Origin of the sequence: Aeromonas cavernicola, from assembly GCF_002795305.1 — a bacterium.
In the GTDB taxonomy this organism is placed as follows: domain Bacteria; phylum Pseudomonadota; class Gammaproteobacteria; order Enterobacterales; family Aeromonadaceae; genus Aeromonas; species Aeromonas cavernicola.
The window spans coordinates 1-57671 of the sequence record NZ_PGGC01000073.1 but is presented as its reverse complement, the minus strand read 5'-3'; the positions used below and the strand labels follow the sequence as shown (position 1 = coordinate 57671).

The following is a 57671-nucleotide window of genomic DNA, read 5'->3' as shown; positions in this document are numbered from 1 at the left end:
ATACCCTGATCCGTCATTTGACCTTAGCCACCGCCCTGTTAAGTGGCACTGCCTTGGCCGCGCCCCTGAACGTGACGCTCTTTAACCCAGGCGACAAAGCGATCTTCCCCGTCTCTTCATCACTGATAAGTGGTGATAAAGAGGCCATTCTCGTCGATGCTCAGTTCGATGTGCAAAATGGTCAGGCCTTGGTTGACTTGATCAAACAGAGTGGTAAGACGTTGACGGCCATCTATATCAGTGCAGGAGATCCTGACTTTTACTTTGGTTTAGAGCCGATTAAGGCCGTATTCCCGAACGTAAAGGTACTGGCCGATCAACATGTGGTTGACCATATCAAGCAGACCAAAGATGCCAAATTAAGTTACTGGGGACCGATCTTAGGTAAAGGCGCTCCCAAAAGCCTGACAGTGCCGGAGGTCATGACCGCCACGCATCTCACCCTAGAAGGGCAACAGATCGAGATCAAAGAGATGAACACCCCGAGCGCTTATTTATGGGTGCCTGCTCTGAAAACTGCTTTGGGGGGCGTGGCGGTCTTTAATGGTGTGCACGTGTGGATGGCCGATAGCCAAACTAAGGAGGCGCGCGCTAAGTGGGTAAACGCCCTGGATGATCTGTTAGCGTTACAGCCGAAGCGTGTTATTCCGGGCCACTTCTTAGGTGCAGAGCCTACAGGGGATAAGGGCGTGACGTTTACCCGTGACTATGTGCAGCGTTTTGAACAAGAGTTGGCAAAGGCCAACAATTCCAGCCAATTGATTGAAGGGATGAAGCGGGCGTACCCTGCGTTAACGGCAGACGATGGGCTAGCCATTAGTGCTAAGGTCAATACGGGTGAAATGAAATGGTAAGCCATTACCACTGTGATTGATGCTGTTCACAGATAAACATCAACTGACGCCTGTGGGACCGGCGTCAGTTGATAACTAGTTAGCGGTATACCCGTTAAATGTGTTGTTGCGATGATTTGGCTGCAACGCCATCTATCCCATTAGTTCGCTGGTAGCACGAAAAAGAATCACTGATCGCGCTAAAAATTTCCACATTCGAGCCTTGGTGGGTGCCGCTTAGTGATGTCATGATGCCACCAATCGGATCATGAGATGAGTGTCTCACCTCAATTCAGGTGGCCCAATGTATTATGCTGCGCCGCCGTTACCAAATTTAGGACGGCCAATTTTAAACTGATGAATACCAGTAGAGCAGGTTGCATCATTGCCCCATGCACTGACTGGTGAGCCACGATCTAATGCCAGCATGGCCATATCAAAAAAACCCATGCCAGGGTAGTCGTTCAGGTTCTTGAATATGTTGAAGCTGGTTTCACCAACCTGACCATTCTTTTCCCATGAAATAACAACAGCATTTCCTAGATCAGGGCCACTTTTAGCGGTGGTAATATAGCCAGCATGGATGTCAGTCAGGGTCACTTCATCGAGACACTTAACATCTACACGGTAAGTTGCTGAAGCACCAGCAGAAAAAAGGGCTGCTGAAAGTGCCAACATAATGAATTTAGTTTGCATGTGATACGCCTCTATGTAGTTTATGTGTGATTTCCGCGGCCAAATATACGGATCGAAAAATAAAAGTCACTTTTTTTTGATGGTAAATAACAAATTGCTCTAATACTAATTATTTAACTTATCAAAATAGCACGTAACTAAATGATATTATTGATTGTAGTGATCGTGCTGGGCTGGCGAGTCTGTTTATGATTGTTTGGTCATTAGCGTGGGGATATTCTGAATTTTTGATAAAAACGAAAAAATGTGTTTGTAATAAACTTAAGTCAATGGGTTGCTCAACTGAGCTAATAACTTTTTGTTATACCAACCTGATACTAACCCAAGGCGAGAGCGTGAATACCCTTAAACTGGAATAGAACTAAAAACAAACGGGCTTGATTCACAAAATAAGCAAGTTCAATATTGGTCAGGTCGAGTTTGAGTGTTTATTGAATAAATTCCTTGTTGCTGATTCATGCATCGCCTAGATACCAACTTAATGATATCTAGCTAAAACATTTAATTTTTAGTTATTTATTTTTTAGCACAAATACCAATAGGCTCTTATTAGTATGGCTGGAATATATGTTTTATTGACTGATTTTAGTTAATTAAATTAACTAAAAATTGAATAGGTACATATTTTTAGAGCAAGATGAGGCGACTTTTAAGTGTGTATAAATGAGGATGATAATGTGGCCTACATATCTATATGACGATAGCAGTTATTATTTATTAGGTGAAATAGAGTGTGTGCATGGTGCACATGTTAGATTCCATGGCCTTGATTGGCGCTGCTCAACATAATCAAGTATCTATACCTACAATGCATTTTGGTGGTCGAACGTATTTTGCAGACTACCTAAAAAGCTCCAAATGAGCTCGATTATCATAAAATAGGTTGCCATCTATAGTAATAACAAACATACACAGGATGCCCTGACTGGGTTGATGCTCGAGGATAAAAAATGAACCTGAAAATCGCTCCTACCCTGATTTCATTGATGATTGCTGCTACCAGTAGCTCGGTGCTTGCGGCCGATAATTGGTATACTGGGATGGGCATGGGGTGGGCATATGCTAATAAGCTCGATAATGTAGACGGGCTCTCGTTTGATAAAGAGACGACGGCACTAAATCTATTTGGCGGTTATCGTTTTACTGACCATTATGCGGTTGAGCTGGGTTATCTTTATGCGGGTAAGGGAGGCGTTGATGGCATTGACTTCAAAGCGCAAGGGGCCACTTTATCAGGTCTTGCTCGTTTACCCCTAGATAAGATGTTTGCTGTCTATGCCGAAGGTGGGGCCTACTTTAATCATGTAAACGGTAACAGCAATAGCGATAATAGTGTTGTACCGTTGGTTGGGATCGGCCTGACAATAAAGTTAACCGACTTGCTTGATTTACAAGCCCGTTCTCGTTATTTGTGGAAGCTAGGTGATGAGCAAAAAACGTGGCAAAGCGACCTGTTCGCCACAACCTTTGAGCTAGTGATGCACCCCTATCGTCGCAGTGATGTTGCACCGCAACCGGCGCTAACTCCCGCAGCCCCTGCCGCAGTGTTCGAAGCCAAAGAGCCTACACCTACCGAGAAAAATTTTGCCTTGAGTGCAGACGTGTTGTTTGATTTTGGTCAAGCAACACTTAAGCCAAAAGGTAGTGCTGCACTCAATACCCTCTATCAGCAGATCATTGATCTTAATCCTAAAGAGAGCAGTACCGTGGTCATCGGTTATAGCGACCGTATCGGTCATGATGGGTATAACCTCAACATATCGGACACTCGTGCTCGCATCGTGGCAGACTTTTTGATAAACAAAGGGTTGCCAGCCAGTAGTGTGAAGATTGAAGGTCGTGGCGAAGCGAACCCTATCACAGGCTCACAATGCGACAGCATTAAAGACAAGGCACAATTAGCGGTTTGTTTGGCTCCAGATCGCCGAGTGGAAGTCCGTGTTTCTGGGCTCCAAAACGTGGAGGGCTAACCTAGGGTAAGAACGTCAGGCTAGCGCTCTCTAAAGAGCTTGATAACATCAGCAAAACCCGCAAGCTCATTGGTCAGAGTTCTACGAAACCAGCCGTAATCTCCGGCCTATGGCGTCGAGGGCTTGCTCGACCAATTGCTCGGTTGTAAAGAGACTAATCTCAAACTGGGGTGCTACCGAGATTGAACAAGCCATCCTCAATGACTCCCTCGCCAGACAGACTCAAGATTTGCTGCGGATGCTGTCATTCTTTGAAGCCTCAGGCGCGGGTCCTGTGGGCATCCTGACCATCATCCCTATGAGCCGTTCCTACAACTGGAGGGGATCGAATAGCTGATCACCAAGGTCGCAGGCCCCAAGGTAATGGTTCTATCGAGCTGCTACATCGACTTTGCTGGATGAACACTTCCATATCAAGGGAAGTGCGATTTATTATGAGTCAGTGATAACTAGATCTCTATCGCTTAATTTCTGTAAAGAGAATAGCGGGTATTTCAGCATGATTAGCAACCCGTTTGCGACGTCTTCTCCGTGAGGGGAGTTATGCTTAGCAAGCAATGGCTCCATTTTTTGTTAACCGCTAATGAGAATCCGTATTGTTTTTTTTGATTATTAATGGTGTTTTATTTGAGCTGGCTGGTGTGGCCTAATAATATATTCCCCCAGGTAACAAGCGTATCCATTTCAAAAATTTCTGTATTGAATACAGTAGGTTTATATTACTTAGGTCAACTTTATATGCGTTTTTAGTTGTGATGAGTGATTGTGATGCATATGACTTTATATTTAATCACCCATAATGGATTTTTTTGTTAATAAATTAAAGCGATGTACAACTCACAGCCAAGAACAGTAACCTTGAACGGTGTCATCCAACGTAATAAAGTAGTAAGGCCAGCACGTTGCTTGATTGCGGGGCTGAATGTGTTTTTTCAGACTATGCCATATGTGGCGACTATTGATGATACATATCATCAAAATAGCTTGTTATCTATACTTACAGTAATAACAATTATGTACCAGATACTCTAACAGGGTTAATGCCCGAGGATAAAAAATGAACTTTAAGATCACTCCAGCCCTAATATCATTGATAATCGCAGCGACGAGTAGTTCGGTGCTTGCCGTCGATGACTGGTATACGGGGTTGGGGGGCGGTTGGGTATATGCTAATAATGTCAATGATGTGCAAGGAGTCACTTTTGATAAAGAGACTATCGCACTTGATCTATTTGGTGGTTATCGTTTCACGGACCATTATGCACTTGAACTGGGTTATCTTTATGCGGGTCAGGGAGGAGAAAACGGTAGCGATTTTAAAGCGCAGGGGGCCGTTTTATCTGGTATTGCTCGCTTACCATTGGATAAATTTTTCTCCGTGTATGCCGAGGGTGGCGCCTATTTGCATCACGTTAATGTCAATGCTAACGCCACTAGCCATAGTGGTAACGGTGTTGCCCCGTTAGTAGGAATAGGCTTGGCGATCAAGTTAAGCGACTTATTTGATGTGCAAGCCCGTTCTCGTTATATGTGGAAAGTAGGTGATGATCAAACAGCAGGGCGTGACCTGCTCACCACGACTTTTGAGCTAGTGATGCACCCCTATCGTCGCAGTGAGACTGCACCACAATCTGCACCGGCTGCAGCAGCGCCCGCGGCGGTGTTCGAAGCAGAAGAGTCTGCAGTTGCCGAGAAAAATTTCGCCTTGAGTGCAGACGTATTGTTTGATTTTGGTCAAACAACCCTCAAGCCAGAAGGTAGCGCTGCACTCAATACCCTCTATCAGCAAATCATTGATCTTAATCCTAAAGAGAGCACAACCGTGGTCATCGGTTATAGCGACCGTCTCGGTCCTGACGACTATAACCTCAAGGTATCGGAAACTCGCGCCCGTATCGTGGCAGACTTCTTGATCAACAAAGGGCTCCCAGCCAGTGGCGTAATGATTGAAAGCCGTGGCGAAGCGGACTCTGTGACTGGCTCGCAATGCGACAACATCAAGGATAAGGCTCAGTTGGCGGCTTGTTTGGCTCCAGATCGCCGAGTGGAAGTCCGTATTTCTGGGAGCCAAAACGTGGAGCAGTGATCGAGCGGGGTTGCCCTACTTGACTCAGTGAAAAAGGCCAGTCAGTGAAACCTGACTGGCCTTTTAATAGATAAGAAAGCACGCGTTAGTCAAACCAAGCCGCGTGTTACCTCACCTAGGCTGAGAGCTCGATCACGTCAAATGATACGTCAGGGTTCACCTCTGCATCATAATCGACGTCATTTAGGCCAAAGCCAAATAGCTGCAAAAACTCTTGCTTGTAACCGATGTAATCCGTCAACTCAGCGAGATTTTCAGTGGTGATGGCAGGCCACAAATCGCGGCAAGTTTGTTGCACATCGTCGCGCAGCTCCCAATCATCCATACGAATGCGTGCCTGCTCATCCAGGGCCAGATCCGCAGCGTATAGCCGAGTGCGCATCATGCGATCGACTTGCTCCATGCAACCTTCGTGAATACCCTTCTCTTTCATGATCTTAAATGCCATTGAGATATACAGTGGCATGACCGGTATTGCACTCGAGGCTTGCGTTACCACGGATTTCAGCACTGCAACATGGGCCGTGCCACCTTTGCTGGCCAAGTCGCCACGAATGGCGCTCGCCGCCCGATCCAAGTCTTCCTTGGCGCGTCCCAAGGTGCCATGCCAGTAAATAGGCCACGTCAGATCGGTACCGATATAGGAGTAAGCCACTGATTTTGCGCCGTCAGCCAACACACCCGCATCACGCAGGGCCGCCATCCACAGTTCCCAATCTTGTCCACCCATCACGGTGATGGTGTTGGCAATTTCTTCCTCGTTGGCAGGCTCCACGGTGGCGGTGATAATTTGATCTTTGTTGGTATCAATCGCAGTGGAGGTATAGGTCTCGCCGATGGGCTTGAGAGCAGAACGGACCACTTCACCGGTCTCTGGCAACTTCCGTACGGGGGAGGCCAGTGAGTAGATCACCAAGTCAATTTGGCCTAAATCTGCTTTGATAAGGTCAATCACCTTGGCACGGCACTCATTAGAGAAGGCATCCCCATTCACACTTTTTGCGTACAAGCCTGCCTCTTTGGCGGCTTTATCAAAGGCGGCAGAGTTATACCAACCAGCAGAGGCTGTTTTGGTTTCACTGCCGGCCTTTTCAAAAAAAACACCGATAGTCGCCGCACCAGAACCGAACGCGGTGGCAATGCGAGAGGCCAGACCATAACCCGTAGAAGCCCCGATCACGAGGACCTTCTTAGGGCCATTTTCGAGCACGCCTTTGGCCTTGGTATAGGCGATTTGGCGACGAACATTGGCTTCACACCCCACTGGATGAGTGGTGGTACAAATAAAGCCGCGAATCTTGGGTTTAATAATCATAAGGTCTCAGATCCGTTAAATGGATGGAATCGGGGCATAAGATACCTTATCTTGCCGCGATTAGGTGCTCTGATGTGTTTTACTACCGTAAAAATGACCACGCAATGAGCGATTTGCTGCATCATTAACCGATCCGTTAATTCACCAGAAGTATTGCACTTAATGAACTGAATTCACGGGTGAGGGTTATCTATTAGGCCTATCTGCTTATTCAGCGACCAGAGATACCTGACGTATATCGGCGGGTTGCGTGTCATAGCATTAACTTAAACTTAGCTAGGACATTCGTATCAAAAATGGCTATTTCGGGTTTTCTTTAAATTATTGATCTTGGTTTTTTTGAGTATTTTCAGTAATAAATTTCGCAATGTTTTAAGCAATGGATAGAGACAGCGTGACACCCATTTATAGCGAAATAGCCAATAGGTCACTTTATTAAACATGTCGTGCTGACTGCTGAGCAGTGATAAAAGATGAATCGCATCGGCACCATAATAAAGCGAATCCCCTAGCTGGATCACCATGCCTTGATCAATATCCCAACCATGGGCGGTAATGCGCTCGATGATCTCCCCACCGCTACGCGCGTCGTGCAGCACTAATCGGCCAACACTCTCTTTAATCCGCACTAACTGACAATAGTAATCACAAGCGGGGCACTGCTTGTCGTAAACAATCACGACCTCAGGAACGTTATTCATGGTCACCCTCGTGATCCTATTTTTGCGCTGTCATTGATGGTCCGTTAAACAGGGTGGGACAAGTGGCACGATGATGTATTGACCTGCTGACCTTTAAGCAAAACGGCGCCTGATAGGCACCGTCTTGATGAGGGCAAGAGGGGAGATACAACCTCTTCTCACACTGGCACAGGATCAGCAGACCCCTTGCGCCAGCATGGCATCAGCGACTTTCACAAAGCCGGCGATATTGGCGCCGCTCTCGTAGTTCACATGGCCCTGCTCATCTTGGCCGTAACGGACACAGGTGGCATGGATGCTGGTCATGATCCCCTTGAGGCGAGCATCCACCTCTTCACGACTCCAAGAGAGGCGCTGGGCATTCTGACTCATCTCAAGGCCAGAGGTAGCAACGCCTCCTGCGTTTGCGGCTTTGCCAGGTGCAAATAGCACTTTAGCCTGATGGAACGCGCTGATAGCAGCTGCACTGCTTGGCATGTTGGCACCCTCGGCCACTAGCTGCACGCCATTGGCGATGAGACGCTGGGCATCTTCTTCCACCAGCTCGTTTTGGGTGGCGCAAGGTAGGGCAACTTGGGCAGGTAAGTGCCAAGGGGTTTGACCGCTGAAAAACTCCAGTCCCTGCTCGTAAGCGTAATCGGCGATCCGCTTGCGCTGCTCGTTTTTAAGCTCCATCAATCTGGCCAGCTTCGCTGGGGTAAATCCTGCGGGGTCATAGACAGTACCGCCAGAATCGGAGGCGCTGATGACGCAGGCACCGAGCTCCATGGCTTTCTCAATGGCATATTGCGCGACGTTACCGGAACCAGAGACAGAGACGGTCATCCCAGACAGAGATTGACCGCGGTTTGCCAGCATGGCTTCAACGAAGTAGAGCAGTCCATAGCCGGTGGCTTCTGGGCGGATCAAGCTGCCGCCAAACGAGAGCCCTTTGCCAGTGAATACGCATTCGGCGCTGTTGGTGAGCTTCTTCATCATGCCGGCCATGTAGCTGACTTCCCGTCCACCCACCCCGATATCACCGGCAGGCACGTCAGTGTTAGCCCCCAAGTGACGATAGAGCTCAAGCATCAGCGCTTGGCAAAAGCGCATGACTTCTCCTTCGCTCTTGCCTTTGGGATCAAAGTCACTGCCGCCTTTGCCGCCGCCCATGGGCAGGGTGGTGAGGGCGTTTTTGAAGGTCTGCTCAAAGGCGAGGAACTTCAACACAGACAGATCGACCGAGGGGTGAAAACGCATACCGCCCTTGAAAGGACCGATTGCCGAGCTGTGCTGCACGCGATAGCCCCGGTTGACCTGTACTTGCCCCTTGTCATCGACCCAGCTGACCCGAAATTGCACCAAGCGCTCTGGCTCAACCAAGCGCTCCAGCAGCCCATGTTGCAGATAACGTGGGTGACGGGAGAGGTAAGGCCAAATAGAGGCAACCACCTCGCTCACCGCTTGAATAAACTCCGGCTGATGCGGGTTGCGCTTAGCCACATTGGCGAGGAACTCAGCCTGGGATAAAGAATGGCTCATTTGTAACTCCTGTAGTGAATGAAAAGATGGGCCTCTTGCCAGAGAAAAGAGGTAACACCCCGTACATAGACCCAAATCGAGTCCCAGTGATGAATGTGGCGAAATGCATGATTTATCGCATTCTTTACCGCTTTTTTGCGGAGCGCCCACAAAAAATACTGCTAAATCGCAGTCAAGTAGCGAGACTATGTACGTGATGCTCCATCTTTTTATGCATTTAAGGTCAATAAATAGCAAGCTTTTATTGGTCTATTGCTACTTAGCGAGGATGGAAATGCATAATGTGTGCATTGATGGCCGATGGCTGCAGCATAAATCCGTAAGCAACAAGATGGCAGAGGGAAACGTGCATTTAGGATATTTCCTACGTTATGGAGTGGATCAGTGCAGGAGAGCCAAGGACGCGAGGGGAGGCCGCTCATGTGCTGGTGGCGGATGGGGGGAAGAGGCGGGATAGGGCCCCGCGAGCAGATGTGCTACCGTGTCGGCCAATTTGACCCATAGGCAGCTTTGAAGATGGAGCAGTATGCAGCACCTTGACGACTTGAACTGGCACAGCTTACCGGCCGCCTGTGCGGTGGCCGCCCACCAGACGTGGTTATTTTCAGCGGCGTTACGCCCATGGCAGGTGACTCATGCTAGCGAATGAATCGATGCGCCTGAACAAATACATCAGCGAGAGTGGCATCTGCTCGCGCCGCGAGGCCGACCGTTTTATCGAGCAGGGCCACGTCTTTATCAACGGCAAGCGGGCAGGGATTGGCGATCAGGTACAGGTCGGCGATCTAGTCAAGGTGAACGGTCAGGTGATTGAGCCGCGCGAGGCAGACAGTCTGGTCTTTATCGCCCTTAACAAGCCAGTGGGCATCGTCAGTACCACCGAGGCGGGCGAGAAGGACAACATCGTCGATTTCGTCAACCACAGCACCCGGGTCTTCCCCATTGGGCGGCTCGACAAAGACTCGCAGGGGCTGATTTTCCTCACCAACCACGGCGATCTGGTCAACAAGATCCTGCGGGCGGGCAACGATCACGAGAAAGAGTACCTGGTCACCGTCGACAAGCCGGTGACCGACGAGTTTGTGCGCGCCATGGCAGCTGGGGTGCCGATCCTTGGCGCCGTTACCAAGAAGTGCAAGGTGAAGAGAGAGGCGCCGTTCGTCTTTCGCATCACCCTAGTGCAGGGGCTGAACCGCCAGATCCGCCGCATGTGTGAGCACTTCGGTTTTGCCGTGACCAAGCTCGAGCGTATTCGCATCATGAATGTCAGCCTCAAGGGACTGCCGGTGGGCGAGTGGCGCGATCTGACCGACGACGAGCTGATCGATCTGTTCAAGCTGATTGAAGATTCCTCTTCCGAGGTGAAACCGGCGAAGGGTGAAAAACCGAAGGTAGCCAAGGCTCCTGCGGCGCAAACCGCCAAACCTGGCCAAGGCAAGAAGCCGCGCCGCGATGACGATCACGAGATTGGTGGTCGCCCCAATGTGCCCGGCCCAGACGCCTTTGAGAGGAAGCTGCCGGTGGGCAAAGGGGGGGCGGGCAAAGGTGCGGCTAACAAGGGCGGAGCAGGTAAAGGGGCCCCCAAGGGTGGCAAACCGGCCGCAGGCAAGCCGCGCCCCGCTAACCCCGGACGGCAGAAAAAGGGGCGTTAAGTTGCCCGCCGATCTACCCAAGCGTTAGCTTGTTATCCCCAATACACCGGCCTTAAGCCGGTGTATTGCGTTGTGCCGCAGCTGACATGACCGCAGGTAGCCCCATGGCGCTGGGGTAGTGGCGCGGGTCGAGCCGCACTACCAGCAAGCTCATCAGCAGCAGGCCCCCCAGCTGCCACTGCCAAGCAGCGGAAAAATCGCCACTCAGGTGATAGAGCCGCGCCGCCACCCAAGGGCCGGTGGCGGCCAGCATAAAGCCGACACCCTGCATCAGGGCGTTTAAGGTTCCGGCGCGGTGCGGATCCGGATGGTGGTCAAGTGCGATCACCATCACCAAGGCGAAACTGCCACCGAGGCCTGCCCCACAGAACATGGACCACAGCACGGGAGCGGCGGTAGGGGCAAGCCAGAGACCGGCAAAGCCGACGGCTTGGCAGATAATCGCGAGCGCCATCCAGCGGCGGCGGTCTAGGGAGCGGGCAGACAATAGCGGTAAACCAAGCCCTGCCAAGGTCTGCGCTAATGCCAGCCACGCGACAAGGCTCCCCGCTTGCTGGGCGCTCCAGCCTTGGGCGAGATAGGCTGGGGCGAGCCAAGCGATCACAATGCCATATCCACTATTGATGATGCCAAAACAGGTGATCAGCAGCCAGGTGCGGGGCAAGGTGATCAGGCGCTGCTGGCCGAGTACGGCCACGGGGGGCGGACTGGCTGTCAACCGCACTCGCCAGCCTAGCCACAGCAGGGCCAACAATACCGGCAAGCACCAGATCGCCAGCGCGCGTGACCAATCGACCCAGGTGGCCAACTGGGGGGTAAGACTCGCCCCCAATGCGCCACCGCCCATCATGCAGGCAGAAAATATCCCCATCACCAAGGGCACCTTGTGGGCAAACATCTGCTTGATCAGGCCAGGTAAGACCCCTTGAATCAAGGCTGAACCAAGGCCACATAAGGCCGCACTGACGATCAAGAGGTCAGCGTATTGACTATCAAATCGCATCCCGTTCCCGAGCGCTAACAACAGTAACGCAACGGTCAATAGTTGATGGGGGCGATAGCGGTTGCGCAAACTCGGGGTCAGCAGCCCGCCGATCCCAATCAGCCACAGGGGTAACAGGGTGAGCCACGCAAGAGTGTCGAGGCTCATGGCGAGGTGTAGCTCGATCTCTTTGCTCAGCGGGCCAATGGCAGTCAGAAAAGGGCGTAGATTCAGACTTATTAGGATTACTAGAACCAAAAATGTGGCACGTTCACCCTGTGCTGGCTCGTCAGTCAGCCGAGCACTAGTCATGATGGTGGGCCTTATGTTGTGCAAGATGGTTAGATGTCGTGAATAATATCTTTAATAGTTTTATATGTCGCTCAGGTGGGTTCTTATCAGTTCTATATATTGAATGATGTTTACTTTCCATATAACTATTCTGGTGAAACAAAAAGAAAAACAGCCTATCTAGGGTATCAAGTATGTGGAAATTAAATGGTAGAATAGCTGATAGTGGATTTGTTAATGGAGTACTTTCATGCTGGACCCTCTGTTGCTGCGCAGCTTTGTCGCCATTATCGATACCGGTAGTTTTACCCGCGCAGGAGAGCGGGTGCATTTGACCCAGTCCACCATCAGTCAACAGATGCGCCGACTTGAGCAGCAACTGGGCTGTCGACTGCTCGACCGCTGTGGCCGTCAGGTGGTAGCGACCCCAGAAGGTGAACAGTTATTTGGCGTTGCCCGCCGTATTCTCTCACTGTTAGCTCAGGCCCAAGAGCAGGTCACTGAGGCCAGTTTGCAGCTTAGTCTCGGGGTGCCCGAGGACTTTGCGGCGGGGGCGATTGCGCCAGTGCTGGCGACCTTTGCTCGCCAATATCCCCGAGTCAGGCTGGAGGTACACAGTGGTCTTAGCCCTGACATTTGGCAACGTTTTGAATCCGGTGAGCTGGATCTGGCGTTGGTCAAACAGCCGCGCGGGCAGGGTGCGCCGCAGGCCAGCTGGTGTGAACCCTTGGCGTGGGTCGATAGCCGTGAGTGGCCTGCCAGCGAGGGCGATCCCCTCCCTTTGGCCGTATTTCCTAATGGTGGCCTCTATCGCCAGCAGATGATGGCGGCCTTGGATGGCCTTGGGCGACGTTGGCGGATCACCTATGTCAGTGCCAGCCTTGCCAGTTTGCAGGGGGCGGTCAGTGCGGGGATCGGCATTAGTTTGTTGCCCAAACGTTTGGTGCAGGCGGATCAGCGGATCTTGACCCAATTGCCGGAGGTGACGCCTGTCGAGCTGGCCCTGCATGTGGGTGCCGAGCGCGGCGAGCCATTGACGCGATTAAGTGAAGCCTTGATCCAGTTTTGTGACCGGGTCATGGCTACATCATCACCATAAGCCTGCCCTTTACTGAGATTGTCCTTGTGCCAATTTGTGTTGGTAATCTTCGACCACGATAGCGAGCGCCGCTAAGGCGAGCGCTGGTGCGATCTGATTGGTTTCCAGCAGCGCGATCAGGTCGACCGCGAGTTTGATTTCCGCCGGGGCATTTTCTAGCGACATGACAGCCATCCTATGGTGAGCATTGCTCCAGCAGTATACCGAGGCGCTCGCCGCTTCCCAATGGGGCACCGACCTTGCGGTGACTCATGGGTTAACACCATGGCCGCAAGGATGGAGAGGTTGCATTCATGTGTTGGCGCTGGCTTTGGTGTAAGGGACGTAATAAGAAGGGGGCATCGGCAGTGCGACTAACAATTCATCCCCGATTCAGGGGATAGCGACCACTATGTGAGCTGACTTAATGTAAGGTGAAGCAGGCCAATGCGATCAGGCCTAATATCACCTGCCATCTTGGTCTGGGGCTGTGCTCGATATCCTTGCGCATTGAGTGTGCGTTGTGGTAGGTGCTGGTGCTCCGTGACCGATCTGGCTGGTCAATGGTGCCTACTGAGCTAGGTGCTTACTCGCAGATAACCGCAGGAGTGACAAGATGAAACAGATGCTGGAGCAGTTGCTGGGCGCAGGCAAAGGTTGGCTCAACGAGGGCGGTGATAAGCGCAAAGGACAAGTGCAAGGAGCGTTGGCTGGTAGCGCGCTGGGGTTACTACTTGGCAACAAAAAGATGCGCAAGTATGGCAGTCAGGCAGCCGCAGTCGGTGGGGCAGCAGCCCTTGGTGGGTTGGCCTACAAGCTCTATCAGGATTGGCAAGCCCAGCAGGCGGCACCGGCTCAACCTACCCATCCCATCAGCGCACTGGAAGGCAATGCGCTGGACGCCCGCGCCGCGTTGTTGGTGCGCGCCATGGTGGCTGCGGCCCGGGCCGACGGTCATATCGACGGCGCCGAGCGCCAGAAGATCCAGCAGTATCTGACCGAGCAGGGACAAAGTGATGCAGCGCGTTGGATTGACGCCGAGTTGGCGCGCCCACTCGATCCTCATGCACTGGCGCGGGAAGTGACGGACATGGAGCTGGCCACCGAGGTGTATTTGGCCTCCCTGCTCGCCATCGAAGTAGATCATTTTATGGAGCGCGGCTACCTCGATGAGCTAGCACGAGCCCTCAAGCTCGATGATAACCTCAAAAGCAGCATTGAGCGGCAGGTCGCTCAGCTGGGCGTGGTCAGCTGACCTTTGGGCCCACTGCTCATCGCCAAGTGAGGGCGTGCTCTTTGGTGGGGAACAATCTGCTTGTTCGTGGTGAGCTGTGGGGGCAGGATCACAAAAGCCGGAACCTCTCGATTCCGGCTTTTACTATTACACACCTACGGTGGCATCACGTTGGGTCGGGCACGGCATCAGGATGTCGTGCCCGACCCGTTAGCGCGCAGGGAGCATATTGCGCGCTGGCCGATCAGTGAAACTGCTCCTCTTCGGTGGAGCCTGTCAACGCAGTGACCGAAGATTGACCGCCTTGGATCACCGTGGTGACTTTGTCAAAGTAACCGGTGCCCACCTCTTGTTGATGAGCGACGAAGGTATAACCGCGCTCTGCGGCGGCAAATTCCGGCTGCTGCACCATCTCAACGTAGTGTTTCATGCCTTCCCCTTGGGCGTACTGGTAGGCCAGTTCGTACATGTGGAACCACATGTTATGAATGCCCGCTAGGGTAATGAACTGGTACTTGTAACCCATGTCTGACAGTGCCTGCTGGAAGCGGGCGATGGTGGCATCGTCGAGATTCTTCTTCCAGTTAAAGCTGGGTGAGCAGTTGTAAGCCAAGATTTTGTCTGGGTATTTTGCTTTGATGGCATCCGCAAATTGGCGTGCTTCATCTAAGTCTGGTTTAGCGGTCTCACACCATATCATGTCGGCATAGGGGGCGTAGGCTAAACCACGGGAGATCGCCTGCTCGATACCGGCCTGTACTTTGTAAAAGCCCTCGGCGGTCCGCTCTCCGGTCAGGAAACCGGCATCGTAAGGGTCGGCATCGGTGGTCAATAGATCCGCCGCGTTGGCGTCGGTGCGGGCGATGACGAGGGTGGTGGTGCCACACACATCTGCCGCCAGCCGTGCCGCGATCAGTTTTTGGACCGCTTCTTGGGTCGGCACCAGCACCTTACCCCCCATATGGCCGCATTTTTTCACTGATGCCAGCTGATCTTCGAAGTGCACGCCGGCGGCGCCTGCTTCAATCATCCCCTTCATCAGTTCGAACGCATTGAGCACGCCGCCAAACCCAGCTTCTGCGTCAGCCACGATCGGCAGGAAGTAGTCGATAAAGCCTTTATCCTGCGGCCCTACTTGATTAGCCCACTGGATCTGGTCGGCACGGGCGAAGGAGTTGTTGATCCGCTCCACCACCGACGGTACCGAGTTGGCCGGATAGAGGGATTGATCTGGATACATAGTGGCGGAGAGGTTGTTATCCGCCGCGACTTGCCAGCCGGAGAGATAAATCGCTTCGATCCCCGCCTTGGCCTGCTGCACTGCCTGACCGCCAGTCAGGGCACCGAGGCAGTTGACGTAGCCTTTTTTGGCGCCACCGTGGATCAGCTGCCACAGTTTGTCGGCTCCACGCTGGGCCAGCGTATGCACAGGCTGCAAGCTGCCGCGCAGGTTCACTACATCTGCCGCGCTGTAGCCGCGCTTGATCCCTTTCCAGCGGGGATTTTCGGCCCAATCTTGTTCGATAGCTTGGATCTGTTGCTCACGGGTCAATGCCATATCAGTTCCCTCTTTCATTGATTGCTCGTTTCCATTGACTTGTTATGGGTGAGCCCTTCCTGGGGCTCACTATTCAGAGCCGCTCGTAACCGGGCAGCGTCAGAAAATCGATCAGGGTATCGGCGCAGGTGATCTCTTCCATCAGCGCGGCCGCCTCGGTAAAGCGTCCTGCTTGCCAGCGGGCAGCGCCCACTTCGGTTTTAACCACCTCCAGCTCCTCGGCTAGCATCTGGCGAAATAGCGTTTTGGTCACCACCTTGTCATTCGACAAGCGCTTGCCGTGGCGGATCCATTGCCAAATGGAGGTGCGGGAGATCTCGGCGGTGGCGGCATCTTCCATCAGACCATAAATAGGCACGCAGCCATTGCCGTTGATCCATGCCTCCAGATATTGCAGGGCGACCCGAATATTGGTGCGCATCCCTGCCTCGGTGCGCTCGCCTTCACAGGGGGCTAGCAGGTCGGCGGCGGTGATGGGGGCGTCCTGCTCGCGTAGCACGCCAATCTGGTTGCTGGCGCCAGCCGCAATCGTGGCGTTGAACACCGCCATGGCGGTATCAGCAAGACCGGGGTGAGCGACCCACGTGCCATCATGACCGTTGCTGGCTTCGCGCTGTTTATCCGCCTTGACCTTGGCAAACACCTGCTCGTTGGCGGTGGCATCTTTGGCCGGAATAAAGGCGGCCATGCCCCCCATCGCCAGCGCCCCACGCTGGTGGCAGGTTTTGATCAGCAGCCGCGAGTAGGCATTGAGGAATGGTTTGTCCATGGTCACCACTTGGCGGTCAGGTAGCACTCGGTCTGGGTGGTTTTTCAAGGTTTTGATGTAGCTGAAGATGTAATCCCAGCGGCCGCAGTTCAGCGCCACGATGTGATCTTTCATCTGATAAAGCAGCTCGTCCATCTCGAATACCGCCGGCAGGGTTTCGATCAGCACGGTGGCTTTGATGGTGCCACGGGGCAGGCCGAACTTGTCCTCGGTCCACGCAAACACTTCGCTCCACCAACGCCCCTCTAAATGACTTTGTAGCTTGGGGATATAGAAGTAGGGGCCTGATCCCTTGGCCAGCAGCGCCTGATAGTTGTGTTGAAAATAGAGGGCAAAATCGAACAGGCCACCAGGAATGGGCTCGCCATCAAAGGTGACGTGTTTTTCCGGCAGGTGCAGACCTCGCACTCGGCAAATGAGCACTGCTGGGTTGGGGTTGAGGGTATAGGCTTTCCCCTCTGGGCTCTGGTAAGCAATGGTGCCGTTGACGGCATCACGTAGGTTAATTTGCCCCTCGATCACCTTGTTCCAAGCGGGAGCCAGTGAATCTTCGAAGTCTGCCATGAACACCTTAACGTTGGCGTTGAGGGCGTTGATCACCATCTTGCGTTCGACTGGGCCGGTGATCTCCACACGGCGGTCTTGCAGATCGGCGGGAATACCGCGAATAGTCCAAGTGCTTTCGCGGATGTGGGCAGTTTCTGGCAAAAAGTCAGGCAGATCGCCACCATCAATGCGAGCTTGGCGCGCCACACGTTGTTTCAGTAATTCCCCTCTTTGAGGAGCAAAACGTTCTACCAGTTCGCAGACCAATGCGACCGCCTCCGGCGTCAAAATGTGCGCATATTCCGGCCCGATTGCTCCCTGAATATGAAGTCGGGGGGGGCAGTGGGTTTGCACGGGTATCGACATAAGATTCACTCCATTGAAAATTACATTTTGAACTAATTAACTACGACTAAAGTCGATTGGCCTAGCGAGAAACGCTGGTGATAACAGGAAGCGATAGCGAGTAAAGTGCGAAATATTGTCTTGTTAGTCAATATTTTTTTCATCCTGTTTTCATTTTTTAAAATCACATCTCATTGTTTTAAATCACATTAGTTGTTTTTGTAAGATCGTCGGTAAATAGGGTTATGGGGTTATTTTCAAGGTGATGACAAGGTATGTTTTTGCCCTGTTTTAAATAAGGCTATTTGTTTCTTATTACGTAATAAAATTACAAATGCAAAAATGAATCCCGACCTTACTCCAAGCTTGCAAAAAACAGCAGTATGAATTGCAGATGGGCAAGCCTGACAGGGCTTAGCCTTTGATAACAAATAAAGATGAACGGTTGTTTTAAACTCAATTTTGCGATGGGACGGTAGAACAGGGGGCAGGTGGTTTGGGGTGAAAATGAAGAGTGATAACGCCGATTTAGCTTGGCGACACTTGATAACAATGACAAAAAAGAGGGGAAACTTGTTAGTTTATTATGCTGAAATTTATTAATTATATGGTGTTTTGTTGTATTTATGGCTGAGATGAAATGGGCTGCGGTATCTCGATTTAACGTCGTTACTGAAAGCTGCTCAGGCTAGCTGCGCACGCGGCAAGTGCCACGCCTTATTCACCGCAGCTATTTACTTAGCGGTAAAGCGCGAGTGGTCAAGCAGAGCAAATAACAGAGTGGGTGACGACCTGAGCCATCTCTTTTCGAGCGATGAGGTGGGTCTTGATGACTGAGATCTGTGATTCGGGCGTTTTGCTGGGGAATATCACTGAGGTAAACACTGATTAAATGGTCGGCGTGAGAGGATTCGAACCTCCGACCCTCTACACCCCATGCAGATGCGCTACCTGGCTGCGCTACACGCCGACGAGGTCAGTCTGAGCTGACGGTGGGCAGTCTAATGAGATGCACTCGTTGGCGCAACTCCTTTTTTATCAGTGAGATGCGGATTGTATTTTTATTGTTCAGCCATGATGCAACTTGGGCTGTGAGGGGGGATTTGGCATAATGGTGGCTGACCATGGCCACGGGATCGATTGCTCAAGGCCGACAGATCTATCCCCGCAGCGTACATCGATGGATGACACAGAGAGGCCCAACAGTGAATCCCTTACACATCATGCAGGCAGTGGATCAGGCAGCGCAAGATGAACGGTGGATGCGTTATGCCATGGCATTAGCGAGTAAAGCCGAAGGGATAGGTGAAATTCCCGTGGGGGCGGTGTTGGTGCTAGGGGATGAGGTAGTCGGAGAAGGTTGGAACCGCTCGATCAGTGGTCACGATGCCTGTGGCCATGCCGAGGTGATGGCGATCAGAGCGGCGGGTGAGCGGCTACAAAACTATCGTCTGCTCGATACGGTGCTCTATGTGACCTTAGAGCCTTGTTGCATGTGTGCAGGCGCCTTGATTCACAGTCGGGTTAAGCGGGTGGTCTTCGGTGCCACTGATCTTAAAACCGGCGCGGCAGGGTCAGTGTTTCAAATCTTGCAAGACCCCCGTCACAACCACCACATTGAGCTGACAGGGGGCGTACTGGCGCAGGCCTGTTCCGCCCAATTATCGGCGTTTTTCAAACGCCGACGTGCAGAAAAGAAAGCCGCCAAGCTAGCCCAACAGATCGGGGCGGATGGTGCCTCGTGTTAAACCCTACCCAGTGACATCGGATCTTGTTAAACCAAAGAGATGGCCCTAGGGTTTAGCAATAAAGTCATATAAATCAAATAATTGTTTGTTGATTAATGCCCCTTCGCTTGGGCGGTTTAGCACGGTTGATCGCCTCGCAAAATACCGCCTTGCTTGCTGTCATCATGTAACAAAACTGTCATGCAACCGCCATATAATGCCGCCCAGCCTAGCTCACATTGAGGTCTTGCATGTCATCGGAATCGTTAAATTTGGTCATGGCGGGCAGTAAAAAACGCCGGATCAAGGACAAATTAGCCAAGTTCGGAGTCACTACCGGGGGTGCTCTGGTACTGGTGGCGCTGCTGCTTATCTTCTTCTATCTGCTCTATGTGGTGAAACCCATTTTTAATGGTGCCACGATGGAACAGCGCGCGTCGTTCTCGTTGCCAACGGCAGGGAAAACGGCGTGGCTTGGCGTCGAGGAGCAAAATGAAATTGGCTATCGCTTTACTGACCAAGGGAAAGTCACCTTCTTTGCGTTAAAAGACGATGGCAAGATGAACGTGGGAGACGTGCTCGGTCAGAGTCAGGTTGCCGGTGAGGTAACTGCCGTTGCAGCCCCTGCACCTGGGCAGAAGTTGATTGCCTATGGCTTTGCTGACGGCACAGCGCAAGTGGTGCAGCCCACCTTCAAAGTCTCCTATCCCAATGATGTGCGCGTCATCGAGCCCAGCTTGCAGTCCCCTTTCGGTGAACAGCCGATGGTGATTGACTCCGCAGGTAAGGCACTGAAGACCATGGTGTTTGAAGCCACCAAAGACAAAATGGCGACCGCGGCAGTGACCGAGGATGGCCGTGGCGTGTTGATGGTGATGAGCGGCGAGGAGAACTTCCTCTCCGGCGAGATTGAGTGGAGCGCCCAGAACTACACCATTCCCGCTCTGCCGCGTCATGTCGACCAGCTGTTACTTACCCCTAATCTGCGCATTCTGTTTGTCCGTGAGGGCAACCGCCTGTCGGTCTATGACATCCATAACTTAAGCGAGATTGCGCTGCGTAATGTGCTGGAGATCAACGCCCCGAACGCCAATGTCACCCGAGTTGAGTTGCTGGCAGGCGCTTCCTCGTTGTTAGTGGGCAATGATAATGGTGTCATTTCGCAGTGGTTTGAAGTGGCGAAAGAGGGTAAGCGCCAATTCACCCAGATCCGTGATTTTAAAGGGGATGGAGCGGTGGATTTGCTCACTCCTGAGCACTATCGCAAGGGATTTATCAGTGCAGATAAAGCGGGCACCATCAGCTTTTTCCACGCTACCGGCGAGACCAAGCTGCTGACCGAGACGGTGGCAGGGGGCGCACTCTCAGCCCTTGCTATCTCCCCGCGTCACAATGTACTGCTGATGCAGCAGGGGGAGCGTTTCACCCTGTTTACGGTAGAGAACGATCACCCCGAGGTGACGTGGTCTGCGCTGTGGCAGCAGGTATGGTACGAAGGGTATCCCGAGCCCCAGTATGTGTGGCAATCCACGTCAGCCAGCAATGATTTTGAAGCCAAGCTGAGTCTGGTGCCGCTGGTGTTTGGTACCCTCAAAGCCGCCTTTTATGCCATGGTGTTTGCGGTGCCGCTTGGGGTCGCTGGCGCCGTCTATACCGCCTATTTCATGTCGGCGGGGCTGCGTAAATACGTCAAACCGACGGTGGAGATCATGGCGGCGCTGCCAACGGTGATCCTCGGCTTTTTAGCCGGTTTGTGGTTGGCGCCGATCATCGAAGGAGCGCTGCCTGGCATCGTGTTGCTGCTTATCTTATTGCCGATGGGCATGTTGCTGACCGCGCTGCTCTGGCACTACCTGCCGGAGCGGGGCAAGTCCTGGTTGCCGGAAGGGTGGCACGCCATCTTGCTGATCCCAGTGTTGCTGTGCATTGGCTGGGGCGCGTTTGCCTTAAGCCCACTTATCGAGAATGCCTTTATGCACGGCGACTCGCGCATCTGGCTGACCCACGAAATGGGTATCAAGTTTGATCAGCGCAACTCGCTGGTGGTCGGCATCGCCATGGGCTTTGCGGTGATCCCCACCATCTTCTCCATCGCCGAAGATGCGGTCTTCTCGGTGCCAAAACACCTCACCCAGGGTTCACTGGCTCTCGGGGCAACCCCATGGCAGACCTTAAGCCGCGTGGTGATCCTCACCGCCAGTCCTGGCATCTTCTCGGCGGTGATGATGGGCCTTGGCCGCGCCGTCGGTGAGACCATGATCGTCCTGATGGCGACCGGTAATACCCCCATCATGGATTTCTCCATGTTCCAGGGATTACGTACCCTTGCAGCCAACATCGCCGTGGAGATGCCTGAATCGGAAGTGGGTAGCTCTCACTACCGGGTCCTGTTCCTCGCGGCGTTTGTCCTGTTCGTGTTCACCTTTTTGTTCAATACCCTGGCCGAGTTTATTCGTCAGCGGTTGCGTGAGAAATACAGCTCCCTGTAAAGGGCGGCTCTGTCAGGATCGAGGAATCAATAATGGGTAAGTGGTTTAAATCAGGGGCCCCCTGGATCTGGATGACCGGCGGCGCCGTCAGCCTGAGTCTGGTTGCTGTGCTGGGGCTGTTACTGCTGATCGGCTGGCGTGGCCTCATCTACTTCTGGCCGCATCCCATCTATGAGTGGCAGTTGACGGATGCCAGCGGTAATAAGAGCGTGCTGATTGGCGAAATTAACGATCGTGAAGTGGTGCCGGTGGAGCGTTTGCGTGCCACAGGGCTGGCGCTGGCGGGGGAGGAGCGTGAAGAGCTGACCCGTTATCTGGTCAAAACCGGTAACCGTGAGTTCGTCGACCTTGATTTTCGCTGGGTATTAGAGACTGATATTCAGTCACAGCACTTACCCGCAGAGCTGGCCATGATCGAGCGGGCGACCAACGGTAACTTTTATGGCTACATCACCGCCGTCAAGGAAGATGGCAAGATCCACAGCCAAGATCTGCGCACTGCCTTACAGCGCGTGTTAGCAAGGGCTAACTTGCTCTCCGAGCAGGCGAACGATCTGCAAAAAGGTGAGATAGGCAGCATCAACTATCAACTGGAGCGGCTGCGTCTCAAAGAGCGCAAGGCTGAGCTGGATGACAAGCTGACCGATCAGCTCAAAGCCGAACTGGCGAGCGAGCGTCAGGCCCTCAACGATCGCTATCAGGTGCTGGAAAAAGAGCTGTTCTCCCTGCGCAGTCAGGCCGATCGTGACGTCATCACGGTCAAGGATATGCGTGGTGAGTTGGTGACCATGCCGATGTCCAAGGTATTGGATGTGGTATGGCCTAATGACATGAGTTTGCTGGCTAAGCTGGGTCATTGGTTCCACCAAATTGGCAAATTTATCACCGGCGATCCCCGTGAGGCTAACACCGAGGGTGGGGTGTTCCCCGCCATCTTCGGCACCGTCTTCATGGTGTTCCTGATGGCGATCATCGTCACCCCGCTGGGAGTGGTGGCAGCGGTGTATCTGCACGAGTATGCGGGGAAAAACAGCTTGACCAAGATCATCCGGATCGCGGTGATCAACTTGGCGGGGGTGCCCTCCATCGTTTACGGCGTGTTTGGTCTGGGCTTTTTTGTCTACACCTTGGGTGGCTCCATTGATGCGCTCTTTTATCCCGAAGCGCTGCCAAGCCCGACCTTTGGCTCTCCTGGCGTGATCTGGTCGGCCCTGACCTTGGCCATTTTGACCCTGCCGGTGGTGATTGTCTCCACCGAAGAGGGGCTGGCGCGGATCCCGAGCACCATCCGTCAGGGCTCGCTGGCACTGGGGGCGACCCAAGCTGAGACGTTATGGCGTATCGTGCTGCCGATGGCGAGCCCAGCCATCATGACTGGCCTGATCCTAGCGATTGCCCGTGCTGCTGGTGAAGTGGCGCCGCTGATGCTGGTGGGGGTGGTGAAACTGGCACCCACTCTGCCGATGGATGGCAACTTCCCGTATCTGCACGTGGAGCGCAAGTTCATGCACTTGGGTTTCCACATCTATGACGTCGGTTTCCAGAGCCCCAACGTCGAGGCGGCCCGCCCGCTGGTCTATGCCACCTCCTTCCTGTTGGTGACGGTGATCGTGGGCCTGAACCTGACTGCCATTGGGATTCGTAACCACCTGCGTGAGAAATTCCGGTCGCTGGAGCATTAATCCAGCGCCGCTTGAGTGATACCAGAGTGAGATAACAGAGGGGCGGTCGCGTGCGTGCCGCCAGCTGTCTGTAGCCATATATGACGGTCGCTGGCAAAAGTCCGGCCATCCTAGAGAGATGTTGAGGTAATAGATGATTAACGTAACGACCCCATCCAATCAGCACACGGCGCTGGATCTGCTTAACCTAAGTCCTGCGCAGACCGCGCTGGAAGTGAAGGATCTGAACCTGTACTACGGCAACAAGCAGGCACTGTTTAACGTCAATATGAAGATCCCCAAAGGGCAGGTCACCGCCTTTATCGGCCCGTCCGGTTGTGGCAAATCAACCTTGCTGCGCTGCATCAACCGGATGAACGATCTGGTGGAAATCTGCCGTATCGAGGGGGAGATCCAGCTCCATGGCCACAACATCTATGACAAGAGTGTCGATGTGTCGGCGCTACGCCGTCAGGTGGGCATGGTGTTCCAGCGCCCGAATCCCTTCCCCAAGTCGATTTATGAGAACGTGGTTTATGGCCTGCGCTTACAGGGCATCAACGATCGTCGCACTCTGGATGAAGCCGCCGAACGCTCCTTGCGCGGCGCCGCACTGTGGGATGAAGTGAAGGATCGTTTGCATGACAACGCCTTCGGTCTCTCCGGTGGTCAGCAGCAGCGTCTGGTGATTGCCCGCGCCATCGCCATCGAGCCTGAAGTGCTGTTGCTCGATGAGCCGACCTCGGCGCTCGACCCCATCTCCACCCTTACCATCGAGGAGCTGATCAACGAGCTCAAGAGCCAGTTCACCGTGGTGATCGTGACCCACAACATGCAGCAAGCAGCGCGGGTCTCAGATCAGACTGCCTTCATGTATATGGGCGAGCTTATCGAGTACTCGGATACCAACACCATCTTCACCACCCCGGCCAAGAAAAAGACCGAAGATTACATCACCGGTCGCTACGGCTAAGAGGCTCGTGGCGTCAGTTGTGCTGTGACAAGGGATGAACAGCAGCACACGCATTAGCGAAGAACGCCACGATTCACGCATAATCGAGATAACGTAAGGATTATTTGTATGGACAATATGAACCTCAATAAGCATATCTCCGGTCAGTTCAATACCGAGCTCGAAAGTGTACGCAATCAGGTACTGGTGATGGGCGGCATGGTGGAGCAGCAGCTCACCGATGCGATTGCCGCCATCCACGATCAGGATTTGGAAGCGGCCCGTAAGATTGTGGCCAACGACCACAAGGTCAATGCGATGGAAGTGGCGATCGACGAGGAGTGCACCCGTATTATCGCCAAGCGCCAGCCGACAGCCTCTGATTTGCGCTTGGTGATGGCTATCATCAAGACCATCACTGATCTGGAACGGATTGGCGACGTCGCTGACAAGATTGCCCGGATGTTGACCAAAAACGCCAACAAGCCGCAGCCGCCGCTGGTGTCGCTGGAGAACATGGGCCGTCGCACCATCAAGATGCTGCACGATGTGCTCGATGCCTTTGCGCGGATGGATCTGGATGCGGCGTTGGCGGTTTACAAAGAAGATGACAAGGTGGATAAGGAATATGAGTCCATTATCCGCGAGCTGATGACCTACATGATGGAAGATCCCCGCACCATTCCTCAGGTGCTTAATGTGCTGTGGGCAGCGCGGGCTATCGAGCGGGTCGGCGATCGCTGCCAACATATCTGCGAGTACATTGTCTACTACGTCAAAGGCAAGGATGTCCGTCATACCAAGGCTGATGAGCTGACGATTCTGCTGGGTAAAGAGTGATCAGGAGATGTAGACGAGGCGCGTTGAGCGCCTTTTTTGATGGTGCTGAGCATTCGAGCAAGATATCGCCACCCAGATGGCACTTTTCTGCTAGAATGTGCCCCCTGTGTGAGTCTCGGATCGACTCACGGCCTAGTCTCCTAGGCCCAGTTTGCCGTCTTGTGCTAAGGCGGGTGTAGCAATAGGTTAATCATGAGTTTTGCTGATAGTTTGTTCTTTTTAATGCTGCTGGTCGCAGGCAGCGTGTTCTTCTCCCTCTCCGAGATCTCGTTGGCCGCCTCCCGCAAAATCAAGTTGCAGGTGATGGCGGATGAGGGCAATCGCCATGCCGATAAGGTGCTGGCCCTGCAGGCCCAGCCGGGTAACTTCTTTACTGTGGTGCAGATAGGCCTTAATACCGTGGCTATTTTGGGCGGTATTTTGGGTGAGTCGGCCCTCAATCCTGCTATCAAAGCGTTTATCTCTGGTTTTTATCAGGGGCCTTGGCTTAGCCAGATAAGCTCCGCCGCCTCTTTCGTGTTTGTCACCGGGATGTTTATCCTGATTGCTGATTTGATGCCCAAGCGGCTGGCGATGACCATGCCAGAGCGGATCGCAGTGATCGTTGTTCGCCCTATGCTGCTGTGCGTGACATTGTTGATGCCGCTGGTGTGGTTTTTTAATGGGTTAGCTAATGCCCTATTTCGTTTGTTACGAGTGTCCATGGTGCGTAACGATGAAATCACCTCGGATGATATCTACGCGGTGATGGATGCCGGCGCTGAGGCAGGGGTGATTCAGCGGGAAGAGCACCAGCTGATCGAGAATGTATTCGAGTTGCAATCTCTGGGAGTTACCTCGGCCATGACGGCGCGGGAGAACCTCATCTACTTCACCTTGCAAGAGGGCGAGGAGAGTATCAAAGCTAAAATTGCCGAGCATCCCCATAACAAGTTTCTGGTGTGCGATCACAACCTTGACAGTATCAAGGGGTTCGTGGATGCCAAGGAGCTATTGATCCGTGTCATCCGTGGCCAGAGTATCGATCTCAACAGTGGCTCACTGGTGCAAAATGTCATCATCATTCCCGATACCCTCAACCTCTACGAGGCGATGGAGTACTTTAAGAACCACCGAGGCGATTTTGCCGTGGTGATGAATGAGTATGCTCTAGTGGTAGGGATCGTCACCATGAACGATCTGATGAGTACCGTCATGGGCGAGTGGGCTACCCACGTGGTTGAGGAGCAGATTGTCCAGCGGGATGAAAACTCCTGGTTGGTGGATGGGGTGACCCCCATCTCCGACGTGATGCGGGCCTTCGATATCGAAGAGTTCCCAGATGATCAAAACTACGAGACTATCGCGGGTTTTATCATGTATATGCTGCGCAAGATCCCCAAGCGTACCGACTCGGTTAAATATGCAGGTTATAAGTTCGAGGTAGTGGATATCGACAGTTACAAGATTGATCAACTGCTGGTGACCCGAGTTGAACCGATCAGCGCCGATAAACCTGCTCATGATATGTAAAAGGAGTGACTAAGAATCATGCGGATACAGTCTCATTCCCGTCGGTGTGCGGGTGTTGTGCTGGCGGTTGCTCTGGGGGCTTGCAGCCAGAGCAACTCCCCTAAGGCGGTTGTTGCGGTCAAGCCGGCAGTCCCTAAGGCTATCGTCTTGGCGCCACAGCCAGATCCTGATGCGGTGGTACAAAGTGCTACGGTGGAGCCCAGCCCAATATTTGATGAGCAGTATCATGGCCCTGACCAGGGGTCGTTGGAGTCAGTTACTGCCCTGTTTGCCCGTGGTTATATTGAATCGGCGATGCGTGAAACCATGCTGGCTGCGGTGCACATTGACTATCCATTACTTGGCATGCGGGATGTGCGCCTGACCGATCCGGTGAGCAAATTTCTTACCTCTCCGCAAGCCAGAAAAACCGCCCATGACTACCTCTATGCTGGGCTGGCACGGCGACTAGATCGTCCCTTGAGCCCAACGCAGTGGGCGCAGATATGGCAGCAGTTGCCACAGCAGGGACGGCTCTCTGACTGGGTAAAGCAGATCAAGCGCGTGGTTGCAGCGCGCTAGCCTTAAATCGTTGATGTTAAAAACGATAAGGCCGCCTTTGGGGGCAATGCTGTTCACCTAAGAGAATGTGAGTTTCAGTCCACGTAGTATCAGGGCTAAAAAGTGAGGGAGGCATGATGCCTCCCTCTTTCTCTTGTAAGCCACGCTTGATAACGGCTGGAGACCGCTTTGCTTGCCCAACTCAAGTCGTATTTATGAATAATCAGTCAAAAAAATGCTTATCTGAACAGCATTGCGCCTCTGAGTGACCTTATCGTTTGTGTGCCGCCAAGATGCTCCCCGTTCCTACTTCGCGATCAGCCCTCTTTTGTCCCTATTACCATGCTCGGTGGCAGGTAATGGCGTTTCGTGAGTAAAAAATTATGAAAGCGTGACCGTGGTCATATCACCGTTTTAACCATTCTTGTATGGTAGTCTGGTTTTTAGCGTTCATTGAGGATTGCGCGATGAAGATAGTGAAGGCCGAGGTGTTTGTGACGTGCCCGGGACGCAATTTTGTGACCCTGAAGATCACCACAGAAGATGGATTGACTGGGCTAGGTGATGCCACGCTCAATGGCCGCGAATTACCGGTGGCCTCCTATCTTCGTGATCATGTTTGCCCGCAGTTGATTGGGCGTGATGCCCATCGCATCGAAGATATTTGGCAATTTTTCTACAAGGGCGCTTATTGGCGCCGAGGCCCAGTCACCATGTCGGCCATTTCTGCGGTCGACACGGCACTGTGGGATATCAAGGCCAAAGCGGCCAATATGCCGCTTTACCAGCTGCTCGGTGGTGCTTCCAGAGATGGGGTGATGGTCTATTGCCATACCACTGGCCGTACGATTGATGAGGTGCTAGAAGATTATGCCCGTCATCAAGAGCTGGGTTTTAAAGCCATCCGCGTGCAATGCGGGGTGCCGGGCATGGAGACCACCTACGGCTTAGCCAAAGGAAAAGGGATGGCTTATGAACCGGCCACCAAGGGCGCATGGCCGCAAGAGCAGCTGTGGTCGACGGAAAAGTATCTCGATTTCACCCCGCGTTTGTTTGACGCTGTGCGTAATCAGTTCGGCTTTAATGAGCATTTGCTGCACGACATTCATCATCGACTCACGCCAATCGAAGCGGCCCGTTTTGGCAAGAGCGTTGAGGATTACCGACTGTTTTGGATGGAAGATCCGACCCCTGCTGAAAATCAGGAGTGTTTTCGTTTGATCCGCCAGCACACGGTCACTCCAATAGCGGTTGGCGAGGTCTTCAACAGTATTTGGGATTGCAAGCAGCTGATCGAAGAGCAGCTGATCGATTATATCCGCACCACCATTACCCATGCCGGTGGCATCAGTGGGATGCGGCGGATTGCCGATTTTGCCTCGCTTTATCAGGTCCGTACCGGTTCCCATGGTCCTTCTGATCTATCGCCCGTCTGTATGGCGGCAGCGTTGCATTTTGATCTGTGGGTGCCCAATTTCGGGGTTCAGGAGTACATGGGTTACTCCGAGCAAATGCTGGAGGTATTCCCTCATAGTTGGCGTTTTGCCGATGGGTACATGCACCCAGGGGATAAACCAGGTTTAGGCATCGAGTTTGACGAGAAACTAGCGGCAAAATATCCCTACGAACCGGCCTATCTCCCCGTCGCCCGCTTGGAAGATGGCACATTATGGAACTGGTAAGCCAAGGAGCAATCATGAACAGTGTGGTCGTACAGCAACCTCAACAGCTTGCATTAGTGGCGCGGCCAATGCCGGAGCCTGCGCAAGGGGAAGTGCGGATCAAGGTGCTACGAGCCGGTATTTGTGGCTCAGACATCCATATATTTCACGGCAGCAACCCATTTGCAAAGTACCCAAGGGTTATCGGCCATGAGTTTTTTGGGGTGATCGATGCGGTCGGGGAGGGGGTCTTGGCTACCCGTCTTGGTCAACGAGTGGTGGTTGATCCGGTGGTCAGCTGTGGTCACTGCTACCCCTGCTCGGTCGGGCGGCCAAATGTCTGTAAGACATTGCAGGTCATCGGGGTGCACCGTGATGGCGGTTTTAGCCAATATAGCTGTGTGCCAGAGGGCAATGCTTACGAGCTCCCAGCCGAGATCCCTGATGAAGAGGCAGCCCTGATTGAGCCGTTTACCATCGCGGCGAATATCTGCGAACAACTTCAACCGACGCCCCTTGATGTGGCGCTGGTGTACGGCGCAGGTCCAATGGGGCTGACGGTGGTGCAAGCGCTACGGGGTGTCTACGGGGTAGAGAAAATCGTCGTGACAGATCGGATTCCCGAGCGTTTGCAAATGGCGCAGGAGAATGGCGCCGATTTGCTGGTTGATAATAGCGTGATCGATTTGCCGACTTATCTGGCAGAACAAGGGATCAGTCCGACATTAATTGTCGATGCCGCCTGCCACCCGACGATTTTACCGCAAGCCATCGCGCTGGCTTCTCCCGCAGCTCGTATTGGGATCATGGGTTTTTCCAGTGATGAGTGCGTGATTAATCAGCAACTGATTACCAGTAAAGAAATTACCATCGTGAGCTCTCGGTTGAATCGGCGCCGCTTTCCTCAGGTCATTCAGTGGTGCCAAGATAAAAAAATACAGCCCCGCAAGTTAATTACCCATACCTATTCATATCAACAAGTTGAACAGGCGATGGCGTTGTTTGAAAAAGATCAAAAAAGCTGTTGTAAGGTGGTGCTGACCTTTTAATAGCACGAGTCACCGTGGATGGGACGATATTAAGAAATATGAAATAGCCTGTTGTCGCTGCTGATATTGTGGCTGGCTATGTTCATTTCTCGTGGTTGATATTTAATTTCCATCTTTAAGTATATTAAAGACCACTCATAGAGAAAAATATAAAATGAGAACACACGCAGCAGTCACTCATAATAAAACAGAGCGAAATACCTCTGACTTGTTTAAAGCCGCGGTATCAGGTTGGCTTGGTACTGCCTTAGAGTTTATGGACTTTCAGCTCTATTCATTAGGAGCGGCATTAGTTTTTCATGAAATATTTTTTCCTGAGCAATCTGCCGCAATGGCGCTGATTTTAGCGATGGGTACTTATGGTGCTGGTTATGTGGCCCGGATTGTTGGGGCATTTATTTTTGGCCGAATGGGCGATCGGGTCGGTCGTAAACGAGTGCTGTTTATCACGATTACCATGATGGGAATTTGTACCACCCTCATCGGAGTATTACCGACCTACGCCCAGATAGGCATAATGGCACCGGTATTACTGGTGACATTACGGATAGTACAAGGCTTGGGTGCCGGTGCTGAAATTTCGGGGGCGGGCACCATGCTGGCGGAGTATGCGCCGAAAGGAAAGCGTGGCATCGTCTCATCGCTGGTGGCGATGGGGACCAACTGCGGTACCTTGAGTGCGACTGCCATTTGGGCACTGATGTTTTTCTTATTAGACCGTGAGCAGCTCATTGATTGGGGCTGGCGTATTCCTTTCCTGTCGAGTGTTGTGGTGATGGGGTTTGCGATTTGGCTGCGGCTTAATTTGAAAGAGAGTCCGGTGTTCTCAGCGGTCAATGCAGAGGATCAGCCTAAGCCACACAAGTCAGCAAATAACTCAGACGATGGCTCCTTTTTTGATATGTTCCGGAGTAAATCCTTCTGGCTTGCCACCGGATTACGGTTTGGTCAGGCGGGTAATTCAGGATTGATTCAGACATTTTTAACGGGCTATTTAGTGCAGACCCTGTTATTTGAAAAAAGCATTCCTACTGATGCGCTGATGATCAGTTCTATTATCGGGTTTATGACGATCCCCCTGCTTGGTTGGTTATCTGATAAAGTTGGGCGGAGAACACCTTATATTATTTTAAATATCACCGCGATGCTGTTGGCTTATCCGATGTTATCGATCATTTTCGATAAAAATAACCAAGTCAGTGTGATCATGGCCAGTATTATCGTGATCCACAATATTGGCGTGTTGGGGTTATTTGCCTTGGAAAATATCACCATGGCGGAAATGTTTGGTGCCCGTAATCGCTTTACTCGGATGGCGATTTCGAAAGAGGTCGGTGGTTTAGTGGCGGTGGGTTTTGGCCCGTTATTGGCCGGCATCTTCTGTAAAATGGCGGATGCTTGGTGGCCAGTCGTAGTGATGGTTATTGTCTATTGCTGTATTGGCCTTTTCTCGGCATTGACGATGCCTGAGGTTAAAGATCGAGATTTGAGTCGACTCGACGATGCCGCAGATGACATGACCTTAAACTAATTTGTTATTCCCACGAGTGGCTAGCAGGCACGTAACCAGCAGGCTGGCCACTGCAAAACAGATACAGACTTTGACGACTAGCAAAAGAATAACCGGTCACTGAGATAGAGAGAGTCATTTATATATGAGCTGCAGTTTATTAACCGCCCATGCAACGCTGCCTACTTATGACCGTCAGCGGTTAGTGCCTCGGATCGTCCATCTGGGGGTTGGCGCATTTCATCGGGCGCATCAGGCGGTATATGCCGATGAACTGGCCAGTGAACATGGCAGTGATTGGGGTTATGTCGAGATCAATGTGCGCAGTGGTGGTGAACTTATCGCCCATCTCCAGGCGCAAGATCACCTGTTTAGTGTGTCGGAGATGTCCCAGCACGGCTGGCAGAGCCGAGTGGTCGGCGTGGTACGCCGAGCCCTCTATGTTGGTCAAGAGGGGATCAGCGCGGTGTTGGCCGCGTTATCCGATGCCGATGTTGCCATTATCTCCATGACGGTGACGGAAAAGGGCTACTGCTACGTGCCGGCAACCGGCGAGTTGGACATGGCGCATCCTGCAATATGTCATGACGTAGCCCACCCAACAGCACCGACATCCATGCCAGGCATAGTGGTTGCGGCGCTAGCACAGCGCAGAGCGGCTGGTTTGTCAGGGGTCAGCATTATGTCCTGCGACAACATGCCGGAAAACGGCAAGGTGACCAAGCAGGTGGTATTAGCCCTTGCGCGGCAATGGGAGCCCGAGTTAGCAGAGTGGATTGACCAGCATTGTCGTTTTCCATCGACCATGGTGGATCGGATTGTGCCGGCGGTTAGTGCTGAGACTGCGCAACAGATTGCGGCTCAGCTGGGGGTACCCGATGCGGCTGGGGTGGTCTGTGAGCCGTTTCGGCAATGGGTGGTTGAAGATGATTTTGTTGCAGGCAGGCCTGAATGGCAGCGAGTCGGGGTTGAGCTGGTCAGCGACGTGGTGCCCTACGAAGAGATGAAGCTGCGGATGCTCAATGGCAGCCACTCATTTCTTGCCTATTTGGGCTATTTAGCCGGGTATGAGCACATCAATGACTGTATGGCCGATCCGCATTTTGCCCATGCTGCCCGCCAGTTGATGCTCAATGAGCAGGCCCCCACGCTGCGGGTGTCTGGTGTCGACATCCCTGGCTATGCAGACTCTTTATTGATGCGTTATACCAATCCGGCGTTAAAGCATCGGACATGGCAGATTGCCATGGATGGCAGCGTGAAGTTGCCACAGCGTCTGCTTGAGCCGATCCGGCACAACTTAAAGGCGGTGCGAGATATCCGTTTTCAGAGCTTAGCGGTCGCCGCTTGGATGCGCTATGTCAGTGGTCTTGATGAGCAAGGCGGGGTCATTGATGTACGTGATCCGATGCTGACGCAGTTGCAAACAGCGGTACAAAACAGTGCGGACGGAGAGGCGCGGGTACATGCCTTATTGTCGATAGAGGCCATTTTTGGCCAAGACCTCCCGCTTAATCGGCGCTTTAGGGATGCGGTATTGAGTGCCTATTTGAGTTTGCAGCAGCAGGGGGCTGCTAAGACGATCAAAGCCTATTGTCAGTGTGGCTAACCGCTTGAAAGGTAGCGCACTTAGCGGTATCAGAGCTGTGTTAAGATGATTGCAGTAAAGTTACATCGAGTAGGCCTTAACACATGTCCAAGTACCCAGATCAGCAATACCAGTTGAATAATCACTTACCGGTTAATCAGCAGATATATCAGCAGCTACGCCGTGAAATTGTCGAGTGTATGATCATGCCGGGGACGGCCTTATCGGAAAAAGAGATTTCAGCTCGTTTTGCCGTATCTCGGCAACCGGTCAGAGAGACTTTTATTAAATTAGCGGAAAATGGATTGGTACAAATTCTGCCGCAACGTGGCACGTTTGTTAAAAAAATATCAATTAAGCGTGTCAATGATGGTCGATTTATACGTGATGCGATAGAACGCAGTATTGTCCTAAAGGCCGTTGAGTTGGTTACCCCAGCACAGATGCTGTTATTAGAACACAACCTAAAGCGGCAAACACTGGCAGTACAAAACAACCTGTTGTCAGAGTTTTTGGCCTTTGACGATCAGTTTCATCAACTGTTAGCAGACATTGCTGATTGTCCACTCGCATGGGAAACCATCGAGAATATTAAAGCAACAATGGATCGCGTCAGATATATGTCGCTGAGTAAGGTGTCACCGCCATCGTGTTTATTACAGCAGCATCATGATATTTATTCCGCTATCTGTGAGGGTGATGCCGTCGCCGCAGAGCGTGCGATTGGTGAACATTTGAATGAAATTATCTATACGGTCAGTTCCATCGGTGAAGAAAACAGCGAATGGTTTGAAATATAGCGATATATCTCATGCTGATACCGTAAGTGACCGTTAAATATATCCAATAGATTATTCAATACTCATGGCTAATGATGAAATTGGCCGACCGATTGACGTCCGATAATCTTAATAGGTGCAACGACTATGCGCATTGTCATGATGGGTGAATGCATGATTGAGCTTAATGGCAGCCCATTTGGTGCCATGCATCAAGCATTTGGTGGTGACTCACTCAATACGGCACTGTATCTCAAACGCGCCGTCAACGCCTACCCCCACCCCATATCGGTCAGTTACCTCACCGCGATGGGGGTTGATCCTTTGAGTAAGGGGATCGTCGCGCAGTGGCGCCAAGCTGGCCTAGATACCTCCCTCGTACTGACCGATGATCAGCGTCAGCCAGGGCTATATCTTATTCAGCTCGATGAGCAGGGTGAGCGAACATTCTTGTATTGGCGTAATGAGTCTGCCGCGCGGTATATGCTACGACATGAACAATTTCCAAGCGTGATTGCCGCGTTAGCCGACGTCGATATTATCTACTTAAGCGGTATCACCCTCGCGATTTTGCCAGATGATGATCGTCGAACACTCCTGCAGCATTTAACCAGACTTCATCAACAGGGCAAAAAAATTGTCTTCGACAGTAATTACCGCCCAGTGTTATGGCATGACCCAGATATCGCTAAGCATTATTACCAACAGTTATTAAGCATCACCTGGTTAGGATTACTGACCGATGATGATGAGGCGACCTTATGGGGCGATAAAAGCGTAGATGAGACGTTGTGCCGATTACATGCCCTCGGTCTGGAAGAGGTCGTAATAAAGAGGGGGGGCGATGGTTGTTTATATCAAAACATAAAGCAAGGTGAACCACCATTACATATTCCGGCAGTTCCTGTAGCAACGATTGTTGATACGACCTCTGCGGGTGATTCATTTAATGCAGGTTTCCTCGCTGGCAGGTTAACAGGAAAGAGTGCGTTAGCCAGTGCCCAGATGGGCCATCAGTTAGCCGCTATCGTGATCCAGCATCGCGGGGCGATTGTGCCAACAGAAGCCACTGACCCAGTGGTCGATTCATTTTTTATTTAACAAGACAAACGCCAGCATGATCCTGAGATGTGACAGTGCTGTAGTGGGTCAAGGTGTTGACTGAGCATTTGTTTGGTTATGGTGCGAATAGGGCAACGTTGTTGCGCATCATGGCCAACCTAATGGGATCACGATTAAATTCCGAGTTGTTTATATGAGGGTGTTACACGTGGATCTGATAGAAAAAATTGCAGCCTTGAAAATCATACCTGTGATTGCGCTTGAGCAGCCAGAAGCGATTTTACCACTGGGCAATGCGTTAGCAGATAATGGATTGCCGGTGGCAGAAATCACATTCCGATCTGCCGCCGCAGTGGAGGCGATTAAGCTGCTGCGTACTGCACGACCAGATATGTTAATAGGTGCAGGCACGGTATTAAACGGTGAGCAAGTGAAAGCAGCCAAAGACGCGGGGGCAGATTTTATTGTGTCACCTGGTTTTAACCCAAATACGGTTCGTGCTTGTCAGGCGTTAAACATACCGATTATACCGGGCGTGAATAATCCAAGCGCTATTGAGTCTGCGCTAGAAATGGGGCTGACGACACTGAAGTTTTTTCCGGCCCATGCTTCCGGCGGTGTGGCGATGATCAAAGCACTGCTCGCCCCCTATCACCAGGTGAGGTTTATGCCGACTGGGGGCATCACGCCCAGTAACGTGCGTGACTATTTAGCGATATCAGGTGTGATTGCGTGTGGTGGCTCATGGATGGTAGACAAAACGCTGATTAGTGATCAGCGTTGGGATGAGATAGGACGATTAACCAGAGAAGCAGTGGCATTAGCCACAGTCGCGTAACCGAAATCCCCCCAGCTTATCAATCACAGGCACCGGTGTCAGACTGGTGTCTGGTTACCCTTATCAAGAACGCCCCTATGGTGATATTAACCTCTGCGAATATCAAGGAGGGGCACCTTCGCTACCTTAAATCGCGTTAGATAGCAGTTGGCTACATTTTGACTCTCTGCGCGCTCTGTGTTAGCGACGCTATACCATGTAATGGTCACTCGGTTTAGTCGCCTTCAGCGAACATGATTCGATATCACGGTAAAATGATAGCGAGTAGTTCAGTGCCGCTGATTTGCTTAGCACTGACCTTGTCGATACCCATTAATGAGGGTTATTGCGTAGTGCTCAATAACGGCATTGCCAATGCATGCTGAGTGCGCTCTTTTGCCGTTAACGGTTTGTCAAAAGCAGGACCTATTGATGGTTAAATACGCAGAATAACGTAGTGAGGGCATGATGATGGGCGACATGCCAAAAGAGACATGGATGCTGGCGATGATGAGGAAATAATGGTGCGGGAACTTCATTCGTCGCTAAGTATATCGCGATGAGGTAACAGCTTATGCTAAAGACAATAACAACAATGCCGCCTGCGTGGCGGCATTGTATTATCAAAAAAGAGGATACTTTAGATCAAGAAGTCATTGAGCTCTTTGCCCAAGGCGACCTGTGCGGCAATCGCTTTTGGCATCCGGCCCTGACCTGTCCACGTTTTTACTTCACCATCTTCTTCATATTTATATTTAGCTGGACGAGGAGTGCGCTTGTTCTTAACTGCGCCTGCGACTGGTGCTGCAGTATTATTAATCAGTTCAGCAGGATCAATACCTGCTTGTTGAAGCATCTCAGTAAATTCGCTGAGAATGCGCTGACGTTCTTGCTGTTCACTGCGCTCTTGCTCAACGGAATCAGCGCGCTCTTGATAAACTAGGTCAAACTTCTCTTTCGCCTCTTGCAGCTGCTCAAAAGGCAGTTCACGAATTGCGGCGCGCAAGCTACGAATGTTCAGTAGAACTTTAAGAAACTCGTTCATTATTTCCTCACTAAAGCTGTTACAAGGGATAACGGTTTTAGATTAGCATGGACGAATCAGAACAACATAATTATTTTGTTACTTATGGCGCATTTATTTTTTAATTTAATGCGCGCAGTCGAATGGATTTCACTCAATCACATTTAATTAAACGCGAGGTATCTCGATGCGCGTTGAGATATTTCAGCTGCATTTAAGAGGCTATGTGATAGCTGGGTAACTTCTGACTCCATATGTAAGTGTCATTAATGGTGCTGACAGATATGAGCCCTTTCTGGGGTAATGGTATACATGCTGCAAGGTGATCCGCCTCGTGTTGGTGTTCGCTGTTATTGTGTCATTCCTTGAGCCTGCAGATATAAGTGTTAAATATGCTTTAGGCTGCCAAATAACTCATTACGAAACTATCTGCGCTCGAACTGATTGTAGCCGTGCGCTGCCTGATGAGGCGCACTCTAGCGTTGCTAACGCGGGGGGGAGTTGGCGTGTCGGGTAATAGCCCTTTAGCTAATGAGGCCACTCCTATGCTGTTATTATGTCAAGGAGGCTCTGCTACGGTGCTATTAAGCACATAGTCCCCATATTATCAGCAAGCCGTTACTACTTTTTCACTGTTTACCGATGTTGATGTCATCAGGGTTAACATGACCAACTCGCCTGATAGTTTGCTACCACAAAATAGCCACAAAATATCTGATATTGATAGTCGGTGAGAGGACAACACCTCAGTAGTCGAAAACAACCCTGTCATTGTTGTCAAGATAACCATCAATGGTATCGTTTATCTAAGAGCAGTATTGATACTCGCCTTCATCATAGATAAGGGCATAGTTACAGATAGTAACGAATGATCTTTTCTTCGTTAATTTTTTGTTCAGTTTGAACAGATAAAGTGTATGCACTTGGCACTTATTTATATTGAGGTAGAGAGGGTGAATATAGTCGTAACACGGTATTTACATGATCAGGTGAAGGTAGCCTTTGGGTGCCTGATATTGTGTACATAGAGTCAATCTGACACCTCTTATTGGAAAGGTAGATCATCGTGTCTTGCAATTAATAGGGTGTCATCGTGCGCTTAAATCAGCCAAGTATGGTGGTTCAATAACTAATAGCCGAGCATCGCCACGCTAATATAATGGTGCGCGCAAGCAAGCGTATTGCTCGTATCTAATCCAATTTGCAGGTGCTGCCTCGGGTGAACATTCACTATGTTCACGACGTTATTTCAATAATGTTGACTGATGCTGAACCTGAATCCGTGTTAAAGATAAGCGTTGTCCCGATTTTTCAAGCCGTCCTACGTACTCAAGTGACCTTGAGGATATGGCAAATAAGGAGACTTGAGTCCCGACTTATCGTTATACGATGTTTGGGACTCAACATATTTGAAGGGGTTATTGACGCAGCTGGGCTGATAACATTGTTAGTTCAATAGACTCAGGGGATCGGTATAAGGAAGCTGGTGCGCTGTTGCGACCTCTTGGCAAGTTAGCCGCCCAGCCATCACGTTAAGACCATGCAAGAGATGCGGGTCTGTCAATAGCGCCTGTCTATACCCCTGCTGCGCGAGTTTGATAATAAAAGGAAGGGTGGCGTTGTTGAGCGCCACAGTAGCTGTGCGTGCGACCGCGCCGGGCATGTTGGCAACACAATAATGCACTACTCCATCAACGATGAAGGTTGGGTCTTGATGAGTGGTCGGGTGGGATGTCGCGACACAGCCACCTTGATCGATCGCTACATCGACAATGGCAGATCCTGCCTTCATACGCGCAATATGCTCGCGAGTGACCAGCTTAGGGGCGGTTGCACCTGGCACTAATACACCACCGATAACCAAATCTGCGGTGAGCAGATGACGTGCTAGGTTTTCGCTGTTGGAGTAAACAAGGTTGGCGCTGCCTTGAAACTCATTATCTAAACGGCGCAAGGTGTCGATGTTATTATCGAGGATAGTGACATCAGCTCGGAGACCGATGGCCATTCGCGCGGCATTGGAGCCAACCACCCCACCACCAATGATCACCACTTTCGCCGGTTCAACCCCAGGCACCCCCCCGAGTAAGATACCACTGCCGCCACGAGATTTTTCCAGCGCCATGGCGCCAGCTTGGATCGACATACGGCCTGCGACCTCAGACATTGGCGCCAGTAAGGGCAATCCCCCTTGCTTATCGGTAACGGTCTCGTAAGCAATACAGATGGCGCCACTGTGGAGCAAGGCTTGAGTCTGCGATAAGTCCGGCGCTAGGTGTAGGTAGGTGAAAAGCGTCTGTCCTGGGCGCAACATGGCACATTCTACTGGCTGGGGCTCTTTGACCTTCACGATCATCTCTGCCTTGGCGAATAGCTCGGCAGCAGTGGGCAATATTTCAGCTCCTACAGCGAGATAATCTGTATCAGCAAAGCCAATCCCGTTACCTGCGCCGCTTTGGACGAAAACGGTATGGTTTCGTGCTGTTAGTTCACGTACACTGGACGGGATCATACCTACGCGGTATTCGTGATTTTTTATCTCTTTAGGTACACCGATAATCATGCTATCCCTCGTCTCTCATATGGGTGTTTATGTTGCTAAAATGTAAATCAATATTTACATCCAGTATATTCAGGTGTTGACAGGATTTGTGACCATAATTATAAAATGCATGGTGATTCTTACCAGAAAATAGCCAAAGGATGGAATAAAATGATGGAAGCTAAGAGTCGGCTAAAGGATTTGGACAGGATTGATCGTAACATTCTTAATGAGCTGCAAAAGGATGGCAGGATCTCGAATGTTGAACTGTCCAAACGCGTTGGTCTGAGTCCGACACCGTGTCTAGAAAGGGTTCGTCGTCTGGAGCGACAAGGCTATATCGAAGGGTATGCCGCTATTTTGAATCCACATTATCTGGATGCGTCTTTGCTGGTGTTTGTTGAAATCACCCTTAACCGCGGTGCACCTGATGTATTTGAGCAGTTTAATAAAGCGGTTCAAGTCTTAGAAGAGATCCAAGAGTGTCATTTGGTTTCTGGTGATTTTGACTATCTATTGAAGACCCGAGTGAGTGATATGTCTGCATATCGCCGCTTACTGGGGGAGACTCTGTTACGGTTACCCGGTGTCAATGACACCCGTACCTATGTGGTGATGGAAGAGGTCAAACAGAGCTGCCGTTTGGTGATAAGCTCCCGCTAAACTACAGGTATGCCGAGGGATTGTGCTCTGGTGTGCCAAGACAAGCAGAAACGAGCGGCCGGTCCGCTCGTTTCTGCTTGTCACTCTCTTGCGCGTCAGGCTGGTTAGCCACCTCCGGCTGACAGCGCATAGCCGTCTCGCAGAGACTAAGCGACCTTATCCTCGAATCACATGTTTTCAAAAAGGAGCCGGAGTTTGGCCGATAAAAAGCAGTTTACTCCTTTATCAGGTACACAACGGATCTTCGAAGCCGTCTTGATTGCCATCACCCTGATGTCCGCTTACCTGCTGCTTGCCTTGTTATCTTACCATCCAGCGGATCCCGGTTGGTCGCAGACCTCATGGCAGGGTGATGTGAAGAACTTGGCCGGTAGCGCAGGGGCGTGGCTTGCCGATATCACCATGTTTACTTTTGGGGTGTTTTCCTACTTGGTGCCGCCGCTCTGTGTGTTGTTAGGCTGGAGCCTATTCTGGCGGCCAAGTCGGTTGCTGGAAGTCGATTATTTCACCCTCGGCGTGCGTGTCATTGGCTTTTTTCTGACCATTTTTGGGATGTCTGCCCTCGCCAGCATGAACTTCAATGACCTGCAAAATTTCTCAGCTGGTGGGTTTGTCGGCGACGTCATTGCGACCTGGGTAGTGCCATTTTTTGGCGCGGTAGGGGCTAACTTGATGTTGCTCTGCTTTGTTGCCACAGGGGTTACCCTGTTCACTGGCTGGTCTTGGCTAACGATAGTCGAGCAGATTGGGGCGACCTGCACAGGAACGATAAGTGCGATATATCACTTGCCAAGCACGCTGGGGGATTGGCTAGCTGGGCGCGGCCGGCTCACTCGCCAAGACGAAGCCCTGTTAGAGGGGGGGGCGGCCACGCTGGATAGGGTGGATGAACCACGATCTTCAGGCAGTGGCTGGTTTCGTCGCAGCAATCATCATGGCAGCGTAACGCCGGTGACTAAAACGCTAGATGAGCAAGGGTTCCCTGAGCTTGACGATGATGCGTTCGAGTTTGATCCCCTGCTCGATGACGATGAGCCAGCGTTGGTGACGCCAACGCACGCTAGCCGAGAGCGTGCATCACGTCAGCCGATCCCTATGGTGGTAGACGATGACGATGATGGATTGTCTGACCTACCTTGGACACAAAAAGATGAGGTCGCCGCGCCGGCGTCGGCTCCTGTCCCTGCTGTTGCGCGTAAGCCGCGGGTGATCCCGCTCAACATGGCGCCATTGCCCGCGCTTGAGCTGCTCGATAAGCCTCCCGTCAAAACTCAGATGATGAGCAAGGATGAGTTGGAACGGATGGCGCGCTTAGTGGAAGCGAAGCTTGCCGATTACAACGTACAGGCCAAGGTGGTGGGTATTTATCCTGGCCCTGTCATCACCCGTTTTGAGCTGGACTTAGCCCCAGGCATGAAGGCAAGCAAGATCACCAACTTATCCCGAGATCTGGCTCGCTCGCTCTCTGCCAGTAGTGTGCGCGTGGTGGAGGTGATCCCAGGCAAGACCTTTGTTGGCATCGAACTGCCTAATCGAGTACGGCAAACCGTCTATCTGCGAGAGACCCTAGATTGCGAGGCGTTTCGTGACAGCCATAACCCGCTGACCATGGGCTTGGGGCAAGATATTGCTGGGGCTCCGGTGGTGGTGAATCTGGCCAAAATGCCACACCTGTTGGTCGCGGGCACTACCGGCTCAGGTAAGTCGGTGGGGGTCAACACCATGATCATCTCCATGCTCTACAAATCGACCCCAGATGATCTGCGCTTTATCATGATCGACCCCAAAATGCTGGAATTATCAGTGTATGAGGGGATACCGCATCTGCTGACCGAGGTGGTGACTGACATGAAAGATGCCGCCAATGCCTTGCGTTGGTGTGTCGGCGAGATGGAACGCCGCTATAAGCTGATGTCAGCGGTTGGGGTGCGTAACCTCAAGGGGTATAACGACAAAGTGCTGGCTGCTATGGAGTCGGGTGATCCCTTACTTGACCCGCTATGGCGCCCCGGTGACTCGATGGATCAGATGCCGCCAGAGCTGGAAAAACTGCCTCATATCGTGGTGGTGGTGGATGAGTTTGCCGACATGATGATGATTGTCGGCAAGAAGGTGGAGGAGCTTATCGCGCGGATTGCCCAGAAGGCGCGAGCGGCGGGTATTCACTTGATCTTGGCCACTCAGCGGCCATCGGTGGATGTCATTACAGGTCTTATCAAGGCCAACATCCCTACTCGGATTTCGTTCCAGGTATCGAGCAAAATTGACTCGCGCACCATCATCGATCAGGGGGGGGCGGAATCCCTGCTCGGCATGGGAGACATGCTTTACATGCCTGCTGGCACTTCTAATCCAACGCGGGTACACGGTGCCTTTGTCGATGACCACGAAGTGCACAAGGTGGTGGCGGATTGGAAGCAGCGGGGCGAACCTAACTATCTTGACGAAATCCTCTCCGGTGAGGAGAGCGAAGGAGGGGGGGGAGATTACGGTGGCGGTGCCGATGAAGAGCTCGACCCGCTGTTTGACGAAGCGGTGGCGTTTGTGGTGGAGTCACGTCGCGGCTCGACCTCCAGTGTCCAGCGAAAATTTAAGATCGGTTATAACCGGGCCGCTCGCTTGATTGAACAGATGGAGAATCAAGGCATTGTCAGTGCCCCGGGTGGCAATGGGCAGCGCGATGTGCTGGCACCGCCCCCCGTACGGGACTGAGTTTCATCCTATTATCTTGGCCATGCCGTCACTGGGCATGGCCTGTTATCGAGAGCGTCTTTATGAAGAACGTGATGAATAAACCGCTGTTAATCGGTGCTGCGCTGCTGATGATCAGTAGCCAAGCATGGGCCGATGCGGCCAGCAGCCTCAAACAAAAACTGGCTGATGTTAGCCTGTTCTCTGCCAAATTTGCCCAAACCGTCTATGACAGCAAGGGCAAGGAGCTGCAAAAGGCCAGCGGCGATCTACTGGTGCAGCGTCCCAACCGTTTCAACTGGCATACCACCTCGCCGGATGAAAGTATGATTGTGGCTGATGGGTGGGATGTGTGGCTCTATGACCCGTTTATCGAGCAGGTTACCGCCCTCAAGTTGAAGGATGCGGTGCTCAACACCCCGTTTATTCTGATCGCCGGTAATGATGACAAGCTCTGGAAGAACTATGACGTGACCCAGCAGGACAATGTTTACACCGTGACGAGCCGCAATAAAGCGGAGTTAATTGCCTCGTTTCGTATCACCTTCGATCGTCAGAACAACATCAACCGTTTTGACGTCAAAGAGGCCCAAGGCCAGTGGAGTGAGTTCAGGTTAAGTGGCTTCAATCGCAAGCCGGTGCTCACAGGCAATGAGTTTGTCTTCAAGGTGCCGGCGGGGGTTGAGCTGGATGATAAGCGTTGATGAAGGGTGTTGCCTGCGGGTATAGGACGGGTGGCATCCCATGCGGTCGGCACACTCGATGAGTAATTTATCGCTTGATTTTTCAGCGGACTTTCGCCCGTTAGCGGCGCGAATGCGGCCGCAAACCCTCGACCAGTATATTGGGCAGCACCATCTGCTTGGCCCTGACAAACCCCTGCGCAAAGCGATCCTCGCGGGTCATTGTCACTCGATGATCCTGTGGGGACCACCTGGCACCGGCAAGACCACCCTCGCCGAACTGGTCGCGCATTATTGCCAGGCGGAAGTTGAGCGGCTGTCGGCGGTGACCTCCGGTATCAAGGAGATCCGCGCCGCCATTGATAAGGCTAAAGAGAACAGCTGGCGTGGTGTACGCACCATTCTGTTTGTTGATGAAGTACATCGCTTCAACAAGAGCCAGCAGGATGTGTTTCTGCCTCACATCGAAGATGGCAACCTCATTTTTATCGGTGCCACCACTGAAAACCCCTCGTTTGAACTCAACAACGCCCTGCTCTCCCGGGCGCGGGTCTATCTGCTCAAGCGGCTGGCAGAGAGCGACATCCTCGCCATGCTCGATCAGGCGATGCAGGACCCCCGTGGGCTCAATGATCCATCGCTCAGCTTTGCCCCCGGGGTCAAAGAGGCATTGGCTAAGGCGGTGGATGGCGATGGTCGCAAGTCCCTCAATTACCTAGAGCTGTTGGCCGACATGGCCGACACCGATAGCACGGGCGGACGGGTGATCGATAGCACCCTGCTCGCCGCTGTGGTGGGGGAGCATGTGGCCCGCTTCGACAAGGGGGGCGATCACTTCTACGACCTCATCTCGGCAGTGCATAAATCCATTCGCGGCTCGGCACCCAATGCGGCGCTCTATTGGTATGCCCGTATGGTGAGCGCGGGCTGTGATCCGCTCTATATTGCCCGTCGCTTATTGGCCATTGCCTCGGAGGATATCGGTAATGCGGATCCGCGGGCGATGCAGGTGGCGCTCTCGGCGTGGGACTGTTTTCAGCGGGTGGGGCCTGCTGAAGGGGAGCGGGCTATCGCTCAAGCCATTGTCTATCTTGCCTGCGCGCCAAAGAGTAATGCGGTCTATACCGCGTGGAAGGCGGCGCTGCATGATGCCAAACATTTGCCAGATTTTGAGGTGCCAGTGCATCTGCGCAATGCACCGACCAAGCTAATGAGTGAGCTGGGCTATGGCGCTGAGTACCGCTATGCCCACGATGAGCCAGGCGCTTACGCGGCCGGTGAGGAGTACTTGCCGCCGGAACTGGCAGGCAAGCAGTATTATCAGCCGAGCGACCGTGGCCTTGAGCAACAGATTGCGCAAAAACTGGCCTATCTCAAAGAGCGAGACCAACACAGTCAGCAGCAACGGCTATCTGCGCAGGATCAAGCCCCATTAGAACCGTGAGTGCGATCGACCGGTGACGAGCAGACGACGAGCAAGTGAGGGCGGCAAAACCCGCTGTTCGGGCGGGGGCTCGGTCTGATACACTGGCCCACTGACCGCGCGAGTCTTGGTCTTGTCCCATTTTCTGGATTGCGAAGGCGCTGATGTAAGGCCGCCGAAATCAACGCTGCCATCCTACAGACGAGCAAGCGCGCCAACCGATGTTAACTTCCGGATCTGTTTTCCTGCCCGTCATGCTGACCTAGGCACAGATCCCATTATTAAAAAAAGTAGGTACACCATGCTGGATCCCAAATATCTGCGCAGCGAAATCGATGAGGCTGCCGCTCGTCTGGCGACACGTGGCTACGTTCTTGACGTAGCGGCGATCAACGCCCTAGAAGAGAAACGCAAGGATCTGCAGTCTCGCACCCAGGAGCTGCAGGCTGAGCGTAATGCTCGCTCCAAAGCCATCGGTGAAGCGGCTCGTCGTGGCGAAGATGTGACACCGCTCAAAGCCATCGTGACCGACATCAACGAGCAGTTGGACACCAGTAAAGTTGAATTGGATGCCCTGTTGGCCCAGTTAAAGGCAATTGGCGATGCGATTCCCAATCTGCCCAGTGCGACCACCCCGGTGGGCCGTGATGAGAATGGCAACGTCGAAGTTCGTCGCTGGGGCACGCCCCGCCAATTTGATTTTGCGGTGCGTGACCACATTGAGTTGGGCGAAGCGGCCAAGGGCTTGGATTTTAAGAACGGCGTTAAGCTGTCGGGTGCTCGCTTTGTGGTGATGAAAGGGCAGCTTGCGCGGCTGCATCGCGCGCTGGCTCAATTCATGTTGGATCTGCACACCCAGCAGCACGGCTATACCGAGTGCTACGTCCCTTATTTGGTCAACCCAGACAGCCTGTACGGCACCGGCCAGCTGCCGAAGTTTTCTGAGGATCTCTTTAACACAGGGATTAACGGCGAAGGGGATGAAGAGGGCAAGGTGCGCAAGTTCTCGCTGATCCCAACCTCTGAAGTGCCGCTGACGAACATGGCCCGTGACGAGATTTTTGACGAGCAGGAACTGCCCATCAAGATGACCGCCCATAGCCCCTGTTTCCGTTCTGAAGCGGGTTCCTATGGTCGTGATACCCGTGGTCTTATCCGGATGCACCAGTTCGACAAGGTCGAGATGGTGCAACTGGTTCACCCAGAAAAATCGTGGGATGCACTAGAAGAGATGGCCGGTCATGCCGAGAAAGTGCTGCAACTGTTGGAGCTGCCCTATCGGGTGATGGCGCTCTGTACCGGTGACATGGGATTTTGTGCGGCCAAAACCTACGATCTCGAAGTGTGGTTGCCAGCCCAGAATACCTACCGTGAGATCTCTTCGGTGTCGAACTGTACCGACTTCCAGGCGCGTCGCATGCAGGCGCGGGTACGTATCGACGGCAAGCCGCAGTTATTGCATACCTTAAATGGCTCAGGCCTTGCGGTCGGGCGCACCTTGGTTGCGGTGATTGAGAACTATCAGCAGGAAGATGGCCGTATCGCCATCCCGACCGTGCTGCAGTCTTATATGGGTGGTTTGACCCATATTGGCTAACTGCGTAGGTAACGATGCACAACGCCATGGCATGCCATGGCGTTGTGCATTTAGGGGGCTAGCCAGATGGGCAAGTAACTTCTGTATTTTATTGATTTATATTGGATTTCAATACTTAACACATTTTTATCAAGCATTGCGCAATCGTTTTTGTTAGACTGCGCCGCAATTTCGCAGGACACCTTTTCCTATGGTCTGGATTGATTACGCCATTATCGGCATTGTCGCTTTTTCTGCCCTCATCAGCTTGGTGCGCGGCTTTGTCAAAGAGGCCATGTCGCTGGTCACTTGGTTCATCGCCTTCTTTATTGCTAGCCGTTTTTACCCCGATCTTGCCGTCTACTTCACGTCGTTTTCCGATGCCCTTGTGCGCAATGGGTTGGCCATTGCCGCGCTGTTTGTGGCGACCCTGATCCTAGGCGGCGTGGTTAACTACGTGGTCGGGCTGTTGGTGGAAAAGACCGGCCTCTCCGGTACTGATCGGGTGCTGGGTGTCTGTTTTGGTGCAATTCGTGGGGTACTGATCGTCAGTGCTCTGCTGTTTTTTATGGATACCTTCACCGGTCTCTCCCAGAGTGATTGGTGGATGGCCTCTAAGCTGGTGCCCGAGTTCAAGCCGGTGATCCAGTGGTTCTTTGGGTTCATGATGAACTCGTCCAGTTTTCTTAAACAGGTATAGCGACTGCGAGGTAGCAAACACATGTGCGGTATTGTCGGTATAGTGGGTACCACCCCCGTCAACCAGGCCCTCTACGATGCCTTGACGGTGTTGCAGCACAGGGGGCAGGATGCCGCCGGGATCGTGACCATTGATAGTGGAAACTTCCGGCAACGCAAGGCCAATGGCCTAGTGAAGGACGTGTTTGAAGTACGTCACATGCAACGCCTCAAAGGGCATATCGGCATCGGTCATGTCAGATACCCTACTGCAGGCAGCTCCAGCGCCGCGGAAGCCCAACCGTTCTATGTCAACTCCCCCTACGGCATGGTGCTGGCTCACAACGGTAACCTCACCAATGCCAAGGAGCTGAAAGAGCAGCAATTCAAGGTGGCCCGTCGTCACATCAACACCACGTCCGATTCTGAAGTGCTGTTGAACGTGTTGGCCCATGAGTTGGATCGCTGCGATAAGATGGCGCTTGCTCCGACGGATATTTTCGCGGCGGTGCGCAGAACCCATCAGCAGATCCGAGGGGCTTACGCCGTGGTTTCATTGGTGATTGGCCACGGTCTTATTGGTTTTCGTGATCCCAACGGCATTCGCCCGCTGATCTTGGGGCGCCGAGTCGACGAGCTGGGGCAGGTGGAGTATATGCTCGCCTCCGAGAGCGTAGCGCTTGATGCGATCGGCTTTGAGACGGTGCGCGATGTGGCGCCGGGAGAGGCAATCTACATCACCGAGCAGGGCCAGCTCTTCTCCGAGCAGTGTGCGGAGTATCCACAGATGAGCTCTTGCATCTTTGAATATGTCTATTTTGCTCGGCCCGACTCCTTTATCGACAATGTATCCGTCTATGCCGCTCGCCTTAACATGGGGCGCAAGTTAGGCCGCAAGATTGCCCGTGAGTGGGAAGATCTCGATGTGGATGTGGTTATCCCAATCCCCGAAACCTCCTGCGACGTGGCGCTCGAAATTGCGCATACCCTCAATTTGCCCTATCGCCAAGGCTTTGTTAAAAACCGCTATATCGGCCGCACATTCATCATGCCGGGCCAGACTCAGCGCAAAAAATCGGTACGGCGCAAACTCAACGCCATCAGCTCCGAGTTCAAGGGCAAGAAAGTGCTGCTGGTAGATGACTCTATTGTCCGTGGCACTACCTCCGAGCAGATCATCCAGATGGCCCGTGAAGCAGGGGCTGCCAAGGTCTATTTTGCCTCGGCTGCGCCTGAGATCCGCTTCCCCAATGTTTACGGTATCGACATGCCGACCGCCAACGAGCTGATCGCCCATGGCCGTGAGGTGGAAGAGGTGTGTCAGTTGATTGGCGCCGATGGCCTGATTTTTCAGGATTTGGAAGATTTAGAAGAGGCGGTGCGGGAGATCAACCCGGATTTGCGGCATTTTGAAACCTCGGTATTCAATGGTCATTACATCACCTCTGATGTCGATCAGGGCTACTTAGATCACCTTAACGCGCTGCGCAGTGATGACAGCAAGGCGGTGCAAGAGTGGCAGGAAGGGACCAGTAATCTGGAAATGTTTAACGAAGGCAGTTAAACGTTTTCTCTCCTCCCGCCCTGCGGATTGTTGATCAGCAGGGCGGGGTGGCCAAGTCGCGGTTACCTCTGTTCCCTTGGGTTGACCTAGCCATAAAAAATCCGAAACCGCAGGGTTTCGGATTTTTCTTTGAGCGCAAGGGAGTAACGCAAGCGCCTAGCCACCGATCAGGGAGGGGTTATTGGGCGTCGAGATAGCGCTCGGCATCCAATGCGGCCATGCAACCCGTGCCTGCTGAGGTGATGGCTTGCCGGTAGTTATGGTCGGCCACATCCCCAGCGGCGAAGACCCCTTCGATGCTAGTTTGGGTGGCAAATCCTTCCAGCCCACCACGGACCTTCAGATAGCCATGTTGCATCTCAAGCTGGCCGGCAAAAATCTGGGTATTGGGCTGATGGCCGATGGCGATAAATACCCCCATCAGTGGCAGATCGCTGCTGGTATTGGTCACGGTACTGCGCAGGCGTACCCCGGTGACCCCCATTTGATCCCCTAATACCTCCTCCAGCGTTTGGTGGGTATGGAGCACAATGTGGCCGCTGGCGACCTTGTCATGCAGACGCTTGATCAAGATCTTCTCGGCACGAAATTCATCGCGGCGGTGGATCAGGTGCACCTTCTTGGCGATGTTGGCCAAGTAGAGCGCCTCTTCCACTGCGGTATTGCCGCCGCCAACTACCGCTACTTCTTGATTTCGATAGAAAAAGCCATCACAGGTGGCGCACGCCGAGACACCGCGTCCTTTGAATGCCTCCTCAGAAGGCAGGCCCAAATACTTGGCCGAGGCGCCGGTTGCGATGATCAACGCATCACAGGTGTATTCACCGTTATCCCCCTTAAGCCGAAATGGGCGCTCGGTCAGGGCCACCTCGTTGATGTGATCAAATAAGATGCGGGTATCAAACTTCTCTGCGTGCTCTTTCATGCGCTCCATCAGTGCAGGACCGGTCAGTCCTTCCGGATCACCTGGCCAGTTTTCCACCTCGGTGGTGGTGGTCAGCTGACCACCTTGCTGCATCCCGGTAATGAGCAGCGGATTGAGGTTAGCGCGGGCGGCATAGACGGCGGCGGTATAACCCGCTGGGCCGGAGCCCAAGATCAGCAATTTGCTGTGAGTGGTGTGGCTCATGGTGTGTTTCCAGGGTGTGATGAGTTTGCGCGATTGTAGGTAATTCGTGATACAGGGTCAAAGGCCTACGTGACCCATGAGGTGCGATGAGCAGACCGGTCTGCTGCGTTAGGTTGGTCAATTCGGTGGCGTGATGGCAGTGCAGACAGCGGGGCGCCGCCGCGAGGCGCTAACGAGAAGGCCAATGCGCTCTATGGGATAAACAGCAAATGAAAAAGCCCAGTCAAAAGGCTTAATGCCAGTCAGGCTTAACTGACTGGCATGGGTGGTTTTCAAATAACATTGACGTGCTTTGGGATATTCTTGATTCTTTTTTGGTTTATTTGTGTGTGTTTTTCATGCAAAGTCAATTCAAAAAACATTCGTTATCTCGCCTAGGGATAACCGCCAAAGGTAAATAGGTGTATCACTCGATATTCACGCTAGTGTTTGCATGGAGTGAAGTCCAGTTTTAACATCAAATTTGTATAAAATGATTTCTTCTGTATTGAATGAACTATTCGTTTCCGTGAATTTTAATGATGATAAAAAACCAAATACCATTACATTGCAGATATTTCCACTGATTACAACCCAAACATTATCCTTGTCTAATAAATGCTCTAGCACTTTATTCTCTATGAAATTAAAAGACAGTTCCTGTTTTAATTCTTGTTCAAAAAGCGACTCGCTTATATTAGATGCAACTGAATCATAAATGTAATTATGGCCAAAATGATAAACAAGTAGCTCATACGAAATCTTTAAATGAAGAAGCAGGGTGTCTTTTCTGTTAACAGTAAAACTTCCAGAAAGGGTGGGCTGTGTGACAAATGTCTCTTTTTCAGCATTTTCTAGTATTTTTCCCGCTGCATGAGAGCATTGCGCATCGGAGTAGTTTTTGCCTTTTTCTGCATAAACACGCTGTAACTTTTTTGCTAGTATGCTTTTGGCTTTATGTTGATCCTGTTTATCAATTTTTAGGGTTATATCTAACCCATCATCATCTTCAAGAATATCGATACTAGGTAAAGTTATAACTCTGTTGTCGTCATTGACTCTGATTTTGCCTAAAGATGGATGGTCATATAAACCAGAAAATGCTGAGGTCGTTTTCTTTGATTTACCAGAAATATTATAGACTTGTTTGCTAATTTTAAAAATAAAACTGTTAGATAAGCGACCCTCAAAGCCATGGCCAAATTTACTATTGCATATTTTACAAACATTCTTTGCGGTAAGAGTCCCACCAATGAATTCTGGAACTATATGTTCGTCTGTTAATGGATTATCCGCCGTGATCGGATTCTTATCTAAGCAAATAATACAGTTCACGATTTATACCTCAGTAATATAATGGCTGCAAAAAAACAGTCTATCATTATCTTAAGCGATTAAAATGATCTAGATAAAAGAAGGCGCGTTGGTAGGTGAAATATTGAGCTAAAAAGTGGCATTGGATTGTTTTGTCGGGTTAGACAAAAGACCCTGCTGTTACGATGGTGACCTCTTCCTTTGAAATTAGAGTGGCTAAGTATGCAAGCACCGAATCTGTCATTATCTATGACATTGATGTAAGAAATATGCTTAAGCAATTGCTAGACAGTGATTTAGCTTCAATGCAAGACCCGATGGGTTTTGCTGGCTACACAAATCCATGTAACTCAGATGAACTAAAAGATTATGCTTTGTCTAAGCTCAGAACTGCGGTTACTCGTGTGGATAAAGCCCGAGTAACGGAGGCAAATGGTGACACCAAAGCTGCGTTTGATTGGTGGAGTATGGTCTATAACGGCGTTGTTGAACAAACGCATATCTGCGCAGTTTCAATCATTGAAATCAGCAGAACTTTCTGTGCACCACCATAGCCGTGACACAGGAGTGCGGCTTTCAAGTGCGACGTTTACGCTTGTGTCGCTTTTAGTTGTTGTGTTTGATCTATTTGTGTTTACCCCTTGGGTAAAAAAATGGAGAGATAATGCAGCAAGGATTCAGGAGGTCTTTGATACTAACCTGTTTGAGTTGGAGTGGAATGAAATCGTAGTCGGGAAAAAACCAGAGTATGAGTTAGCTTATGAAAAAGCTAAAAAATATGGGTTAGATGCAGAGCGTATTGTAAACCTAAAAGAGTGGTATCCAACTGTGATAGATAAAGTTACAAGTATTTTTGGAGTGTTTTTTTGCCAACGAGTCAATATATATTGGGATACTAGAATGCGACTGCGATACAGTTTAGCTGTCCGTATGATACTTGTTCTTATTGAACTGGGTGTGATGGGATACGGTATTTATACGAAGAAAGATATGTTTTAATTTTAGCCTATGTTGTCGCACCACTTGCCTCTACGTACATCTTTGGTTATCGCCAAATGATAGAGCATGGTGATACAGCGAGTAGGTTTGAAAAGCTAAAATGGTTTTCTGAAAAGATATGGTCTGATGCATTAGATGGTAAAGATTTAGCGTCGATAAAGGCTAAGTGTAGAGCATTACAAGACCAAATTTTTGAACACAGGAAAAAATCCCACCTATATTTGACTTTCTCTTTAAATGGTTTACCAATAAAAGTGAGTCGCTTATGTACAAAGGGGCTGAGGCCTTGGTTAATGAGTATATTCAGCGTAATGTGATGCGGTAATAACTCAGAGGGTGATGGCGAATCTGGCCACTTTTATATTATTTTTGCTGGCTTGTGCAGGAAGAGCCTTTAATCATAAAAGGCTCTTTATTGAAATGGTCTCATAACCTCCCATTCAATTTTAAAATTGCCCCGAGAGCTATAAAAAAGAAGACAGTGATAGCGTTGGCTACAAATGAACTGATAACCCATGCTTTGATTGTGGAAGGTACTGTTTTTAGAGACCACCTTTTGAAAATCAAATAATATCCATATCGATGAAATCTAGAATATTGAAGATATAAAAACTCACTTTCATGCTCCGGTTTTATAGACCAATATTTGTCAATCTTACGTGTGAAATTCATAATAAATAAAGAGTTTATAATTAAAATGACTAGCCATGAAACAAATATAAGTGCAATTACGTCGGCTTGTGTCATTATTTTTTACCAACCATTCTGATAACCTCGTATATACCATTGGTTGTAGCTTCAGCAATTTTTCCGGCAGCATTACCAACGAAATCACCACCGTAGTATCCGCCAACTACTGCTCCAGAAACAGCAACTACAGCAACAACGGGGGCAGATAAAGTTCCACCAACCACTATTGCAATCGTGGTTGCGCCAGTGACGGCAAGACTTGCTCCAGTAGATGCCCCCCATGAGCCCCCGATAAAGCCACCATATACACGTCCTGCTTCTCTGGCGGAGATTGAAAGACATTGCTGCCCTATGCCATCGGTACATGCCTTAGATGCGGTATTCAAAGCACTAAATGAATCCAGCCCCACACTAACCCAACCTAATCTATTTACACCTTTTACATAAGTTGAAATGCTTTTTAGTCTGTATCCTAATGCAGGGACCTCCCCGTAACGAGATACTGTTCGCCAGTTATGAGTAACCGACTTCGTCGATAGACCTAGCCTGTGCTTTAGTTTGTCATACTGGGGGATTTTGATACTGGACATTGTCATTTTTTCTAAAATGTTATCCAGTTTATTGAATAATGCTTGTCGCTGGGAATAAAACTCAGGAGCAAGTCGACTTCCCTTGGAGGCTTCAGCATGAGTTACATATAGTAGATTAATCTGATTAAGTGTGTTGTGTAGATCTGTTAGTCGCTGACTTATAGCGGTACTTATCCCACCAAATGCAGCTGATGGTGTCGACAGATCTTGTGCTGCGAGATAATCAAATAAATCAATATGCGCTTTTAATACTTCCGCTTCTGCAGGTGTTAGTTTCTGAATCCCTTCACTGGCCTCCTTGGCCTGAGTTTTGAGCAAAATCAACCGATCCTTCTCCGCTAAGGTCTTTGGCTCATTAGCTAAAATAACAAGCTCGCCAGGCAAAACCATATCCTGAAGATGTTCGTTGTTGCGCTCAAACATAGACTGTTGCTGGAAGTTGGCTTCCGGCCCGTACAGCTTTTTGTAGATAGCGTCTTTGCTCTGGTGGTGTTCGTTCCAGTAGTAGCCAACGTCAAACTCTTCAATGACTGGTTCTTGAGTCTTTGGCATCAACTTACTGAGAGTCGGCTCGGGTTCTGGTATCGGTTCCGGGCGGTGAGGTGCCGAACCGAAACCACTTGAGGGAGTCTTCTTCGCTTCATAGGCTGCCTCAACTGTGCGACGGAACTCGTCACTTCCATTTACCTGTAACTTTCCATCGACCACGTTTACACAGCTGTCTCTGGTCGATCGGCCCACAGCAACACGGCTGCCATCTCTAGAACTACCTTGGTCTGGGCCTAGTATTCTCAAGAACTCATCCTGGGTTAGCTCGCCAATACTCTTGGTCGCCATGTAAACAACTCCTTTTAAACGTAAAGGTTTTTGTGAGCAGGCAGTCTGCCATATTCTGGGTTTCATTCAAAACATGGGGTATCCAAGGAGCCATTTCTGACAGCGTTTGTAGGTTGAACTGCTGGGGGAAACTAGGGGGGCTTTACTGGAAATTTTGCGTGAAAGTTGCCGACGGTCGCGTCGGCGTGACGATCCGTCACCTCGTCGGCATCGACGCGACTTTTCGTAACTCCTAGCAAACTCAGCCACAGCCTCCAAAGACCGGATATGCTCCAGATCTGCTCGGTCTTGCTCAGTAACCATTCCTTGTCCCTTGTTCCTCCTGAGCGTCTCCATCTTTCAATCCGTGTTATCTCCACGCCAGAACCACCTGCTACGGTCTGAACATCCCCATGGTCTCCCCGCAGAAAGACCGGAAGCTGTGACCGGAGGGGTTTTCTGGGGGAATCGACGCCAGGGGAGGGGATGGCTCTTGGCACGAGCGAGAGCGTGACCCATTCACCAGCTGAGCTGACCGGATAGGGATTGGAGTAATCGTTAGTCGAATTTGAGTTGAGAGAAAACAGGGAGAGTAGATCGTTCACTGCGGAGGAATGTGCGAGAGCTGCGCATAAAGTCAGAAACAAAGCGGCTCTACTGATAATGCCAAAGTCTGCAAGACATACATGAAAAAGCCCAGCCAAAAGGCTGGGCTTTTTCATATTAAATTTGGCTCCCCCGACTGGACTTGAACCAGTGACATACGGATTAACAGTCCGCCGTTCTACCGACTGAACTACGGGGGAATTGGCTCCTCCTACTGGACTTGAACCAGTGACATACGGATTAACAGTCCGCCGTTCTACCGACTGAACTAAGGAGGAATTGCCTGTCTCAATGAGACGAGCGGGATATTAATGAGCCGAGACGCAGGTGTCAACCTGATCACCCAGCGAAAAGCGGATTTTCGCCGCGTTTGCCCAAAACTTACCCGCTGCGAGCTGTTTTCTGCACAAATGGTTGTTTGGCGGGGCGTTTATGGCGCCATAGGCTGGGTAAACCGCTGCATGTTTTGATGACCACACCATTGACGAGCGGAGCCAATGTTCGACTGAACGAGATGATATGAGTGGATAACGCGACCGGTGGCCGGGGTCGCCAACAGGGGGGCGGCACATAGTCAACACCTCGGCCGCCTCTAGGCAACATCTAGCCGCGCGATGATGATTCCTTGATCCGGTCTATCGAAATGTCGCTTAGGTTGGCGTAAGGTGGCGCTGGATACCATCGCCGTGTCGACACTTACTGCCGGCCCTTGATGATGCTCGGGTGCCGGAGTAGTTCGGCCTTTATCTCTCTCTTTTGGTATTACAACGGATATGCACAAGCAAGTTCCCTTAAATAGCGTGAAACTGGCCATTGCGTTACGTCAGTCCTGTCTTGATCAGCATTATGGTATGGCGCACTTGGGGCGAGACCTGATCGCTGGCATCACGGTCGGTATTATTGCGATCCCGCTTGCCATGGCACTGGCGATTGCCAGTGGTGTCCCCCCCCAGCATGGGCTCTATACCGCGGTTATCGCTGGTATCGTCATCGCGCTGACTGGCGGCTCTCGATATTCTATCTCTGGTCCAACTGCTGCGTTTGTGGTGATCCTCTATCCCGTGGTGCAACAGTTTGGGTTGGGGGGGCTGCTAATGGCGACCCTGCTTTCCGGCTTGTTTCTTATCGTAATGGGATTGGCCCGCCTTGGCCGATGTATTGAGTACATTCCCCCCTCCGTGACCTTGGGCTTTACCGGTGGGATTGCCATCGTGATCGCCACCTTGCAGATCAAGGATTTTTTGGGCTTAACCGTGGCCAACATGCCGGAAGATTATCTGGGGAAAGTCGAGGCACTTAGCCACGCCTTACCCAGTTATCAGTGGGGAGATACGCTAGTGGGCGTAGTGACGCTCGCGGTATTACTGGGCTGGCCACGGTTACGCTTGCCGCTGCCTGGGCATCTGCCGGCGGTACTGACTGGCGTTAGCCTGGCGGTTGGGCTCAAGAGCATAGGGGTTGATGTCGCTACGATTGGCAGTACCTTTAGCTACACCTTGGCCGATGGCTCGCACGGGATGGGGATCCCGTCGATTGCCCCAACCTTGGTTATGCCGTGGTCGCTACCTGGTGCAGGGGGGCATCCGGTCGTGTGGGATCTGGCGACCATTAAAACCCTGCTCCCTGCTGCCTTCTCTATGGCGATGCTGGGGGCTATCGAGTCGCTACTCTGTGCCGTGGTGCTCGATGGCATGACGGGCCATAAGCACAGCTCTAATGCCGAGCTGGTGGGGCAGGGGCTTGGTAATGTGGTAGCCCCTTTCTTTGGTGGAATTACCGCGACAGCGGCAATCGCGCGATCTGCCGCTAACGTGCGTGCGGGTGCTGCGTCGCCTATTTCCGCCCTGATCCATGCACTGGTGGTGCTGGCCGCCATTCTGGTGTTGGCACCTTGGCTGTCGTGGTTACCGCTTTCCGCGATGGCCGCCTTGTTGCTGATCGTCGCGTGGAACATGAGTGAGGCGCACAAACTGGTGGATCTGGTACGCAAAGCGCCCCGATCCGATGTGCTAGTGCTGATCGTGTGCCTGTTACTGACGGTTATTTTCGACATGGTCATCGCCATTACCTTTGGGGTTATCTTGGCTTCGGTGCTTTTTATGCGAGAGATTGCCAAAATGACCAAACTCAGCGACATGGCAGGACACCCTCGCTACGCTGACGCACTTCCCGCGCACTGTTTGCTCTATAAAATCAATGGCCCGCTGTTTTTTGCGGCGGCAGAGCGGGTATTTACTGAGCTTGCCGCACAGGTAAAAGACCAGCGTGTACTAGTGCTGCAGATGGAGGCAGTCCCTATTCTCGATGCTGGTGGTTTGGCGGCGTTTCTTGACTTTACCAAGCTAATGGCAACGTCTGGCGTGGCACTGCGCGTGGCTGAGTTACCGTTTCAGCCCTTGAAAACCTTGGCCCGAGCCAAAGTGCGTCCGCAGCCTGGCCAGCTTGAGTTTTATGGTTCATTGGAAGAGGCGATCAACGGAGCGTCGATACAGGATGTGGCTAGGCAGTAACGTTACGGCACAGAAAGTGCCATGTTTTCGGCTCTTGGCTCGCATAGTGAGCAAATAGACGTAAAAACAAAAAATTGCATTGACCCTAGCGTATCCAATCCCTTACATTACGCCCCGTTCAAATGCCGCGCTGCGATAAGCACGGCATACCATAGATAGAAGGCGAGTAGCATAGCTGCCCACCGACGAAGTTGGTATTAAGCGCGCATAGCGTGCTCCGTAAGCCACTTCAGATGTAGTAAAAAATTTGGTGAGGTGTCCGAGTGGCTGCCCACCGACGAAGTCGGTATTAAGCGCGCGTAGCGTGCTCCGTAAGCCACTTCAGACGTAGTAAAAATTTGGTGAGGTGTCCGAGTGGCTGAAGGAGCACGCCTGGAAAGTGTGTATACGGCAACGTATCGAGGGTTCGAATCCCTCCCTCACCGCCAAA

General features: G+C 51.7%; 44 protein-coding genes, 4 tRNA genes and 1 pseudogene (1 of these 49 running past the window's edge). 33 read left to right on the top strand and 16 right to left on the bottom strand.

The features are described 5' to 3' along the window. Window positions 1-854: the 3' portion of a Vmh family MBL fold metallo-hydrolase gene (locus CUC53_RS08245; protein WP_100293707.1), read on the top strand. Its footprint begins 7 nt before the window's first position; the window shows 854 of its 861 coding nt (coding positions 8-861); its start codon lies off the left edge, out of view; the stop codon is at window positions 852-854. Between the two features lie 288 nt (window positions 855-1142). Here CUC53_RS08245 and CUC53_RS08240 read toward each other — a convergent pair whose 3' ends face one another. After that, a complete protein-coding gene (locus CUC53_RS08240; RefSeq protein ID WP_100293706.1) occupies window positions 1143-1529 on the bottom strand; it encodes a hypothetical protein in 387 nt (128 codons plus the stop codon). A gap of 950 nt (window positions 1530-2479) precedes the next feature. Here CUC53_RS08240 and CUC53_RS08235 point away from each other — a divergent pair. The 3 genes and pseudogenes from CUC53_RS08235 to CUC53_RS08225 all read left to right on the top strand — a co-directional run bounded on the left by CUC53_RS08235 (window position 2480) and on the right by CUC53_RS08225 (window position 5585). Continuing rightward, window positions 2480-3499, top strand: coding sequence for an OmpA family protein (locus CUC53_RS08235; RefSeq protein ID WP_100293705.1), 1020 nt, complete (start codon window positions 2480-2482; stop codon window positions 3497-3499). Between the two features lie 264 nt (window positions 3500-3763). After that, a pseudogene (locus CUC53_RS18960) lies at window positions 3764-3944 on the top strand (IS481 family transposase); the annotation flags it as partial. A gap of 612 nt (window positions 3945-4556) precedes the next feature. Next, window positions 4557-5585 (top strand): OmpA family protein, encoded by a 1029-nt coding sequence (locus tag CUC53_RS08225; protein ID WP_100293704.1) that lies wholly within the window; start codon window positions 4557-4559, stop codon window positions 5583-5585. Window positions 5586-5700: 115 nt separating this feature from the next. Here CUC53_RS08225 and fabV read toward each other — a convergent pair whose 3' ends face one another. The 3 genes from fabV to gdhA form a co-directional block, all read right to left on the bottom strand. Further along, a complete protein-coding gene (gene fabV / locus CUC53_RS08220) occupies window positions 5701-6900 on the bottom strand; it encodes an enoyl-ACP reductase FabV (RefSeq protein ID WP_100293703.1) in 1200 nt (399 codons plus the stop codon). Window positions 6901-7190: 290 nt separating this feature from the next. Then, entirely contained in the window at window positions 7191-7601 is a 411-nt protein-coding gene (locus CUC53_RS08215) for a DCC1-like thiol-disulfide oxidoreductase family protein (RefSeq protein ID WP_100293702.1), read from the bottom strand. 174 nt (window positions 7602-7775) lie between these two features. Further along, the gene (gdhA, locus tag CUC53_RS08210) at window positions 7776-9122 is read right to left on the bottom strand and encodes an NADP-specific glutamate dehydrogenase (RefSeq protein ID WP_100293701.1); all 1347 of its coding nucleotides are present in this window, start codon (window positions 9120-9122) and stop codon (window positions 7776-7778) included. 526 nt (window positions 9123-9648) lie between these two features. Between gdhA and CUC53_RS19460 the strand changes: the two genes are divergently transcribed. Continuing rightward, entirely contained in the window at window positions 9649-9771 is a 123-nt protein-coding gene (locus CUC53_RS19460) for a hypothetical protein (protein ID WP_272896761.1), read from the top strand. Continuing rightward, window positions 9758-10774 carry a 23S rRNA pseudouridine(2604) synthase RluF gene (gene rluF, locus CUC53_RS08205; protein ID WP_100293700.1) on the top strand — a complete coding sequence of 339 codons (1017 nt, stop codon included), beginning with the start codon at window positions 9758-9760 and terminating at the stop codon, window positions 10772-10774. The genes CUC53_RS19460 and rluF overlap by 14 nt, the downstream gene beginning before the upstream one ends. A 52-nt stretch (window positions 10775-10826) precedes the next feature. Here rluF and CUC53_RS08200 read toward each other — a convergent pair whose 3' ends face one another. Beyond that, window positions 10827-12068, bottom strand: a complete 1242-nt coding sequence (locus tag CUC53_RS08200) for a cyanate transporter (protein WP_100293699.1) — start codon at window positions 12066-12068, stop codon at window positions 10827-10829. 229 nt (window positions 12069-12297) lie between these two features. On the opposite strand from CUC53_RS08200, the gene CUC53_RS08195 reads away from it, so the two are divergent. Further along, entirely contained in the window at window positions 12298-13146 is an 849-nt protein-coding gene (locus CUC53_RS08195; RefSeq protein ID WP_100293698.1) for a LysR family transcriptional regulator, read from the top strand. Window positions 13147-13155: 9 nt separating this feature from the next. On the opposite strand, the gene rsmS is transcribed toward CUC53_RS08195, so the two are convergent. Further along, window positions 13156-13311, bottom strand: a complete 156-nt coding sequence (gene rsmS, locus CUC53_RS08190; protein ID WP_100293697.1) for a pleiotropic regulatory protein RsmS — start codon at window positions 13309-13311, stop codon at window positions 13156-13158. Window positions 13312-13741: 430 nt separating this feature from the next. Here rsmS and CUC53_RS08185 point away from each other — a divergent pair, with 430 nt between their 5' ends. Beyond that, window positions 13742-14380 carry a tellurite resistance TerB family protein gene (locus CUC53_RS08185; RefSeq protein WP_100293696.1) on the top strand — a complete coding sequence of 213 codons (639 nt, stop codon included), beginning with the start codon at window positions 13742-13744 and terminating at the stop codon, window positions 14378-14380. A 223-nt stretch (window positions 14381-14603) separates the two neighbouring features. Here the strand turns inward: CUC53_RS08185 and aceA are convergent, their stop codons facing one another. The 3 genes from aceA to CUC53_RS08170 all read right to left on the bottom strand — a co-directional run bounded on the left by aceA (window position 14604) and on the right by CUC53_RS08170 (window position 18547). Then, a complete protein-coding gene (aceA, locus tag CUC53_RS08180) occupies window positions 14604-15917 on the bottom strand; it encodes an isocitrate lyase (RefSeq protein WP_100293723.1) in 1314 nt (437 codons plus the stop codon). Window positions 15918-15990: 73 nt separating this feature from the next. After that, window positions 15991-17598 carry a malate synthase A gene (gene aceB / locus CUC53_RS08175; RefSeq protein WP_100293695.1) on the bottom strand — a complete coding sequence of 536 codons (1608 nt, stop codon included), beginning with the start codon at window positions 17596-17598 and terminating at the stop codon, window positions 15991-15993. Between the two features lie 872 nt (window positions 17599-18470). Beyond that, window positions 18471-18547 (bottom strand) — tRNA-Pro (locus CUC53_RS08170). A gap of 253 nt (window positions 18548-18800) precedes the next feature. Here CUC53_RS08170 and tadA point away from each other — a divergent pair. The 14 genes from tadA (at window position 18801) to CUC53_RS08100 (ending at window position 35785) form a co-directional block, all read left to right on the top strand. Beyond that, window positions 18801-19325: a tRNA adenosine(34) deaminase TadA gene (gene tadA / locus CUC53_RS08165; protein WP_100293722.1), complete on the top strand. Its 525-nt coding sequence runs from the start codon at window positions 18801-18803 to the stop codon at window positions 19323-19325. A 230-nt stretch (window positions 19326-19555) separates the two neighbouring features. Beyond that, window positions 19556-21793 (top strand): ABC transporter permease subunit, encoded by a 2238-nt coding sequence (locus tag CUC53_RS08160; RefSeq protein WP_100293694.1) that lies wholly within the window; start codon window positions 19556-19558, stop codon window positions 21791-21793. A 32-nt stretch (window positions 21794-21825) separates the two neighbouring features. Further along, entirely contained in the window at window positions 21826-23475 is a 1650-nt protein-coding gene (gene pstA, locus CUC53_RS08155; protein ID WP_100293693.1) for a phosphate ABC transporter permease PstA, read from the top strand. 133 nt (window positions 23476-23608) lie between these two features. Next, window positions 23609-24427, top strand: coding sequence for a phosphate ABC transporter ATP-binding protein PstB (gene pstB, locus CUC53_RS08150; protein WP_100293692.1), 819 nt, complete (start codon window positions 23609-23611; stop codon window positions 24425-24427). 108 nt (window positions 24428-24535) lie between these two features. Continuing rightward, window positions 24536-25246: a phosphate signaling complex protein PhoU gene (phoU, locus tag CUC53_RS08145; RefSeq protein WP_100293691.1), complete on the top strand. Its 711-nt coding sequence runs from the start codon at window positions 24536-24538 to the stop codon at window positions 25244-25246. A gap of 192 nt (window positions 25247-25438) precedes the next feature. After that, on the top strand, window positions 25439-26758 hold the full coding sequence (gene paeA, locus CUC53_RS08140) for a polyamine export protein PaeA (protein WP_100293690.1): 1320 nt from the start codon (window positions 25439-25441) through the stop codon (window positions 26756-26758). A gap of 18 nt (window positions 26759-26776) precedes the next feature. Then, entirely contained in the window at window positions 26777-27319 is a 543-nt protein-coding gene (locus CUC53_RS08135; RefSeq protein WP_167386719.1) for a hypothetical protein, read from the top strand. 446 nt (window positions 27320-27765) lie between these two features. Beyond that, window positions 27766-28980: a D-mannonate dehydratase ManD gene (gene manD, locus CUC53_RS08130; RefSeq protein ID WP_100293689.1), complete on the top strand. Its 1215-nt coding sequence runs from the start codon at window positions 27766-27768 to the stop codon at window positions 28978-28980. Window positions 28981-28994: 14 nt separating this feature from the next. Then, window positions 28995-30008, top strand: a complete 1014-nt coding sequence (locus CUC53_RS08125; RefSeq protein ID WP_100293688.1) for a Zn-dependent oxidoreductase — start codon at window positions 28995-28997, stop codon at window positions 30006-30008. 154 nt (window positions 30009-30162) lie between these two features. Further along, window positions 30163-31539: an MFS transporter gene (locus tag CUC53_RS08120; protein WP_100293687.1), complete on the top strand. Its 1377-nt coding sequence runs from the start codon at window positions 30163-30165 to the stop codon at window positions 31537-31539. A gap of 124 nt (window positions 31540-31663) precedes the next feature. Beyond that, a complete protein-coding gene (locus CUC53_RS08115; protein ID WP_100293686.1) occupies window positions 31664-33127 on the top strand; it encodes a mannitol dehydrogenase family protein in 1464 nt (487 codons plus the stop codon). 83 nt (window positions 33128-33210) lie between these two features. Next, window positions 33211-33906: a GntR family transcriptional regulator gene (locus tag CUC53_RS08110; RefSeq protein WP_100293685.1), complete on the top strand. Its 696-nt coding sequence runs from the start codon at window positions 33211-33213 to the stop codon at window positions 33904-33906. Between the two features lie 126 nt (window positions 33907-34032). Continuing rightward, the gene (locus CUC53_RS08105) at window positions 34033-34986 is read left to right on the top strand and encodes a sugar kinase (protein ID WP_100293684.1); all 954 of its coding nucleotides are present in this window, start codon (window positions 34033-34035) and stop codon (window positions 34984-34986) included. Between the two features lie 169 nt (window positions 34987-35155). Next, window positions 35156-35785 carry a bifunctional 4-hydroxy-2-oxoglutarate aldolase/2-dehydro-3-deoxy-phosphogluconate aldolase gene (locus CUC53_RS08100; RefSeq protein WP_236757890.1) on the top strand — a complete coding sequence of 210 codons (630 nt, stop codon included), beginning with the start codon at window positions 35156-35158 and terminating at the stop codon, window positions 35783-35785. 619 nt (window positions 35786-36404) lie between these two features. Here CUC53_RS08100 and CUC53_RS08095 read toward each other — a convergent pair. Both CUC53_RS08095 and ald read right to left on the bottom strand, forming a co-directional pair. Next, the gene (locus CUC53_RS08095; protein WP_100293682.1) at window positions 36405-36809 is read right to left on the bottom strand and encodes an H-NS family histone-like protein; all 405 of its coding nucleotides are present in this window, start codon (window positions 36807-36809) and stop codon (window positions 36405-36407) included. 1426 nt (window positions 36810-38235) lie between these two features. Beyond that, window positions 38236-39351, bottom strand: coding sequence for an alanine dehydrogenase (ald, locus tag CUC53_RS08090; RefSeq protein ID WP_100293681.1), 1116 nt, complete (start codon window positions 39349-39351; stop codon window positions 38236-38238). A 150-nt stretch (window positions 39352-39501) separates the two neighbouring features. On the opposite strand from ald, the gene lrp reads away from it, so the two are divergent. The 7 genes from lrp (at window position 39502) to purF (ending at window position 48608) form a co-directional block, all read left to right on the top strand. After that, complete coding sequence (gene lrp / locus CUC53_RS08085) at window positions 39502-39993, top strand: leucine-responsive transcriptional regulator Lrp (protein ID WP_100293680.1); 492 nt, start codon at window positions 39502-39504, stop codon at window positions 39991-39993. Between the two features lie 195 nt (window positions 39994-40188). Then, the gene (locus CUC53_RS08080) at window positions 40189-42705 is read left to right on the top strand and encodes a DNA translocase FtsK (protein ID WP_100293679.1); all 2517 of its coding nucleotides are present in this window, start codon (window positions 40189-40191) and stop codon (window positions 42703-42705) included. A gap of 74 nt (window positions 42706-42779) precedes the next feature. Next, window positions 42780-43388, top strand: a complete 609-nt coding sequence (gene lolA / locus CUC53_RS08075) for an outer membrane lipoprotein periplasmic chaperone LolA (RefSeq protein ID WP_100293720.1) — start codon at window positions 42780-42782, stop codon at window positions 43386-43388. Between the two features lie 58 nt (window positions 43389-43446). Then, on the top strand, window positions 43447-44811 hold the full coding sequence (locus CUC53_RS08070; protein ID WP_167386718.1) for a replication-associated recombination protein A: 1365 nt from the start codon (window positions 43447-43449) through the stop codon (window positions 44809-44811). A 280-nt stretch (window positions 44812-45091) separates the two neighbouring features. Beyond that, a complete protein-coding gene (gene serS, locus CUC53_RS08065; RefSeq protein ID WP_100293677.1) occupies window positions 45092-46387 on the top strand; it encodes a serine--tRNA ligase in 1296 nt (431 codons plus the stop codon). A gap of 190 nt (window positions 46388-46577) precedes the next feature. Beyond that, entirely contained in the window at window positions 46578-47066 is a 489-nt protein-coding gene (locus tag CUC53_RS08060; RefSeq protein WP_100293676.1) for a CvpA family protein, read from the top strand. 21 nt (window positions 47067-47087) lie between these two features. Further along, entirely contained in the window at window positions 47088-48608 is a 1521-nt protein-coding gene (purF, locus tag CUC53_RS08055) for an amidophosphoribosyltransferase (protein ID WP_100293675.1), read from the top strand. A gap of 178 nt (window positions 48609-48786) precedes the next feature. Here the strand turns inward: purF and trxB are convergent, their stop codons facing one another. Both trxB and CUC53_RS08045 read right to left on the bottom strand, forming a co-directional pair. Beyond that, the gene (gene trxB, locus CUC53_RS08050; RefSeq protein ID WP_100293674.1) at window positions 48787-49737 is read right to left on the bottom strand and encodes a thioredoxin-disulfide reductase; all 951 of its coding nucleotides are present in this window, start codon (window positions 49735-49737) and stop codon (window positions 48787-48789) included. A gap of 417 nt (window positions 49738-50154) precedes the next feature. After that, a complete protein-coding gene (locus tag CUC53_RS08045; RefSeq protein ID WP_157798229.1) occupies window positions 50155-51051 on the bottom strand; it encodes an HNH endonuclease in 897 nt (298 codons plus the stop codon). Window positions 51052-51465: 414 nt separating this feature from the next. Between CUC53_RS08045 and CUC53_RS19455 the strand changes: the two genes are divergently transcribed. Continuing rightward, entirely contained in the window at window positions 51466-52029 is a 564-nt protein-coding gene (locus CUC53_RS19455; protein WP_157798228.1) for an S-4TM family putative pore-forming effector, read from the top strand. Then, a complete protein-coding gene (locus CUC53_RS19560) occupies window positions 51996-52346 on the top strand; it encodes an S-4TM family putative pore-forming effector (RefSeq protein WP_201796735.1) in 351 nt (116 codons plus the stop codon). Before CUC53_RS19455 ends, CUC53_RS19560 begins: the two co-directional genes overlap by 34 nt. 429 nt (window positions 52347-52775) lie before the next feature. Here the strand turns inward: CUC53_RS19560 and CUC53_RS08035 are convergent, their stop codons facing one another. The 3 genes from CUC53_RS08035 to CUC53_RS08020 form a co-directional block, all read right to left on the bottom strand. Beyond that, the gene (locus tag CUC53_RS08035) at window positions 52776-54146 is read right to left on the bottom strand and encodes a hypothetical protein (RefSeq protein WP_100293671.1); all 1371 of its coding nucleotides are present in this window, start codon (window positions 54144-54146) and stop codon (window positions 52776-52778) included. Window positions 54147-54855: 709 nt separating this feature from the next. Further along, window positions 54856-54931, bottom strand: a tRNA-Asn gene (locus CUC53_RS08025). Between the two features lie 2 nt (window positions 54932-54933). Next, window positions 54934-55009, bottom strand: a tRNA-Asn gene (locus tag CUC53_RS08020). A gap of 495 nt (window positions 55010-55504) precedes the next feature. Here CUC53_RS08020 and dauA point away from each other — a divergent pair. Together dauA and CUC53_RS08010 are read left to right on the top strand one after the other, a co-directional pair. Continuing rightward, window positions 55505-57241: a C4-dicarboxylic acid transporter DauA gene (gene dauA / locus CUC53_RS08015; protein WP_100293669.1), complete on the top strand. Its 1737-nt coding sequence runs from the start codon at window positions 55505-55507 to the stop codon at window positions 57239-57241. 340 nt (window positions 57242-57581) lie between these two features. Then, window positions 57582-57669, top strand: a tRNA-Ser gene (locus CUC53_RS08010). Window positions 57670-57671 lie beyond the last annotated feature (2 nt).

Bases quoted from the DNA above. Each gene is read 5' to 3' on its own strand.
- gdhA (WP_100293701.1), bottom strand. From the start codon at position 9,122: ATGAGCCATTCTTTATCCCAGGCTGAGTTCCTCGCCAATGTGGCTAAG.
- phoU (WP_100293691.1), top strand. From the start codon at position 24,536: ATGGACAATATGAACCTCAATAAGCATATCTCCGGTCAGTTCAATACC.
- CUC53_RS19460 (WP_272896761.1), top strand. From the start codon at position 9,649: ATGCAGCACCTTGACGACTTGAACTGGCACAGCTTACCGGCCGCCTGT.
- CUC53_RS08135 (WP_167386719.1), top strand. From the start codon at position 26,777: ATGCGGATACAGTCTCATTCCCGTCGGTGTGCGGGTGTTGTGCTGGCG.
- CUC53_RS08160 (WP_100293694.1), top strand. From the start codon at position 19,556: ATGTCATCGGAATCGTTAAATTTGGTCATGGCGGGCAGTAAAAAACGC.
- ald (WP_100293681.1), bottom strand. From the start codon at position 39,351: ATGATTATCGGTGTACCTAAAGAGATAAAAAATCACGAATACCGCGTA.
- CUC53_RS08235 (WP_100293705.1), top strand. From the start codon at position 2,480: ATGAACCTGAAAATCGCTCCTACCCTGATTTCATTGATGATTGCTGCT.
- CUC53_RS08060 (WP_100293676.1), top strand. From the start codon at position 46,578: ATGGTCTGGATTGATTACGCCATTATCGGCATTGTCGCTTTTTCTGCC.
- CUC53_RS08225 (WP_100293704.1), top strand. From the start codon at position 4,557: ATGAACTTTAAGATCACTCCAGCCCTAATATCATTGATAATCGCAGCG.
- CUC53_RS08200 (WP_100293699.1), bottom strand. From the start codon at position 12,068: ATGACTAGTGCTCGGCTGACTGACGAGCCAGCACAGGGTGAACGTGCC.
- aceA (WP_100293723.1), bottom strand. From the start codon at position 15,917: ATGGCATTGACCCGTGAGCAACAGATCCAAGCTATCGAACAAGATTGG.
- tadA (WP_100293722.1), top strand. From the start codon at position 18,801: ATGCAGGCAGTGGATCAGGCAGCGCAAGATGAACGGTGGATGCGTTAT.
- lolA (WP_100293720.1), top strand. From the start codon at position 42,780: ATGAATAAACCGCTGTTAATCGGTGCTGCGCTGCTGATGATCAGTAGC.
- paeA (WP_100293690.1), top strand. From the start codon at position 25,439: ATGAGTTTTGCTGATAGTTTGTTCTTTTTAATGCTGCTGGTCGCAGGC.
- CUC53_RS08125 (WP_100293688.1), top strand. From the start codon at position 28,995: ATGAACAGTGTGGTCGTACAGCAACCTCAACAGCTTGCATTAGTGGCG.
- CUC53_RS08105 (WP_100293684.1), top strand. From the start codon at position 34,033: ATGCGCATTGTCATGATGGGTGAATGCATGATTGAGCTTAATGGCAGC.
- CUC53_RS08095 (WP_100293682.1), bottom strand. From the start codon at position 36,809: ATGAACGAGTTTCTTAAAGTTCTACTGAACATTCGTAGCTTGCGCGCC.
- CUC53_RS08110 (WP_100293685.1), top strand. From the start codon at position 33,211: ATGTCCAAGTACCCAGATCAGCAATACCAGTTGAATAATCACTTACCG.
- CUC53_RS08070 (WP_167386718.1), top strand. From the start codon at position 43,447: ATGAGTAATTTATCGCTTGATTTTTCAGCGGACTTTCGCCCGTTAGCG.
- fabV (WP_100293703.1), bottom strand. From the start codon at position 6,900: ATGATTATTAAACCCAAGATTCGCGGCTTTATTTGTACCACCACTCAT.
- dauA (WP_100293669.1), top strand. From the start codon at position 55,505: ATGCACAAGCAAGTTCCCTTAAATAGCGTGAAACTGGCCATTGCGTTA.
- CUC53_RS08185 (WP_100293696.1), top strand. From the start codon at position 13,742: ATGAAACAGATGCTGGAGCAGTTGCTGGGCGCAGGCAAAGGTTGGCTC.
- CUC53_RS08035 (WP_100293671.1), bottom strand. From the start codon at position 54,146: ATGGCGACCAAGAGTATTGGCGAGCTAACCCAGGATGAGTTCTTGAGA.
- serS (WP_100293677.1), top strand. From the start codon at position 45,092: ATGCTGGATCCCAAATATCTGCGCAGCGAAATCGATGAGGCTGCCGCT.
- CUC53_RS08120 (WP_100293687.1), top strand. From the start codon at position 30,163: ATGAGAACACACGCAGCAGTCACTCATAATAAAACAGAGCGAAATACC.
- lrp (WP_100293680.1), top strand. From the start codon at position 39,502: ATGATGGAAGCTAAGAGTCGGCTAAAGGATTTGGACAGGATTGATCGT.
- rluF (WP_100293700.1), top strand. From the start codon at position 9,758: ATGCTAGCGAATGAATCGATGCGCCTGAACAAATACATCAGCGAGAGT.
- rsmS (WP_100293697.1), bottom strand. From the start codon at position 13,311: ATGTCGCTAGAAAATGCCCCGGCGGAAATCAAACTCGCGGTCGACCTG.
- CUC53_RS08115 (WP_100293686.1), top strand. From the start codon at position 31,664: ATGAGCTGCAGTTTATTAACCGCCCATGCAACGCTGCCTACTTATGAC.
- CUC53_RS08195 (WP_100293698.1), top strand. From the start codon at position 12,298: ATGCTGGACCCTCTGTTGCTGCGCAGCTTTGTCGCCATTATCGATACC.
- pstB (WP_100293692.1), top strand. From the start codon at position 23,609: ATGATTAACGTAACGACCCCATCCAATCAGCACACGGCGCTGGATCTG.
- CUC53_RS08215 (WP_100293702.1), bottom strand. From the start codon at position 7,601: ATGAATAACGTTCCTGAGGTCGTGATTGTTTACGACAAGCAGTGCCCC.
- pstA (WP_100293693.1), top strand. From the start codon at position 21,826: ATGGGTAAGTGGTTTAAATCAGGGGCCCCCTGGATCTGGATGACCGGC.
- manD (WP_100293689.1), top strand. From the start codon at position 27,766: ATGAAGATAGTGAAGGCCGAGGTGTTTGTGACGTGCCCGGGACGCAAT.
- trxB (WP_100293674.1), bottom strand. From the start codon at position 49,737: ATGAGCCACACCACTCACAGCAAATTGCTGATCTTGGGCTCCGGCCCA.
- purF (WP_100293675.1), top strand. From the start codon at position 47,088: ATGTGCGGTATTGTCGGTATAGTGGGTACCACCCCCGTCAACCAGGCC.
- CUC53_RS08240 (WP_100293706.1), bottom strand. From the start codon at position 1,529: ATGCAAACTAAATTCATTATGTTGGCACTTTCAGCAGCCCTTTTTTCT.
- aceB (WP_100293695.1), bottom strand. From the start codon at position 17,598: ATGTCGATACCCGTGCAAACCCACTGCCCCCCCCGACTTCATATTCAG.